At 61.5% G+C, this 56,519-nt stretch carries 56 protein-coding genes (1 of these 56 running past the window's edge); 35 read left to right on the forward strand and 21 right to left on the reverse strand.

Features of this window, described 5'->3' with window-relative positions; genetic code table 11:
- Positions 1-82 precede the first annotated feature (82 nt).
- The 3 genes from B5477_RS00330 to B5477_RS00340 all read right to left on the reverse strand — a co-directional run bounded on the left by B5477_RS00330 (position 83) and on the right by B5477_RS00340 (position 3,425).
- Complete coding sequence (locus tag B5477_RS00330) at positions 83-1,642, reverse strand: hypothetical protein (protein ID WP_079697858.1); 1,560 nt, start codon at positions 1,640-1,642, stop codon at positions 83-85.
- Between the two features lie 234 nt (positions 1,643-1,876).
- On the reverse strand, positions 1,877-2,629 hold the full coding sequence (locus tag B5477_RS00335) for a fumarylacetoacetate hydrolase family protein (RefSeq protein ID WP_079697859.1): 753 nt from the start codon (positions 2,627-2,629) through the stop codon (positions 1,877-1,879).
- A 55-nt stretch (positions 2,630-2,684) separates the two neighbouring features.
- Positions 2,685-3,425, reverse strand: coding sequence for a GntR family transcriptional regulator (locus B5477_RS00340; RefSeq protein ID WP_159448872.1), 741 nt, complete (start codon positions 3,423-3,425; stop codon positions 2,685-2,687).
- A 335-nt stretch (positions 3,426-3,760) separates the two neighbouring features.
- Between B5477_RS00340 and B5477_RS00345 the strand changes: the two genes are divergently transcribed.
- The 14 genes from B5477_RS00345 to B5477_RS00410 all read left to right on the forward strand — a co-directional run bounded on the left by B5477_RS00345 (position 3,761) and on the right by B5477_RS00410 (position 18,749).
- Entirely contained in the window at positions 3,761-4,159 is a 399-nt protein-coding gene (locus tag B5477_RS00345) for a hypothetical protein (protein ID WP_079697861.1), read from the forward strand.
- A complete protein-coding gene (locus tag B5477_RS00350) occupies positions 4,156-4,881 on the forward strand; it encodes a polysaccharide deacetylase family protein (protein WP_079697862.1) in 726 nt (241 codons plus the stop codon). Before B5477_RS00345 ends, B5477_RS00350 begins: the two co-directional genes overlap by 4 nt.
- A 123-nt stretch (positions 4,882-5,004) precedes the next feature.
- Positions 5,005-5,889: an acetaldehyde dehydrogenase (acetylating) gene (locus B5477_RS00355; protein WP_079697949.1), complete on the forward strand. Its 885-nt coding sequence runs from the start codon at positions 5,005-5,007 to the stop codon at positions 5,887-5,889.
- The gene (gene dmpG / locus B5477_RS00360) at positions 5,889-6,899 is read left to right on the forward strand and encodes a 4-hydroxy-2-oxovalerate aldolase (RefSeq protein ID WP_079697863.1); all 1,011 of its coding nucleotides are present in this window, start codon (positions 5,889-5,891) and stop codon (positions 6,897-6,899) included. Before B5477_RS00355 ends, dmpG begins: the two co-directional genes overlap by 1 nt.
- Positions 6,900-6,903: 4 nt before the next feature.
- A complete protein-coding gene (ilvD, locus tag B5477_RS00365) occupies positions 6,904-8,583 on the forward strand; it encodes a dihydroxy-acid dehydratase (RefSeq protein WP_079697864.1) in 1,680 nt (559 codons plus the stop codon).
- Positions 8,584-8,713: 130 nt separating this feature from the next.
- Positions 8,714-9,505 carry an SDR family NAD(P)-dependent oxidoreductase gene (locus B5477_RS00370; RefSeq protein ID WP_143533515.1) on the forward strand — a complete coding sequence of 264 codons (792 nt, stop codon included), beginning with the start codon at positions 8,714-8,716 and terminating at the stop codon, positions 9,503-9,505.
- 241 nt (positions 9,506-9,746) lie between these two features.
- Positions 9,747-10,700 carry a hypothetical protein gene (locus B5477_RS00375; protein WP_079697866.1) on the forward strand — a complete coding sequence of 318 codons (954 nt, stop codon included), beginning with the start codon at positions 9,747-9,749 and terminating at the stop codon, positions 10,698-10,700.
- A 155-nt stretch (positions 10,701-10,855) separates the two neighbouring features.
- Entirely contained in the window at positions 10,856-12,232 is a 1,377-nt protein-coding gene (locus B5477_RS00380) for a family 4 glycosyl hydrolase (RefSeq protein WP_159448873.1), read from the forward strand.
- 15 nt (positions 12,233-12,247) lie between these two features.
- The gene (locus tag B5477_RS00385) at positions 12,248-13,225 is read left to right on the forward strand and encodes a 2-hydroxyacid dehydrogenase (protein ID WP_143533516.1); all 978 of its coding nucleotides are present in this window, start codon (positions 12,248-12,250) and stop codon (positions 13,223-13,225) included.
- Positions 13,226-13,265: 40 nt separating this feature from the next.
- The gene (locus B5477_RS00390; RefSeq protein WP_159448874.1) at positions 13,266-14,438 is read left to right on the forward strand and encodes an SIS domain-containing protein; all 1,173 of its coding nucleotides are present in this window, start codon (positions 13,266-13,268) and stop codon (positions 14,436-14,438) included.
- A 71-nt stretch (positions 14,439-14,509) separates the two neighbouring features.
- Positions 14,510-15,250 (forward strand): GntR family transcriptional regulator, encoded by a 741-nt coding sequence (locus tag B5477_RS00395; protein ID WP_079697870.1) that lies wholly within the window; start codon positions 14,510-14,512, stop codon positions 15,248-15,250.
- A 98-nt stretch (positions 15,251-15,348) separates the two neighbouring features.
- The gene (locus tag B5477_RS00400) at positions 15,349-16,266 is read left to right on the forward strand and encodes a carbohydrate ABC transporter permease (RefSeq protein WP_079697871.1); all 918 of its coding nucleotides are present in this window, start codon (positions 15,349-15,351) and stop codon (positions 16,264-16,266) included.
- 18 nt (positions 16,267-16,284) lie between these two features.
- Positions 16,285-17,133, forward strand: a complete 849-nt coding sequence (locus B5477_RS00405) for a carbohydrate ABC transporter permease (protein ID WP_079697872.1) — start codon at positions 16,285-16,287, stop codon at positions 17,131-17,133.
- Positions 17,134-17,375: 242 nt separating this feature from the next.
- Positions 17,376-18,749 carry an extracellular solute-binding protein gene (locus B5477_RS00410; protein WP_079697873.1) on the forward strand — a complete coding sequence of 458 codons (1,374 nt, stop codon included), beginning with the start codon at positions 17,376-17,378 and terminating at the stop codon, positions 18,747-18,749.
- Positions 18,750-18,814: 65 nt separating this feature from the next.
- Here the strand turns inward: B5477_RS00410 and B5477_RS00415 are convergent, their stop codons facing one another.
- From B5477_RS00415 to glgA, 3 genes are all read right to left on the reverse strand, one after another.
- Positions 18,815-19,504 (reverse strand): JAB domain-containing protein, encoded by a 690-nt coding sequence (locus B5477_RS00415; protein ID WP_079697874.1) that lies wholly within the window; start codon positions 19,502-19,504, stop codon positions 18,815-18,817.
- On the reverse strand, positions 19,505-20,089 hold the full coding sequence (pyrE, locus tag B5477_RS00420) for an orotate phosphoribosyltransferase (RefSeq protein ID WP_079697875.1): 585 nt from the start codon (positions 20,087-20,089) through the stop codon (positions 19,505-19,507).
- A 240-nt stretch (positions 20,090-20,329) separates the two neighbouring features.
- Positions 20,330-21,772 (reverse strand): glycogen synthase GlgA, encoded by a 1,443-nt coding sequence (gene glgA / locus B5477_RS00425; protein WP_079697876.1) that lies wholly within the window; start codon positions 21,770-21,772, stop codon positions 20,330-20,332.
- A 260-nt stretch (positions 21,773-22,032) separates the two neighbouring features.
- Here glgA and B5477_RS00430 point away from each other — a divergent pair, with 260 nt between their 5' ends.
- Genes B5477_RS00430 through B5477_RS00450 form a run of 5 tightly spaced genes read left to right on the forward strand, consistent with a single transcriptional unit; the run spans position 22,033 to position 26,315 of the window.
- The gene (locus B5477_RS00430; protein ID WP_079697877.1) at positions 22,033-23,388 is read left to right on the forward strand and encodes a sugar transferase; all 1,356 of its coding nucleotides are present in this window, start codon (positions 22,033-22,035) and stop codon (positions 23,386-23,388) included.
- A gap of 14 nt (positions 23,389-23,402) precedes the next feature.
- Positions 23,403-23,816 (forward strand): GtrA family protein, encoded by a 414-nt coding sequence (locus tag B5477_RS00435; protein WP_341455964.1) that lies wholly within the window; start codon positions 23,403-23,405, stop codon positions 23,814-23,816.
- Positions 23,817-23,826: 10 nt separating this feature from the next.
- Entirely contained in the window at positions 23,827-24,693 is an 867-nt protein-coding gene (locus B5477_RS00440) for a carbon-nitrogen hydrolase family protein (RefSeq protein ID WP_079697878.1), read from the forward strand.
- A gap of 14 nt (positions 24,694-24,707) precedes the next feature.
- Complete coding sequence (locus tag B5477_RS00445) at positions 24,708-25,439, forward strand: class I SAM-dependent methyltransferase (protein WP_079697879.1); 732 nt, start codon at positions 24,708-24,710, stop codon at positions 25,437-25,439.
- A gap of 15 nt (positions 25,440-25,454) precedes the next feature.
- Positions 25,455-26,315, forward strand: coding sequence for a KilA-N domain-containing protein (locus B5477_RS00450; protein ID WP_079697880.1), 861 nt, complete (start codon positions 25,455-25,457; stop codon positions 26,313-26,315).
- A gap of 78 nt (positions 26,316-26,393) precedes the next feature.
- Here the strand turns inward: B5477_RS00450 and B5477_RS00455 are convergent, their stop codons facing one another.
- The 3 genes from B5477_RS00455 to B5477_RS00465 all read right to left on the reverse strand — a co-directional run bounded on the left by B5477_RS00455 (position 26,394) and on the right by B5477_RS00465 (position 29,092).
- Positions 26,394-26,861: a pyridoxamine 5'-phosphate oxidase family protein gene (locus B5477_RS00455; protein ID WP_079697881.1), complete on the reverse strand. Its 468-nt coding sequence runs from the start codon at positions 26,859-26,861 to the stop codon at positions 26,394-26,396.
- 57 nt (positions 26,862-26,918) lie between these two features.
- Positions 26,919-28,046 carry a sugar diacid recognition domain-containing protein gene (locus B5477_RS00460; protein ID WP_079697882.1) on the reverse strand — a complete coding sequence of 376 codons (1,128 nt, stop codon included), beginning with the start codon at positions 28,044-28,046 and terminating at the stop codon, positions 26,919-26,921.
- A gap of 374 nt (positions 28,047-28,420) precedes the next feature.
- Positions 28,421-29,092 (reverse strand): Crp/Fnr family transcriptional regulator, encoded by a 672-nt coding sequence (locus B5477_RS00465; RefSeq protein ID WP_079697883.1) that lies wholly within the window; start codon positions 29,090-29,092, stop codon positions 28,421-28,423.
- 124 nt (positions 29,093-29,216) lie between these two features.
- Here B5477_RS00465 and B5477_RS00470 point away from each other — a divergent pair, with 124 nt between their 5' ends.
- Positions 29,217-29,981, forward strand: coding sequence for an ATP-binding protein (locus B5477_RS00470; protein WP_079697884.1), 765 nt, complete (start codon positions 29,217-29,219; stop codon positions 29,979-29,981).
- Between the two features lie 62 nt (positions 29,982-30,043).
- Here B5477_RS00470 and B5477_RS00475 read toward each other — a convergent pair whose 3' ends face one another.
- The 4 genes from B5477_RS00475 to B5477_RS00490 are packed head-to-tail and all read right to left on the reverse strand — an operon-like array spanning position 30,044 to position 34,397.
- On the reverse strand, positions 30,044-31,195 hold the full coding sequence (locus tag B5477_RS00475; RefSeq protein ID WP_079697885.1) for a GDSL-type esterase/lipase family protein: 1,152 nt from the start codon (positions 31,193-31,195) through the stop codon (positions 30,044-30,046).
- On the reverse strand, positions 31,185-32,180 hold the full coding sequence (locus B5477_RS00480; RefSeq protein ID WP_079697886.1) for an RluA family pseudouridine synthase: 996 nt from the start codon (positions 32,178-32,180) through the stop codon (positions 31,185-31,187). The genes B5477_RS00475 and B5477_RS00480 overlap by 11 nt, the downstream gene beginning before the upstream one ends.
- 3 nt (positions 32,181-32,183) lie before the next feature.
- On the reverse strand, positions 32,184-33,395 hold the full coding sequence (locus B5477_RS00485) for an EpsG family protein (RefSeq protein ID WP_079697887.1): 1,212 nt from the start codon (positions 33,393-33,395) through the stop codon (positions 32,184-32,186).
- Between the two features lie 27 nt (positions 33,396-33,422).
- Entirely contained in the window at positions 33,423-34,397 is a 975-nt protein-coding gene (locus B5477_RS00490; RefSeq protein ID WP_079697888.1) for a glycosyltransferase family 2 protein, read from the reverse strand.
- A 400-nt stretch (positions 34,398-34,797) separates the two neighbouring features.
- Between B5477_RS00490 and B5477_RS00495 the strand changes: the two genes are divergently transcribed.
- The 4 genes from B5477_RS00495 to B5477_RS00510 all read left to right on the forward strand — a co-directional run bounded on the left by B5477_RS00495 (position 34,798) and on the right by B5477_RS00510 (position 36,829).
- Positions 34,798-35,202, forward strand: coding sequence for a Fur family transcriptional regulator (locus B5477_RS00495; protein ID WP_079697889.1), 405 nt, complete (start codon positions 34,798-34,800; stop codon positions 35,200-35,202).
- Between the two features lie 62 nt (positions 35,203-35,264).
- Positions 35,265-35,804: a rubrerythrin gene (gene rbr, locus B5477_RS00500; protein WP_079697890.1), complete on the forward strand. Its 540-nt coding sequence runs from the start codon at positions 35,265-35,267 to the stop codon at positions 35,802-35,804.
- Between the two features lie 168 nt (positions 35,805-35,972).
- Positions 35,973-36,209, forward strand: coding sequence for a hypothetical protein (locus tag B5477_RS15150; RefSeq protein WP_079697891.1), 237 nt, complete (start codon positions 35,973-35,975; stop codon positions 36,207-36,209).
- A gap of 2 nt (positions 36,210-36,211) precedes the next feature.
- Complete coding sequence (locus tag B5477_RS00510) at positions 36,212-36,829, forward strand: hypothetical protein (RefSeq protein WP_079697892.1); 618 nt, start codon at positions 36,212-36,214, stop codon at positions 36,827-36,829.
- Positions 36,830-36,888: 59 nt separating this feature from the next.
- Here B5477_RS00510 and B5477_RS00515 read toward each other — a convergent pair whose 3' ends face one another.
- Positions 36,889-37,068 (reverse strand): hypothetical protein, encoded by a 180-nt coding sequence (locus tag B5477_RS00515; protein WP_079697893.1) that lies wholly within the window; start codon positions 37,066-37,068, stop codon positions 36,889-36,891.
- 192 nt (positions 37,069-37,260) lie between these two features.
- Here B5477_RS00515 and B5477_RS00520 point away from each other — a divergent pair, with 192 nt between their 5' ends.
- Positions 37,261-38,964, forward strand: coding sequence for a sensor domain-containing diguanylate cyclase (locus B5477_RS00520; protein WP_159448875.1), 1,704 nt, complete (start codon positions 37,261-37,263; stop codon positions 38,962-38,964).
- Between the two features lie 309 nt (positions 38,965-39,273).
- Here the strand turns inward: B5477_RS00520 and B5477_RS00525 are convergent, their stop codons facing one another.
- Positions 39,274-40,200 (reverse strand): 1-phosphofructokinase family hexose kinase, encoded by a 927-nt coding sequence (locus tag B5477_RS00525; protein WP_117508179.1) that lies wholly within the window; start codon positions 40,198-40,200, stop codon positions 39,274-39,276.
- Between the two features lie 173 nt (positions 40,201-40,373).
- Here B5477_RS00525 and B5477_RS00530 point away from each other — a divergent pair, with 173 nt between their 5' ends.
- From B5477_RS00530 to B5477_RS00540, 3 genes are all read left to right on the forward strand, one after another.
- Entirely contained in the window at positions 40,374-40,685 is a 312-nt protein-coding gene (locus tag B5477_RS00530) for an MGMT family protein (protein ID WP_341455965.1), read from the forward strand.
- A 68-nt stretch (positions 40,686-40,753) separates the two neighbouring features.
- Positions 40,754-41,542 (forward strand): pyrroline-5-carboxylate reductase, encoded by a 789-nt coding sequence (gene proC, locus B5477_RS00535; protein WP_079697896.1) that lies wholly within the window; start codon positions 40,754-40,756, stop codon positions 41,540-41,542.
- Between the two features lie 37 nt (positions 41,543-41,579).
- The gene (locus B5477_RS00540) at positions 41,580-42,854 is read left to right on the forward strand and encodes a DUF2262 domain-containing protein (protein ID WP_079697897.1); all 1,275 of its coding nucleotides are present in this window, start codon (positions 41,580-41,582) and stop codon (positions 42,852-42,854) included.
- A 122-nt stretch (positions 42,855-42,976) separates the two neighbouring features.
- On the opposite strand, the gene B5477_RS00545 is transcribed toward B5477_RS00540, so the two are convergent.
- Together B5477_RS00545 and B5477_RS00550 are read right to left on the reverse strand one after the other, a co-directional pair.
- On the reverse strand, positions 42,977-43,192 hold the full coding sequence (locus B5477_RS00545; protein ID WP_079697898.1) for a hypothetical protein: 216 nt from the start codon (positions 43,190-43,192) through the stop codon (positions 42,977-42,979).
- Entirely contained in the window at positions 43,170-43,628 is a 459-nt protein-coding gene (locus B5477_RS00550) for a DUF3795 domain-containing protein (RefSeq protein WP_079697952.1), read from the reverse strand. The genes B5477_RS00545 and B5477_RS00550 overlap by 23 nt, the downstream gene beginning before the upstream one ends.
- A 186-nt stretch (positions 43,629-43,814) precedes the next feature.
- Between B5477_RS00550 and B5477_RS00555 the strand changes: the two genes are divergently transcribed.
- A complete protein-coding gene (locus B5477_RS00555) occupies positions 43,815-45,257 on the forward strand; it encodes a Sapep family Mn(2+)-dependent dipeptidase (RefSeq protein WP_159448876.1) in 1,443 nt (480 codons plus the stop codon).
- Positions 45,258-45,641: 384 nt separating this feature from the next.
- Here B5477_RS00555 and B5477_RS00560 read toward each other — a convergent pair whose 3' ends face one another.
- From B5477_RS00560 to B5477_RS00575, 4 genes are all read right to left on the reverse strand, one after another.
- Positions 45,642-46,478 carry a carbohydrate ABC transporter permease gene (locus B5477_RS00560; RefSeq protein ID WP_079697900.1) on the reverse strand — a complete coding sequence of 279 codons (837 nt, stop codon included), beginning with the start codon at positions 46,476-46,478 and terminating at the stop codon, positions 45,642-45,644.
- Positions 46,479-46,493: 15 nt separating this feature from the next.
- Entirely contained in the window at positions 46,494-47,378 is an 885-nt protein-coding gene (locus B5477_RS00565; protein WP_079697901.1) for a carbohydrate ABC transporter permease, read from the reverse strand.
- A 103-nt stretch (positions 47,379-47,481) separates the two neighbouring features.
- Entirely contained in the window at positions 47,482-48,855 is a 1,374-nt protein-coding gene (locus B5477_RS00570; RefSeq protein WP_079697902.1) for an ABC transporter substrate-binding protein, read from the reverse strand.
- 478 nt (positions 48,856-49,333) lie between these two features.
- Positions 49,334-50,302 (reverse strand): Gfo/Idh/MocA family protein, encoded by a 969-nt coding sequence (locus tag B5477_RS00575; RefSeq protein ID WP_079697903.1) that lies wholly within the window; start codon positions 50,300-50,302, stop codon positions 49,334-49,336.
- Positions 50,303-50,712: 410 nt separating this feature from the next.
- On the opposite strand from B5477_RS00575, the gene B5477_RS00580 reads away from it, so the two are divergent.
- From B5477_RS00580 to B5477_RS00605, 6 genes are all read left to right on the forward strand, one after another.
- A complete protein-coding gene (locus B5477_RS00580; RefSeq protein WP_079697904.1) occupies positions 50,713-51,462 on the forward strand; it encodes a sugar isomerase domain-containing protein in 750 nt (249 codons plus the stop codon).
- Positions 51,463-51,679: 217 nt separating this feature from the next.
- Positions 51,680-52,411 (forward strand): GntR family transcriptional regulator, encoded by a 732-nt coding sequence (locus B5477_RS00585; protein ID WP_159448877.1) that lies wholly within the window; start codon positions 51,680-51,682, stop codon positions 52,409-52,411.
- A gap of 59 nt (positions 52,412-52,470) precedes the next feature.
- Positions 52,471-53,865, forward strand: coding sequence for an ABC transporter substrate-binding protein (locus B5477_RS00590; RefSeq protein WP_159448878.1), 1,395 nt, complete (start codon positions 52,471-52,473; stop codon positions 53,863-53,865).
- A 60-nt stretch (positions 53,866-53,925) separates the two neighbouring features.
- Positions 53,926-54,828 (forward strand): carbohydrate ABC transporter permease, encoded by a 903-nt coding sequence (locus B5477_RS00595; protein ID WP_159448879.1) that lies wholly within the window; start codon positions 53,926-53,928, stop codon positions 54,826-54,828.
- A gap of 105 nt (positions 54,829-54,933) precedes the next feature.
- The gene (locus tag B5477_RS00600; protein WP_079697908.1) at positions 54,934-55,794 is read left to right on the forward strand and encodes a carbohydrate ABC transporter permease; all 861 of its coding nucleotides are present in this window, start codon (positions 54,934-54,936) and stop codon (positions 55,792-55,794) included.
- Positions 55,795-55,829: 35 nt separating this feature from the next.
- Positions 55,830-56,519 carry the 5' portion of a Gfo/Idh/MocA family protein gene (locus B5477_RS00605; RefSeq protein WP_079697909.1) on the forward strand. It continues 330 nt past the right edge of the window, so 690 of the gene's 1,020 nt are visible here — the first part of the coding sequence; its start codon is at positions 55,830-55,832; its stop codon lies beyond the right edge, outside the window.

The following is a 56,519-nucleotide window of genomic DNA, read 5'->3' on the forward strand; positions in this document are numbered from 1 at the left end:
GAATCTTAAAGCAGGACAAAACGGGAGGGGGAGGCCGCCACGGCCTCCCCCTCCCCTGCGTTTCCCCGCATTGGCGCACGGGTTATCTTCGGCACCCGCCGGTGCCGGGGTTTTGCTTCTCCTTGCCGCCGTCCCCGGCGGCTTCCCCGGCTTCATCGCCGTACCGCTCCTGCAGGCCGGACAGCAGGTAGAACACCTTGCCGCTTGGCAGCCCGTCCCCGGGCGTGATCAGGAATTCGCCCCCGTCCCACTCCACCGCGAGGCTCGCGCCCCCGTTTTCCCGCAGCGCGCGCAGCACGAAGTCGGGCAGCCGGGTGTAGCCCCCGGCCCTGGCCGTGACGGTTTCGCCGTCGCCGGCCTCCCCGATCCTCCCGGCCACCCTCCGCCAGAAGCCGGTCTCGTCTTCGCTAAAGCGGCTGGAGTCCTCGTAGGGCGCGTCCCGGCTCTCCCGCCGCCGGGCCGGGGCCGGGACCGGCGGCGGGGCAGGGCTCTCGACATGCAGCCAGCGCTCGCCCGCATAGGTCCTCGTCTCCACCGCCGAGGCCTCGTCTGCCCCGGCCCAGAGGCGCATCCCCTCCGAGAGCTCGATCCCGCCGTCGAGCACCACTGCCGGTATTCCCAGCGCGCCGCTCTCCACCGTCAGGCTCCCGCCGCCGCGCAGCAGCAGGCTCCCCTCACCCCTCGTGACGGGGTCTGCGGACAATATGGTCCCCTGCACCCGGTTTTCCCCCTCGAGCTCCAGCGTGCTGCGCCCGGTGGGGAAAGTGATGCCCCCCAACGACGCGCCCGAGAGGGAGAGCCGCCGCGCCCCCGGCTCCCAGCGCCCGGAGCCGCCGCCCGGCGTCGTGATCCCGGTGTCGACAAAACAACTGTTCAGGAGGACCGGGACGACGCCGTCATTGTCGATGCGCACCTCGAAATCGGGCGAGAGGATTTCGACCACCGGGCCGGAGGAGTAGATCCCCACATACTTCCCCACGGCAAAGCCCCCGGCCCCCGGCCCGATTTTCAAACTGCCGGAAGGGCTGACCAAAATTCCACTGCTATCCCCCTCGGCCTCCAGGCGGCCGCCGCGCACCTCCGAGGCCCCGTTCACCAGGAGGCCGTCCGATACTGCGCCGCGCAGCGCAAGGCGGCCGCTCTCCTGCAAAAAGCCGCCGAGGCAGTACAGCCCGCCGCTCTCTCCCTCGGCGGACAGGCTCCCCGTGCCGCGCACCGTGAGGTCTCCACTTGTCAACACACTCCAGCTTCCCTTGCCCGAGACCGAGATGCGGCTCTCGCCCTCGAGCACCAGCGTCGTCCCCTCGGGCAGGAAGAGGCCGTAGTCGGCATTCACCGCAAGGTCGAGGCCGTGCAGCGTCGCCGTCCTGCTGCCCGCCTCCCAAACGAGGCTCCCGCCCCGCGCGCTCAGGTAGGTCGCGTCGCTGTTTACCTTATACAGTTTGATCCCATCCCCGTCGGGGACGGTAACGGTGTTCCCCAACCGGGGCTGCCCGCTGCCCAGGCCGGACCTGCTTTCCACCGCGCTCCCGCCCGGGGGCAGGCTGAACCCGCCCGGCACGCCCGGAGCCGCCCCAACCGGCAGAACGCAAAGCGCCAGCGCCGCCGCCAACACGAATGCCATGATCCTGTTCTTTCCCATTTTGTCCCGTCCTCTCTGCGCAAAGGTACGCCTTTGCCAATCCCGCATTTTTGCCGCGACCAGCCTGAAAAACGGGCTGGTTTTTCCTGCTTTTAGGAGAAATCCCGCTCTTTCTAAAGGTGTAGGTTTCTGCAACACCTGTGCCGCTTTCATTATTCCATATCCCGGCTGAAGATGCAACAAAAACCGGAGAGGGGCCCGCCATCTGGCGGGCCCCCGGGTCTTTCCGGACGGTTATTCCAGGGTGTTTTGCAGGCTCCCGATCCCTTCGATCCGGATCTCCACCTGGGAGCCGTGGACCATCGGGCCCACCCCGGAGGGGGTGCCGGTGAGGATCACGTCCCCCGGCAGCAGGGTCATCACCTGCGAGACGTAGCTTAGCAGGAAGAGGGGGTCGAAGATCAGATGCCGGGTGTTCGAGCGCTGCATGACCCGCCCGTCGAGCAGGGTCTCGATCTCCAGCGCCCCGGGGTCGAGCATGGTTTCCACCCAGGGCCCGAGCGGCAGGAAGGTGTCGAAGCCCTTGGCGAGCGTCCATTGGCCGTGTCCCGGCTGCAGGTCGCGCGCGGTCACGTCGTTGGCGCAGGTGTAGCCGAGGATGTACTCCTTGGCGCGTTCGGGCGGCACCTCATGCGCCGTCTTGCCGATCACGATGGCCAGCTCCCCTTCGTAATCAATTTGGGAGGAGAGGCGCGGCCAGCGGATGGTCCCGCCGGGGGGCAGCAGGGCGGTGGAGGGCTTTAGGAAGAGGACCGGCTCGTCCGGGATTTCCAGGTTCATCTCCTCGGCGTGGTCGCGGTAGTTGAGCCCCACGCAGACCGCCTTGGTGGGGTTGATCGGGGGCAGCAGGGTCAGGGCCGTGAGCGGCAGGGCGGCCCCGGTGGCCTCGTATTCGCCGAGCAGGTCGCCGCGCAGCTCGTAGACGGTGTCCTTGCGCAGGAAGCCGAAAGCCTCGCGCCCCTCATGGGTATAACGCAGCAGTTTCATCTCTGTGACCATTCCTTTCTGAAAAAACAGGGAGCGCCGCGGCGCTCCACTTTGTTTATTTGAGCTCGACAGTGTAGGTGAAGAAGTCCCCCCGCACAATGCTGTTGCAGTATTCCACCAGCGTGTTCCCCGCCCAGGTGATCCGGCGCAGGTTGATCGCCGGCTCGCCCGGGGAGAGGGAGAGGAGCTTCGCCTCGGCGCCGGTCAACCCGGTGGCCCTAAACTGCTCGGTCGCATGGTCGGGATGGACCCCGTGGCGGCGCATCGAGCTGTATAGCCCCTCCGTTTCGATCTCCTCCCGGCAGAGCCCCGGGCAGAGGCTGCTGGGGATATAGCTGATCTCGATGACGTAGGGGGTCTCGTCCATGTACCGGGTGCGCTTGACGCAAAAGACCTCCTGCCCTTCGGCGAGATGGAGCTGGGCGCGCACCTTGTCCTCGGGGACTACCTTTGAGAAGGAGAGCATCTGCGCGCGCTCCTTGAGCCCCCGGCGGCTGAGCTCCTCATTGAAGGAATAGAACTTCGAGAGCCGGTAGTCGATCGACGAGCGCTTGACATAGGTCCCCTTGCCCTGGATGCGGTAGAGGTAGTCCTCGTTTTGCAGATCGTCCAGCGCCTTGCGCACCGTGATCCGGCTCACGCCGTACATCTCGCAGAGCTCCCGCTCGGTGGGGATCTTCTGCCCCGGCTTCCAGGTTTCATCCTGGATCTTCTGCAGCAGCGACTCCTTGAGCTGGTAGTACAGGGCGACCGGTACCTCCTTGCTGAACGCGGCGTCCCGCAGGTCAATCGACATAACAACCGTCTCCTTTGGATATAGAATCATGTTGACATATTGTTATAACATAAGGAAAGCCAACAGTTCCAGTCATTTACAGCTCTATCTTACCACGAAGCATTTCCAATTTCCAGAGCCTTTTTTGCTTTCCATGCCCGGCCAACCCACCCGGGTCCGCATTTTATGCCGGTTTGCGGCGGATTATTGCGGAGGGTGTACAATGTGCACAAAAATCCAAATTAAGATTTTACGAAAATATTTAGAAAGCTGTTGACTTTGGAATAATGACATATTATAATGTTGTCATAACCAATTTGGAAATCAATACTGAACTCGGGAAAGGATGGAGCCAGATGAGCGAAAAGAATCTGCTGGAGGCGTCGGGGATCGACGTGCAGGATATTGAAAAGTTTTTAGAGGGGCTGGCAGGCTGCGAGGAATCCTTCATGAAGGTGATCGAGTACTGCGAGACGAGGGTTACCGCCGAGGAGGGGATCCCGGCCATCATCGGGCTGGACGATCTGACCGGAGGGGCGAAGAAGACCTTCACCCCGGCGCCGGCCGACGAGGGCTTGGGGCTGATCCAGGGGCTGGCCGCGCTGATCTTCGCCTACTACTATGACAAGAGCGGCAAGGTCGAGGACCCGTACCCGGCGATCGCCCCGGCGATGAGCGCCATGGCCGAAAAGTTTTTCCGCATTGCACCCTACCGCGAGGTAGTGAAGGACTTCGTAAAGGAGGAGCAGAAATGAGCTTCGATCTTCAGGCCTTTGCCCAGAGCGTGACCAAGGATAAGCGCACCATGGAGATGTTCCGTTACCTCCTCAACAACTCCTACATACGGGTGATCAACTACCACCGCACCAACAAGGAGGACATTCCCCGCTTCGAGGCGGAAATCAAATACTACGCCGAGCACTTTTCCCCCGTCACCGTGGAGGACATGGACCGCTTCTTCGACACCGGCGTCTGGCACAAGGAGCGCCCCGGCCTGATCCCGGCCATCTTCGAGGGATACCGCTGCCATTACGATTACATGCTGCCGATCCTGGACAAATACGATTTCACCGGCTGGTTCTACGTCCCCGGGTTTTTCATGGATGTGCCGTATGAGGAGCAGCTCGAATTTGCCCAGAGCCATCATCTGCGCACCGACATCCCCGAGGAGTACCAGCATGATAAGCGGATCGCCATGAGCTGGGAGGAGATGGAGGAGATCAGCCGCCGGCACGTCATCTGCTGCCATACCGGAAGCCACTTCCAGATCACCAAGACCACCTCGGACGAGGATATGCAGCGGGAGATCGTGGAGAGCAAGCGCCGCATCGAGAGCCACATCCAGAAGCCGGTCGACGTCTTCTGCTGGCTCTATGGCGAGGAGTATTCCTATTATGACAGGGCGCACAAGTTCATCGAGGAAGCGGGCTATAAATATGTGGTCGGCAACCTCAAGATGGAGCGGGTACGCAAGTAGCTCGAAGGAACCCTTCGAGCTATTCAGAAAAAACCGGCTTTCGGCCCGGCCGGGCCGAATTTTGCCGGGGGCAAAACCGCCACTTTTTTAGTAGAGAGACAACGCTCAGAAATGGAGGACGGCGTGAAAAAGATCAAATGCGCCATCGTCGGGCCGGGGAACATCGGCATCGACCTGATGGAAAAGATACGCAAGCGTTCGCAGAACCTGGAGCTTGCGATGATGGTCGGGATCTATGAGGACTCGGTCGGGATCGTCAAGGCCAAGGAATATGGGGTGCGCACCGAGATCCACGGGCTGCAGCCGCTGCTGGACGATCCCGAGATCGAGGTCGTATTCGAGGCGACCAGCGCCTCGCAGCACCTCAAGAACGCCCCCTTATATAAGGAAGCGGGCAAGAAGGCGTTCGACCTGACCCCCGCCGCCGTCGGGCCCTATGTGGTGCCGGTGGTCAACTTCGAGGAGCACTTCGACAGTGCGAACATCAACCTGGTTACCTGCGGCGGGCAGGCCACCACCCCCATCGTGGCGGCGGTCTCCCGGGTGCAGGAGGTCGAGTACGCCGAGATCGTCTCGACCCTCGCCTCCAAGAGCGCCGGGCCGGGGACCAGGATCAACATCGATGAGTTTACCGAGACCACCTCGGCGGCGCTGGTGAAGGTCGGGGGCGCGAAACGGGGCAAGGCGATCATCATTTTAAACCCCGCCGAGCCGCCGCTGATGATGCGCAACACCGTCTACTGCCGCACCAAGGATGCGCCCGACCTCGCGGCGATCCGGGAGTCGGTGGCTAAGATGGTCGCCGAGCTTCAAAAATACGTCCCGGGCTACCGGGTCACCATGGAGCCCGAGCTTTCGGGTGACAATACGGTGGTGACCATGGTGCAGGTCGAGGGCAGCGGGGACTACCTGCCGCCCTACGCCGGGAACCTCGATATCATCACCTGCGCGGCGGTCCATATGGCCGACACCTGGGCCGCGCGCAAGCTGGAAGGGGGCAGACGCTGATGGCGAAGAAAATACGGATCATCGACACCACCCTGCGCGACGGCAGCCACGCCATCCGCCACACCTATTCGCCCGAGCAGGCCGGGAAAATCGCCGCCGCGCTCGCCAAGGCCGGGGCCCCCACCATCGAGTGCGGGCACGGGGACGGCATTTCCGGCTCCTCCTGCCAGTACGGCTTTATGAAATACGACGAATATGAGGTGCTGCAGGCGGTCCTCGACAACGCGGGGGACGCGAAGGTCGGGATCCTGCTGCTGCCGGGGATCGGCACGGTGGAGGACTTAAAGCGCGCCCATGAGATGGGCGCTGGGCTCGTGCGGGTCGCCACCCACGTCACCGAGGCGGACGTCGGCGAGCAGCACATCAAGATGGCCCGCGAGCTCGGGATGGAAGCCATCGGCTTTCTGATGATGAGCCACATGGAGCCGCCCGAGAAGATTCTGGAGCAGGCCAAGAAGTTCGAGTCCTATGGTGCCAGCGCCGTTTACATGGCCGATTCGGCCGGGGCGATGGTCCCGGACGACGCGGCGGCACGGGTCTCCTATTTAAAGGAACACCTCAGCCTGCCGGTGGGCTTCCACGCACACAACAACCTGGGGCTTGCCATCGGCAACTCGCTCGCGGCGGTGAACGCCGGGGCGGACTACATCGACGGGACCCTGCGGGGCCTCGGGGCGGGCGCGGGCAACGCGCCGCACGAGGTGCTGACCGCTGTTTTCCACAAGCTCGGGATCGAGACGGGGGAGGACCTTTACGCCATCATGGACGCGGCCGAGGACAACATCCCGGAGCTCGGCGTGCAGATGATCATCGACAAATACGCCCTTTCGATCGGGTACGCCGGGGTTTATTCCAGCTTCTTCCTGCATGCCAAGCGGGCGGCCGATCGCTACGGCCTGGACGCGCGGGATATTCTGATCGAGCTTGGGCGGCTGCGCACCGTCGGCGGGCAGGAGGACATGATCCTCGACGTCGCCTACCGGCTGGCGCAGCAGAAAAAGGAGAAATGAGCCTATGCGGCGCAGCGAGGAAATCTTACGCCGCCCCGACTACAGCTTCAACCGGGGCGTATATAAGTCGATGGGCTTCTCGGACGAGGATTTAAGAAAGCCCATCATCGGGGTGGCCAACACCTGGAGCGAGGTCTGCCCCGGCAGCTATAACCTGCGCGCGCTCGCGCAGAGCGTGAAAAACGGCATCTACGCCGCCGGGGGCACCCCGGTGGAGTTCGGGGTGATCGGCGCGTGCGACGGGACCGCGCAGGGGAGCGAGGGGATGAAATACATCCTCCCCTCCCGCGAGCTGATCGCCAACGACGTCGAGGTGATGGTGCAGGCGCACCGGCTCGACGGGGTGGTGCTGCTCGGCTCCTGTGACAAGATCGTGCCCGGGCTCCTGATGGCGGCCGCGCGCCTGCGCCTGCCCGCCATCCTGCTGCCCGGCGGCCCCATGCAGGGGGGCGCGCCCTTCGACGGTAGGGCTTCCGATTTGACCTCCCTCTCTGAGGGGTGCGGCATGCTCAAGGCCGGGAAGATCGCGTCCGACGAGCTTGACGCGCTCGAGGAGAGCTGCTGCCCGGGCTGCGGGAGCTGCTCGTTTTACGGCACCGCCAACACCATGTGCTGTCTGGGTGAGGCGCTGGGGATGACCCTGCCGGGCGGCGCGCTGATTCCGGCGGTCTACGCCGAGCGCACCCGGATGGCCCACCGCACCGGCGAGGCGGCGGTGCGCCTGGTGAAAGAGAACCTGACGGCGGACAAGATCATCAACCGGGAATCCATCTCGAATGCCATCCGGGTGCTGAACGCCACCGGCGGCTCGACCAACGGGGTGCTCCATCTGACCGCGGTGGCGCTCGAGGCGGGGCTCTCGGCCGACGAGGTGACCGGGCTCTTCGAGGCGCTGGGCGACACCACGCCCCTAATCGCCAAGGTCAACCCGGCCTCCAAGTACAACATGGAGGATTTCTACCTCGCGGGCGGGATCCCGCAGGTGCTGCGCGAGCTCTCGCCGCTGCTTGAGCGCGGGGCGCTGACCGTCACCGGAAAGACGGTGGGGGAGAACATTGAAAATTATCACTACCGCGCGCCGAACCGGGAGGTCATCAAGACGCTCGAGGAACCCTTCTCCAGGAGCGGCGGGGTGGCCATCCTGCGCGGGAACCTGGCCCCCGAGGGGTGCGTGACCAAGCCCTCGGCCATCGTCCCCGAGATGCATGTCTTTCACGGTACCGCGCGGGTGTTCGACTGCGAAGAGGCGGCGGAGACCGCCATCCTGGGCGGGGAGATCGCGCCCGGCACGGTGCTCGTCATCCGCTACGAGGGGCCGAAGGGCGGCCCCGGCATGCGGGAGATGTACAAGGCGATGAAGTACCTCTACGGCATGGGGCTCGCCACCTCGACGGCGATCGTGACCGATGGGCGCTTCTCCGGTACCAACAACGGCTGCTTCTGCGGGCATGTCTCGCCCGAGGCGGCCGCGGGCGGGCCGATCGCCGCGGTGCGCGACGGGGACAGGATCACCATCGACATCCCGGCGAAAACCATCACCCTCGAAGTGGGGGAGGAGGAGATTGCCAGGCGCTTGGCGCTCTGGCAGCCGCCGAAGCAGAAATATAAGACCGGGTATCTTGCTATCTATGAGAAGCTGGCCACCTCGGCCAGCCGGGGCGCGGTCTTAAATGTTGAAAATTAAAATTATATTTTAATTTTCAACATTCTCAAAATTGCACCTTGGCGGTTTAAAAACCGCCATTCTGGCAAAGCCGGAACCGGCGCAATTTAAAAGGTGAACTTTTAAAGGATCGAAAGGAGTGATCAGCGAAATGGAATATGGACTGGGTGGCAAGGTCGCCGGCGTGAGCGGCGCGGCCTCCATTAAGGGAATCGGCTTCGCCATTGCGAAGGCGCTGCTCGCGGAGGGCTGCAAGGTCTTCATCAGCGACATCAGCGCCGAGCGGCTGGAGGAAGCAAAGCAGGAGCTCTCCCGCTTCGGTGAGGTGCTGGCAATTCCCTGCGACGTGTCGGACGAAGCCTCGGTACAGGGGATGTTTAAAGCCGCCGAGGAGCATTTCGGCGGGGTGGATATCTTCGTTTCAAACGCCGGTATCTATCCGCAGAAGGCGCTGTGCGAGATGAGCGCCGGGGAATGGGACACGGTGATGAACGTCAACCTGCGCTCGGTCTTCCTGTGCGGCAGGGAAGCGCAGAAGTATATGAGCAAGCGCGGGGGCGGGGTGCTGATCAATGCCGCCTCCTACGCCGCCATCCTGGGCAGTGCGGGCAGCGGGGCCTATGCCGCCAGCAAGTCGGCGGTCTACTCGCTGACCAAGACCCTGGCGGCGGAGCTGGCCCCCTACCACATTCGGGTCTGCGGCTTCATCCCCGGGGTGATCGCCACCGGGATGACCCAGGGGGTCATCGACGAGCGGGGCGACGCGCTGCAAAGCCAGATCGCCTTACGGCGGCTGGGCGAGCCGCAGGACGTGGGCAACGCGGTGGCGTTCCTTTGCTCGGACGCAGCCAGTTACCTGACCGGGATGTTCTTGGAGATCACCGGCGGAAAGTTCTGCGTGCAGAACCCGGACTACGCCTGGAAAATGTTAAACCGCGATTGACCGCCGTTTAGCCTTTGGCCGCGGCCTGAAACAACAAGTTTTACTCGATTTTTTTCAAAAAATCGCCACATCCAAAGGCGGCGCCTTTGGTCGTGCCGCGCACGGCACGAAACGCCGACCCTTAAAAAGATCAGGAGGGGAGGCCCGGCAGTCCGGTGGACTGTCGGGGCGTGGGGAACCCTATCAAGGGGTTCCCCGGGAAAGATAGCCGCGACACAATACCTGGAAAGGAAAGATTATTATGAACGACGCCTTCCACGTTGACATGGAAAAGCTGATGAGCCTGCACCGCTTTGGAGATGTGCTGGACGACGCGATCAAATCGGTCGGAAGCGAAACCGTGGAGCTTGTCCCCGACCGGGGCGCGCGCGACTCGATCGGCCGCCACTGGTACGGCAGCCGCTGCCACATGAGAAACAAGGAGACCGACGAGAAGTTCTATCTGCATATCGGGCTGATCTACCTGCCCGAGACGAGAACCGGGCTGATGGTCGAGCTGGATAAAAGGAGCAACCCCGCTTCGTTCCCCATCGTGTGGGAGAATCTGGGGGAGGGCAGCCGCTACGAGATCAGCCGGGACGAGGACGACTACCTCAAGCTCTTCATGCCGCAGGACGCCTTTGACGCGCTGTGCGGGAAGAAGCGCGGCGAGCAGGTCAAGGCCATCTCGGACTACATAAAAGAGTGCGCCGAGGCGATCGCCGCCGCCGCATGCCAGGCGGGCTTCTCGCTCAAACTCTGCGACCTTGCGGAAGACTACAAGCTGGCTTGTGCCTTCGAGGAGGCGGTCGTCTCGATCAAAAGCGAGCGCTACACCATCGAGCCGGACCGCAAGTGCCCGGACAACTTCGGCCAGTACGCCGCCGGGTACCGCTGCTTCGTCAAGACGCGGGACGGGCAGCAGGACCTGTACCCCTATTTCGGGGCGATCTACAGCTATAAAAAGACCCCTTACGGGATATTCGCCGAGATCGACAAGCTCAACCATCCCGGCTGCTATGACCGCGCATATGCGGGGATCAAAGAGGATCCGGCCTATGAGCTGAGCAAGAAGGACCCGCCGTTCATCAAGATGTTCATGCCCGCCGCGGACATTGAGCGGCTCAACTCCCTGGATCACCGGGGACAAGTAGCAAAATTGGCCGAGTTTTTAGACACTTGTATTACAAATCTACTGGAAGCGGCGCGCGTCTAAAAACTCTGGTTCGTAATCACGAGGGGCACGGCCCCTCGTGGGCTCCTGGTAAGGTGTGAACACGTTCACCCTTCGGCCCAGTGGGCCTCAGGATTTCAATAAGGTACCTGCGGCGCATTTTAAATTCAACTGTAATGAGAAAGGATTTCGATACTATGAGCGAACGCAAAAAGATCGTCCTGATCGGCGCGGGCAGCGCCGTCTTCACCAAGGGCCTGATCGCCGACTTCATCCAGCTCGACTCCGGGAAATGGGAGATCGCGCTGTGCGACATCAACCCGCCGGTCCTCGAATCCATCACCAAGCTCGCCAAGAAGATGGTCCAGCAGAGGGGCGCGGATATTGTGATCTCCTCCTCCACCGACCGCTGCGACCTGCTGCCGGGCGCGGACATGGTGGTGGTCACCATCGCGGTGGGCGGGCGCAAGGCTTGGGAGGCGGACGTGAAGATCCCCCGCAAGTACGGCATCTACCAGCCGGTGGGCGACTCGATCATGCCGGGCGGCATCTCCCGCGCCCAGCGGATGATCCCCGCGATGATCGCCATCGCCGAGGACGTCAAGCGCCTCTGCCCGGACGCCTACTTCTTCAGCTACTCCAACCCCATGACCTCGATCGTCACCGCCGTGCGCCGCGCCACCGGCATGAAGCTCGTCGGCCTTTGCCACGGGGTGATCTACGGGGAGAATTACCTGGCGCGCATGCTCGGCGTGGACGTCAGCCGGATCTCCACCGTCGGCGTGGGGCTCAACCACCTGACCTTCCTCTACGACATCCGCCTCGACGGCAAGGACGTGAAGCCCCAGCTGCTGGAGATCATCCGGAAGCAGAAGGAAGAGGCCGCCAAGGCCGGCGGGCACAAATACAACTTCTTTAACCCCGAGCTGACCGACAAGGAGATCCCCAACCACCTCGACAACCCCTTCTCCTGGGACCTCTTTGAGCGCTACGGCGCCTTGCCGGCGGTGCTGGACCGGCACGCGGTCGAGTTCTTCCCCGAGCGCTTCCCCGAAGGGAACTACTACGGCAGCGTGTTCGGGGTGGACGCCTACCCGATCGACAAGGTGCTCGAGCGCGGCGAGAATACCTACCGCAGCATGTTTGAGCAGGGTGAGGGCGACGGCGAGGTCGCGCCCGAGATGTTCGCCCGTTCCTCCGGCGAGCATGAGCAGCTCGTGCAGATGATCCGCTCGCTCCTCAACGACGAGCGCAAGATGTTCTCGGTCAACGTCCCGAACGACGGGGCGGTCGACTCCCTCCCGAAGGACGCCGTCCTCGAGCTGCCCGCGGCGGCTACCGGCCTCGGTTTCTTGCCTGTAAAGGTGGAGGGCTTTAGCCCGGAGCTTTCCGGCATCATCGCCCGGCGCCTGGCCCCGGTCGAGCCCACCGTGCAGGCGGCGCTGACGGGGGACCGCAAGCTGTGGGTCGAGGCCATGCTCCTCGACGGCGCTCTCAGCGACTGGAAGGTCGCCGAGGCGCTGGTGGACGACTTCATCGCCGAGCACGGCGAGTACCTGCCGCAATATAAATAAGGAGGAGTGAGTAAAGTGGCAAAGAAAGCATTGATCGTCTCCTTCTCCTTCGAGCAGGAGCCCGAGGCCTTCGAGGCACTGCGGGAGCGCGGGGTCGAGCCCATCCTGCTGGCTGAGAGCGAGCGCAAGGGCTGGGGACAGCAGGAGCTGATCGACTATTGGAACGCCCTGCCCGAGAAGCCGGAGGGCATCCTCATGGGGGCGGACATCGAGATCGGCGCCCCCTTTACCGAGCAGTGCGAGGGGCTGCGCTACATCTCCCTCAACTGCGCCGGGTGCGACCATCTCGACCTGCCGGCGCTCGAGCGCGCGGGGATCGTCGCCTGCAACGTGCCCAGGCAGAACTTCGACGCGGTGGCCGATTTCGCGTGGGGGCAGATCCTCTCCCTCATGCGCCGGATCCCGCAGGGAGATCAAAACATCCGCGCCGGCAGGTGGTGCGAGGGCGTGGCGCGCGGCTGCGCCGTCTCCCGCAAGACGCTGGGCATTTTGGGGCTTGGCGCCATCGGCCAGGGCGTTATGCGCCGCGCGCAGGGCTTCGAGATGGATGTGCTGGCCTACGACCCGTATGAAAACGCCGAGCTGGTGGAGAAATACGGCGTGCGCTATCTGCCGCTGCAAGAAGTGCTCACGCAGAGCGACATCGTGGTGATCACCTGCCCGCTGACCGATGAGACCCACCACCTGATGAACGAGAAGAGCCTTCGCAGCATGAAGCCGCAGGCGTTTCTGGTCAACTGCTCGCGCGGGCCGATCGTGGACACCAAGGCCCTTGCCAAGATCCTGCGTGAAGGGAAGATCGCGGGCGCGGCGCTGGATGTGTACGAGGAGGAGCCCCTTTTGGAAAGCGAGCTCTTCTCGCTGCCGAACACCGTTTTGACCCCGCATATGGCGGGCCTGGCCGACCGGGAAATCCACAACGTGGCCATGCAGTCGGCCTACAACATGGCCGACCTGCTCGAGGGCAAGGAAGTCAAGTCCCGGCTGATCTGACGGGCGAGACCCCTAACGAAAAATGGGAGCTGAACCAATGATGAAAACATTACTTGGCGGCAAAGACGCCGCTTACTTTGAACAGCGCACCGCCCTGCTCACCGCGACCGAGATCGCCCAGCAGCCCGAGCTCTGGAACGAGCTTGCCGATATGCTGCAGGAGCGTGCGGGGGAGATTTCCTCCTTCCTCGGGCAGGTGCTGGCGGTGCCGGGGCTGCGGATCGTCTTCACCGGGGCCGGGAGCTCGGCCTTCATCGGGGAGATGGCGGCGGCGCTCGTGGGCCGTGAGAAGGGGCTTCGCGCCGAATGCGTACATACCACCGACATCGTCTCGTCGCCCGAAAGCTGCCTCTTCGACGTGCCGACCCTGCTCGTGTCCTTCGCGCGCTCGGGCGACAGCCCCGAGAGCGTGGGCACCATCGAGTACGCCCGCAAAAAGATTCACAACCTCTACAATTTGGTAATCACCTGCGGCAAGGGCAGCCACCTGGACCGGTGCGCCACCACCCTGCCCGACACCCTCTCGCTGCTGATGCCCGCGCGCTCCTGTGACCAGGGCTTCGCGATGACCAGCTCGGTGAGCTGCATGCTGCTCGCCGCCTGGGCCGCATTCCACTACCAGGAGCTGGACAAAGCGGTCGGGGACATCCGCGCGCTGAGCGCCAAAATGGCTTTGCAGCTCGATTCCATCGCCCTGGCCGCCGAAGAGCTGGCAAAGGCCGGTTACGACAGGCTGATCTTCCTCGGGAGCGGGGCGATGAAGGGCCTCGCGCACGAGGGCGCGATCAAGTCGCTCGAGCTCAGCCACGGGCAGGTCAACACCAACTATGATTCCGCCACCGGCTTCCGGCATGGCCCAAAGACGGTGCTTTGCGACAGCGCCGTGACGGTGCACTTCCTCTCGAGCGACCCGTTCTCCCGCCGGTATGACGAGGACCTCTGCCGCGAGCTGATCGCCGAGCGCAAGGGGAACAAGGTGGTCCTGGTCGGGGAGAAGGGTACGAGCGGGATCGAGAGCGCCGATATGAAGGTTTGCTACGAGCTGCCGCAGATGGCGCTTCCCAAGGAGGCCGGGGCGCTGGTCGCTTCCCTGCTCTTCGCGCAGTGCCTGGGGCTGCAAAAATCCCTCGCTCTCGGGATCACCACCGACAATCCCTGCCCGCAGGGGGACGTCAACCGGGTGGTCAAGGGCGTGACGGTATACGATCTGTAAGCGGATTCGATTGGAGATCCTTGTGTCCTCCTTCGGCCATGGCCATGGAGATGAAAAGGGGGTGAGGCGGTATGTCGGTTGACCTTACGGGTCACGCCCTGGCGCGCCAGGTGCCAGTGGCCCTGTACTACCAGGTGCGGGAAGACCTGCTGCACAAGATACAAAGCGGGCAGTGGGGACCGGACTTCAAAATGCCTCCCGAGCGGGAGCTGTGCGAAACCTACGGCGTGAGCCGGATCACGGTGCGCAAGGCGCTGGACGATCTGCAAAACGAGGGCTACCTCTACCGGGTGCAGGGCAAGGGGACCTTTGTGCGGCGCGCGACGATGGAAAAGAAGCTCTCCAAGTTCTATTCCTTTGGCGACGAGCTGCGCCGCCGGGGGATGAACGAGGTGGCCAAACTTTTGTCCTTTTCGGCGCTGACGCCGGAGGAGGCAGTGCGCCACAGGCTCGAGCTGCGCGCGGGGGAGCAGGTCTTCTGTATCCGCCGCCAGCGGCTGATGGACGAGGTCTGCTACGCGATCGAGGTCTCATACATCCCCCGTTCGCTCACCCCGGCGCTCACCGCCGAGATGGTGAAAACCAACGGGCTCTACAGCTCCCTGCGCCTGCTGGGGGTCTACCCCGACCGGGCGGTGGAGCAGTTTCGGGCCGCGGCGCTCACCGCGCCCGAGGGGCGGCTGATGGGCCTGCCGGCCGGGCGGCCGGCGATCAACCTGCAGCGCCAGACCTGGGCCGGGGCCCAGCTGATCGAATATTGCAACAGCGTGGTGCGGGACGATTTCTTCACCTACGCGGTCGAACTCAAATAACTTTTATGAGGGAGTGAAACTCTGTGAGTGAAGCGAAATTATTGGCAAAAGAACCTACCGCGTCAAAGTCTCCCGCGTCAAAGGGGCAAAGACGCAAGGTGCCCTTTAAGGAGCTGATCCATCAGCGCCAATTCAAGCGCCGTGCGTTTGTGGCGAGCATCCTGATCCCGCTGCTGGTCTGGTTCTTTATCTTCATGTTCCTGCCCATCGTGATGGTGGTGATCTACAGCTTTACCAACGCGCATATGGCCTATCCGGACTACAAGTTCGTAGGGCTGCACCAGTACATCAAGATGTTTACCGCCGACCCGATTTTACCCATCGCGCTGCGCAACACCGTAATGGCGGTGCTCTACATCGTACCCACCACTGTGATCCTTTCGGTGCTGCTGGCCAACGGTCTCAACGCCATGACCTCGAAGTGGCAGAAATTTTACACCTTTGTGTACTTCCTGCCCTCCGTCCTCTCGGCGGTTGCCATTTCGCTGGTCTGGAAATGGCTGTACCATCAGAACTACGGCCTGATTAACGCCATGCTCGGCGCATTGGGGCTGCCCGCGCAGGGCTTCATCAACTCGGCCTCGCAGGCGCTGATCTGCTACGCCGTCATCCAGATCTGGTCAATCTTCGGTTACTATGCCGTCATCCTGCTCGCCGCCATCCAGGGGATCGACCCCTCGCTCTATGAGGCGGCGGACATCGACGGGGCCAATGGGATGGAAAAATTCTTTAAGATCACCGTGCCGCTGATCAAGCAGAACATCCTGTTCGTTTGCATCATGGCGACCATCAACGGCTTCATGATCTTTACCCCGATCCAGGTGCTCACCGAAGGGAAGGGGACCCCCGGAACCTCGACAATGGTGCTCATGATGCACATTATGAAGAGGGGCATCAACAACAGCGACATCGGCTACGCCTCGGCGATGAGCCTGCTGCTGATGTCAATCATCCTGGTGGTCAGCGTCATCCAGTCGCTGCTGACCCGGGAACGCAAGCCCAAGAAGAGAAGCTAGGAGAGGAGGGGAATTGCAATGAAAGAAAAGAATCTTTCCGAGAAAAAGAAGCATGGCGCCGGCTATTATGTCGCGCTGGTGGTGATGCTCGTCGGCACCCTGACGGTGTTGGTGCCCATCTACTGGATGGTCGTCTCCTCCCTTAAGAGCCAGACCGAGCTCATGCAGATGCCCCCGACCTTCTGGCCGCAGAAGATGGAATTTTCCAACTACGCCAGGGTCTTCGAGCAGATGCCCTTTGGAAGGTATTATTTCAACAGCGTCGTCACCGCGCTGCTCAACACGGTGATGGGTGTTTTCACAAGTGCTTTGAGCGGCTATGTTTTCGCCAAATACCAGTTCAAGGGGAGGGAGCTCCTCTTCTGGCTGCTGATGGCCTGCATGATGATCCCCTACGACACCCTGATGATCCCGCTCTACCGGATCATGGTGGGCTTCGGCTGGACCAACACCTACCTGGTGCTGACCGTGCCGTACTTCGTCAACATCTTCGGCATGTTCCTCATGCGCCAGTTCATGCAGGATATCCCGACCGATTATATCGAGGCCGCCGAGATCGACGGCTGCTCGCAGTACCGCACCTTCTTCTCGGTCATCTTCCCGATGGTGCGTCCGGCTGCCGCGGCGCTGTGCATCTTCCTGTTCATGGCCTCGTATAACTCCTTCCTCTGGCCGCTGATCTCGGTCAACAGCCGCGACCTGTTCACCCTCCCGGTGGGCATGTCGGCGCTCAACTCGGACCGCGGCAGCCAGATGGATCTGATGATGGCCTGCGCCACCATGGTGGTGGCCCCGGTCTGCGTGATCTTCGCCCTGGCGCAAAAGAACTTTGTGGCGGGACTCACCATGGGCGGCGTGAAAGGGTAAACCCTTTCACACGCCGCCCATCCCCTAGTGAGCTATCACGGGGGACACAGCCCCCCGGACGGCTCCGAAGGAGGCGTTTCCCCCGTGGGGAGCGGACATGTCCGCGTTTTGCCCCTTCGGGCAAAACATCTCAATAAGGTGCCGCTTCGCGGCAAATTAAAATGTATTCATACCCGTGGGGCGGTATCGCTTCATGAGGGAAGAATAAAAAGTCAGTAAAAATTGACAATGGAGGTTATTTTATGATGAAGCGAGTATTTGCCCTGATTCTGGCGGGCGCGCTGAGCGTGTCCCTGTTCGCAGGGTGCGGCGGCAACAAGGAGCCCGCGGCCGAGGGCTCAACCCCCGCCGCGAGCGGCGAGGCCAGCGAGGGCGGCGAAGGTGCCGCGCCTGCGGGCGAGATCGTGTTCTGGACCCAGGACACCGCGCCCTGGAAGGGCTGGTTCGATCCGGCGATCGAGGCGTTCCAGCAGCAGAACCCCGACATCAAGGTGAAGGTGGAGTACTTCCCGCAGTTCGCCGACAAGCTCACCCAGGCCTATGCCGCCGGCCAGCAGCCGGACGTCGCCCAGACCTGGCAGGGGATTACCCACTGGGCCAAGGCCGGCAAGCTCGATCCGGTGCCGGACAGCGTTTATTCCAAGGAAGACATGCAGGCGAAGTTCTATGAGGGCGCGCTCAAAAACAAGGAGTTTGAAGGCCAGTATTACTGCATCCCGGCCGAGATCAACGTCGAGAGCCCGGGCCTGCTCGTCAACATGGACCTGCTCGAGAAGATGGGCAAGACCCTGCCCGACGGCTGGGTCGAGAACAACGGCCCCAAGAGCTGGGATGAGCTGCTTTCCTTCGCCAAGGAGCTGACCGTCAAGAGCGGCGACACCATCACCCAGTCGGGCCTGGCCTACGCCTACGCCCAGTGGGAAGCGATGTTCGTCTCCCTGATCTGGCAGAACGGCGGCGACTACCGCGATGAGGCCAACAGCGTGGTGCACTTCAACACCCCCGAGGCCAAAAAGGCCGCTGAGTTCATGCTCAAGTACGCCAACCCCGCCGACCCGGACGTGATCTGCGACATCGGCGCGAGCCGGTATGAGCTCTTCATCCAGGGCACCGCGGCCATGGTCATGGGCGCCCCCTGGTACGCCGGGAGCCTCGCGACCGACGCGCCGGACATGAACTACCAGTACTTCAACATGCCCGCCATGGTTGAGGGCAGCGATCCGTACTGCATGGCCACCGGCGGCTGGGGCTACATCGTCTCGGCCGAGAGCAAGAACAAGCCCGCCGCCTGGGAGTTCGTCAAGCAGATGACCACCCCTGAGCAGATCGGTTCCTGGGCCCTGGGCGTCGGTTCGCTGGCCGCCCACAAGGAGGCCAATGCCGATCTCGAATACGACCCGAACGTCGGCTCGGTTGAGAAGGCGCTGGCGGTCTCCAAGGACATCCTCCAGTACGGCAACGAGGACGGCGCCTATACCCTCGACTCCTCGCAACTGATCTACACCATCGTGCGTCAGCAGCTGCAGCAGATGGTTGAGACCGGCGACATCGACACCGCGCTTGCCACCATGGAGATGGAAGGCAACGACATGATCGAAACCAACCTCAACCGCTAAACCGCACAAACGAAAAGAGAGCCCCGGCAAAGGATCAATCCCTTTGCCGGGGCTCTTTCTATCCGCTATTTTATAAAGTAATTGGAAGCGCGCATCGAGACAAACTCGTCGTCTATTCCGACGATGATGTGGTCGTACAGGTCGATCCCGATCCTCGCGAGCGTTTCGCGCAGCCGGCTGGTCGTTTCACGGTCGGCCACGGAAGGGATGGCTAAGCCCCTGGGGTGGTTGTGCGCGATCGTGACGATCGACGCGCCCAGGCGCACGGCGAGCTGGGCGATCTTGGCCATGGGGAAATTGATCATCGAGGGGACGCCCTCCGAGATGACGCGGCAGTCGATCATCTGGTACTTGAGGTCGAGGAAGAGGCAGATCAGCGTTTCATCGCTGCGCCCCTGAAGCTGCTGCTTGAGGTATTCGCCCATCTCCTCGCTGTTTTTAAAAACCCGGTCCTGGCGGCGGCAGCCCTCGCCGTAGAGGCGCAGGCAATCCGGCAGGCAGCTCAGAAAGAGCGCGGCGTTGTCGGTCATGCCCTGCACCGTGCGCAGCTGCTCATAGCCCGCATCGAGCACGCCGCTAAACGAGCCGAATTCGCCGATCAGCCGGTGGGCAAGCTCGTTGGTGTCCCGCTGCGGAATGAGCGGGAAGAGCAGGTATTCCAGCACATTGTGCTCGGGCAGCCCGTCGAGCCCGCGCGCCTTGATCTGACTGCGCAGGCGCTCGCGGTGCCCCTTATGAGGATTGTTGGAGGCCATCTATTTCGTCAGGGAGCGGCTGCCGGGCTTGACGGCCTCGAGCTTGCCCTCACGACAGAGCGGGCAGTCCTGCGGCTCCCAGGCGTTGACCTCAAAGGAGACGACCGATTTGAAGGGATAGCCGAAATCGGCCTTGCCGCCGGTGCGGTCCACGATCGAACCGATCCCGACCACCACGCCGCCGGCCTGCTCGCAAAGCTCGACGACCTCCTTGACGCTGCCGCCGGTGGTGACCACATCCTCGACCAGCAGGCAGCGCATCCCCGGCTTGACCTCGAACCCGCGGCGCAGGGCCATCTTGCCCTCGACGCGCTCGGTGAAGAAGTTTTCGCACCCCAGCGAGCGGCTGACCTCATAGGCCATCTGTACCGCACCCATCGCCGGGCCGATCACCACGTCCACCCGATCATCCGCGAACTGCTCGGCCAGGCTGCGGCAGAGCTCCTCGCTGTAGCGGGTGTTGCGGAAAATTTTGGCGCACTGCAGGTACTTGTCCGAATGCTTGCCCGAGGTGAGAATGAAATGCCCCTCGAGCAGGACGCCGGCCTCCTTGAGGATTTCGATGACGCGCTCTCTGCTGATCATAAATCAACGCTCCTGTCTCATTATCAAATTTCTGTTCCCATTATAGCAAAACGCGGCGCAAAAAGGAATCTTTTTTCGGTTTGTGGCCGAAAAATTTGTAATTTTGCAAAGTCGGTTAAAGGACTACCGAAATAGAAAAGGCAGGGCGGGTTTCCCGTCCTGCCTTTTTTCAGTTCAGTACCCGGCGCGAGCCCAAAGCGGCCTCATTTCACGCACGGAAATGCATGTGGGCTGCCGCTTTCAGGAGAGCTGGTCATACAGCTCCTCGTACCGGCGCGCCGAGGTGTTCCAGGAGAAGTCCGTCTCCATCCCGCGGCGGACCATCACGTCCCAGGCGCGGCGGTCGTCGTAGAAGACCATCTCGCCAAAGTAGATGGTGTTGAGCATGTCGTCGGCGTTGTAATCCCTAAAAGAGAAGCCGGTGCCAGTCCCCTCGTACCGGTTATACGGGCGCACGGTGTCCTTGAGCCCGCCGGTCTCCCGCACGATGGGCAGGCTGCCGTAGCGCAGGGCGATCAGCTGGGTCAGGCCGCAGGGCTCGAAGAGCGAGGGCATCAAAATTGCGTCCGACGCGGCGTAGAGCCGGTGCGCGCGGGTGTCGTCGAACATGATCGAGGCGGACACCTTGTCCTTACGGGTCCACTCGAAGTGGCGCAGCATGCTCTCATATTTCGCGTCCCCAGTGCCGATCACCGCCAGCTGCACCCGGCTGAGCAGCAGCCGCTCGATCACATAGGCCAAGAGGTCCAGCCCCTTCTGGTCGGTCAGGCGGGTGATCATCCCGATCATCATCGCGTCCGGGTCCTGCGGCAGGCCCAGCTCCTGCTGTAAGCGGCGCTTGTTTTGGGCCTTGCCGGAGCGGAAATTGTCCTTGCCGTAGGTGGCATAGAGCTTCTGGTCGGTCTCGGGGTTATAGATTTCATAGTCGATTCCGTTGAGGATCCCCCAAAGGTCACCGCTCTTAGAGCGCAGCAGCCCGTCGAGCTTCTCGCCGTAGTAGGGCATTTTGATCTCCTCGGCATAGGTCGGGCTGACGGTGGTGATCCGGTCGGCATAGACGAGGCCGCCTTTGAGCATGTTCGCGTCCTTATGGAATTCCATCCGCCCGGGGGTGAAGACCCGCTCGGGCAGGCCGGTGATTTTTTGGAAGGTGGGGATGTCCCAGACCCCCTGGAACTTGAGGTTGTGGATGGTCACCACGGTGCGGATCCCCCGGTAGAAGGGGTTGTCCAAAAACATTTCATGCAAAAAGACCGGGACCATGGAGGCCTGCCAGTCATGGCAGTGGATCACATCCGGCCGAAAGCCCACGGAGGGCAGGATGGACAGGGCCGCCTTGCAGAAATAGCAGAACTTTTCAATGTCCCACCGCAGGTCGCCATAGGGGGTGGGGCCGCTGAAATAATGCTGGTTGTCGATCAGGTAATAGGTCACACCATCCCGCACCGTCTGCATAATCCCGACATACTGCTCGCCGAGGGATCCCAGGTTCATCTGGAAGCTGCCGGCATATTGCAGGCTGTCGCGTAGCGGGGCGGGGATACAGGCATAATCGGGAAGGAAGACCCGCACGTCGAACCGGCTCTTGTCCAGCGCCCCCGGCAGGGCGCCCACCACATCGGCCAGGCCCCCGGTCTTGATGAAAGGCACGCATTCGCTCGCCACGAACAAAATTTTCTTCATTTTCGTTCCTCCCTCCTTGCCCTTTCGCACGGATATGGCTTGTCTTTGCCTCTAGTATACATCAAAAAACAGATTCTGGAAAGGGCTCTTCCAATTTTAAAGGGCGTTATAATTCTTATGAATGGATCGAACGCCGGTTCAACACTATTTCTATGCCGTCCGGCAGGAAAAAATACCCGGTTTTGATTGTAAAATGCTGTCGGATGGGGTAAAATAAAAGAATCCATGGCTTCGCTTTTTACCGGGAAAGGGGGATCGGCTTGGAACAGCAGAAGAAACGCTACAAGTACCGGCGCACCATCATGCTGCTATGCCGCCTTTTGCTGCTGCTGGCGGTCACGGGGCTGTTCTTGCTCATCTGGGATGTCAGCTACACGCAGACGCGCTTTTACTACAAGGGGAACTTTGTGGTGATTTTGATCTACTGCCTGGTCTACTTCGCCTTCAATTCGATGTACGGCGGCTTCAAGACCGGCAGCGCCCGCTACGGCGAGGTGCTCTATTCCAACGGCCTGGCGCTGGTTTTCGTCAACGTGGTCACCTACCTGCAGCTCTCGCTGGTCGGGCGGCGGATGCTCGAGGCGGCGCCCATGGTGGTGCTCTGGCTGCTGCAATTTTTCACCACCACCGTCATCACCTATTTTTCCAATTTTGTCTACTTTAAAATCTACCCGGTGCGCGACGTGCTGATCATCTGCCGGGACATTGAGCGCGCCGAGCGCCTCACGGCGAGGGTGAAGAGCATACGCGAGCGGTATAAGCTCCAGCGGATCATGACCCAGGAAAAGGACCCCGGGGAGATCAAGCGGGCGATCCTGCGGGTCAACACGGTGATGATCTCGGACATCGACCTCAACCTGCGCAATGATATCGTGGACTTCTGCTACGAGCAAGGGGTGCGCGTCTATATTGTGCCGAATGTCGAGGACATCATCATCAGCACCGCCCAATCCACCCATATTTTCGACTCCCCGGTGCTGCTGTGTAAAAACTATCAGCTGACCACCGAGCAGCGCCTCCTAAAGCGCGGGGTGGATATCCTGGTGTCGGCCTTTGGGCTGATCCTCGCCTCGCCCTTCATGCTGGCGGTGGCGCTCGCCATCAAGCTCTACGACGGCGGGCCGGTGCTCTACCGCCAGCGGCGGCTGACCGACCATGACCGGGTGTTCGAGCTCTACAAATTCCGCAGCATGCGCGTGGACGCCGAGCGCGACGGGGTGGCCAGGCTGGCGCAGAAAAATGATGAGCGGATCACCCCGGTGGGGAAGGTGATCCGCGCGACCCGGCTTGACGAGCTGCCCCAGCTGATCAACATCCTGCGCGGGGACATGTCGGTGGTCGGCCCGCGGCCCGAGCGCCCCGAGCTGGTGGAGGAGAACATCAAACAGTTCCCGGAATTCAAGTACCGCACCAAGGTCAAGGCCGGCCTGACCGGCTACGCCCAGGTGTACGGAAAATACAACACCACCCCCGAGGACAAGCTGCTCATGGACCTGCTCTATATCGAGCGTTATTCGCTGCTTATGGACTTTAAGCTGATGTTCCTCACCTTCAAGATCCTGTTTTTAAAGGACAGCACCGAAGGGGTGGACGCGCCCGAACAAAATCATCGCTAAGGAGTATTCGCACTTTGGAAACCATTTGGAACCTGATGAAAAAGTACAGGGAGATCCTGCTCTACCTGGTCTTCGGCGTGCTGACCACGCTGTGCAACATCGTCTCCTATTTCGCTTTAAACGACCTGCTGCACATCCATTACCTGGTGGCGAACGCCCTGGCCTGGGTGCTTTCGGTGCTCTTCGCCTACCTGACCAACCGCACCTGGGTCTTCGAGAGCAAGTCACAAGGGTTTTCCGCCATTGCGCGGGAGATGGGCCTCTTCTTCGGCTGCCGGCTGCTCAGCGGAGTGTTCGACATGGCCTTCATGTTCGTGGCGGTCGACCTGCTGGCGCAGAACGACATGATCGCCAAGATCGCCTCCAATGTGGTGGTGATCGTGCTCAACTATCTCTTCAGCAAGCTGATTATCTTTAAAAAGAAGTGAGGCGGCAAGAATGGACAAGCTCAAACTGGCCCTGGTCCAGCACCGGGTGGGCGGCACCGACCGGCGGCAAAACACCGAAGAGGCGCTGCATTTCTTACGCGTGGCAAAGGAGCAGGGGGCCGACCTCGTACTGTTCCCCGAGTGCTTTTTGACCGGCTACCAGCCGCCAGAAATCCTTACGAGCCTGCCGCCGCTTTCGCAGATCGGGGACCATCCGGACTTTAAGGATTTTTGTGAAAACGCCCTGACCCCCGGGAGCGAACCGCTGCGGCGCGTCTGCCAGGAGGCGAAGGCGCTCTCAATCGGCGCGGTGATCACCGGCTTCAGCAGGGGGGAGCGCTACCCGCGCAACACCGCCTTTCTGATCGGGAAGGACGGGGAGATCGCGCTCACCTACAGCAAGGTACATACCTGTGACTTCGACTGGGAACAGTACCTGGAGAGCGGGGAGGGCTTTTATGTCGCCGACTTTTGCGGGGTGAAGATCGGGCTGATGATCTGCTATGACCGCGAGTACCCCGAGAGTGCGAGAGAGCTCATGCTCGTGGGGGCCGAGCTGATTTTGGTGCCCAACGACTGTTCCGAAATGGCCCCGAGGCTGCGGGAGCTTTCGGTGCGCGCGATGGAGAATATGGTCGGGGTGGCGATGGCCAATCCCCCGGGCAAGCGCTTTGGACGCTCCTGCGCCTTCAGCCCGGCGGCCTTCGATGAGGAGGGGCAGGTGGTGGACAACACGCTGCTGCTCGCCCCCGAGGAGGAAGACGGGGTATTCTGCGTCACCTTCGACCTCGACTTTATCCGGGAATACCGCCGGCGGGAGGACCTGGGCAAATACCGCAAGGTATCCGCTTACCGGCATTTGACGAAAAAAGAGTAGCGGAAAGGTTTACGATGAAAGAAAACAAATATGACGACCCGATATTTTTCCAGAAATACAGCCAGATGAGCCGCTCGCAGCAGGGGCTCTCGGGCGCGGGCGAGTGGCAGCAGCTGCGGCAGCTGCTGCCCGATTTCGCGGGCAAGCGGGTGCTGGACCTCGGCTGCGGCTACGGCTGGCACTGCATCTATGCCGCCGAGGGGGGTGCTCGCTCGGTGCTGGGCACCGACATCTCGCAGAGGATGCTCGAGGTGGCCAAGGAGAAGACGGCGGCGCCGCAGGTGGCGTACCGCCTTGCCGCGATGGAGGACCTCGACTTCCCCGCAGGGAGCTTCGACGTAGTGTTAAGCTCTTTGGCTTTACACTACGTGTGCGACTTCGGCACGCTGGCGGCAAAGATCGCCGGCTGGCTGAGCGTTGGCGGGGACTTCGTCTTTTCGGTGGAGCACCCCGTCTTTACCGCCGAGGGCAGCCAGGACTGGTACTATGATGGGGAAGGGAAAATCCTGCACTTCCCAGTGGACAACTACTACTACGAGGGGGAGCGGGATGCGCGCTTCCTCGGCGAGCATGTGGTGAAGTACCACCGCACCCTGACCACCTATCTCGACACCCTGCTGCAAAACGGGCTTTCCCTGCGCCGGATCGTGGAGCCGCAGCCCCCGCGGGAAATGCGCTCCCTGCCGGGGATGGCGGACGAGATGCGCCGCCCGATGATGCTGCTGGTGGCGGCCGTCAAAAACTAAAAGGGGGGAGCGGCCATGCCGAAGGAGAATGTGCAGGAGACCCTGCACGCCAAGGGGCTGGACATCCGCATCTACACTTCCGATTTCCAAAACGAATACCTTTCCCTGACCGACATCGCGCGCTACCGCAGCGACGAGCCGAACGACGTGATCAAAAACTGGATGCGCAGCCGGGATACGCTGGAATTTCTTGGCCTGTGGGAGAGCCTGCACAACCCCGGGTTTAAACCCGTCGAATTCGACGGGTTTAGGAAGCAGGCCGGGCTGCACGCGTTCACCATGTCGCCCAGCAAGTGGATTGCCGGGGTGGGTGCCGCCGGGATGACGGTCAAGGCCGGGCGGTACGGCGGTACATACGCGCACTCGGACATCGCGTTCGAGTTCGCATCCTGGGTCTCGGCCGAGTTCAAGCTCTACATCATCAAGGACTACAAGCGCCTCAAGAGCGACGAAAACAGCCGCCTGTCGCTGGAGTGGAACCTCAACCGGGAGATTTCCAAGCTCAACTACCGCATCCATACCGACGCGATCCGCCAAAATCTGCTGCCCCCGCGCCTGACCCCCGCGCAGGTGTCGATGACCTATGCCAGCGAGGCGGACCTGCTCAACGTGGCCCTGTTCGGAATGACCGCCCGGCAGTGGCGGGAGCAAAACCCCAAAAGGGCGGGCAACCTGCGCGACGATGCGGGGCTGCACCAGCTCCTGGTGCTGGCCAACCTCGAGAGCTACAACGCCATCCTGATCGGGCAGGGCAAGAGCCAGTCCGAGCGGCTGGTGCTGCTGCATGAGCTGGCGCTGGGCCAGCTGCGCACGCTGGAGGGGATGCGCCCCGGCGCGCTGCCCGGGTCCGGCGGCGGGGAGAGCGAAAAGGATTGACGTGAATTTCAGGTTTTAAGCGATGGGAAAAACAAAGGCACGCACTTTAAAAAGTGCGTGCCTTTGCCAATTTACAGCTTATTCCCGCGGCGTGCGCTTGGCCTTGCCGGTGACCGACTCGATCTCGATTTTGCAGATCCCGGTGCGGTGCAGCGAGCGCGCGACCTCCCGCTCGAAATTGTGCATATTCGAGGCGGCATACTTCTGGCAGATGGCCCGCAGCACCTCGACCTTCTGCGCTTCGTCCTCCACCATCGAGGCGCGCCCGGTGACGACCGCCGACTCGAACAGGGTGGAGAATTCCTCCGGCAGCAGCCGGGTTTTGCCCACGCAGCAGAGCGAGACGCGCGGGTCCCGCGCAATGTTATCGAGCTTTTGCCCCTGCTTGGCGCAATGGAAGTAGACCGCCCCTTGTAGCAGGACGGGGGAGACGGGCACAGAGTAGGGCGCGCCGTCGGCGCCGACGGTACAAAAGGAGGCGTATTCGCACTCCCGCAGGATTTTTTGCGCCTCGTCCTCCGGCAGCGCACGGTCCCTTCTTCTCATTTGGCATCCCCTCCGGCGTTTTTTCTGATTGTACCGCAGCCGCAGGAAATTTGCAAACTAGGGCTTGCGGGTGTGCTGGCGGTGGTACTGCACCAGCAGGCGCAGGAAAAATTCCTTGACGAAGGCGCTTTCCTTCTCGACCCCGGCGATGGAGGAGACCTTCTTGATCCGGTAGATCAGGGTGTTTTTGTGGATGTGCAGCTGCCCGGCGGCGGCGGCCAGCCCCTCGCCGGTGCAGTAGAGCTCAATGGTGGAGATGATGTCCTCGAACTCGCCGGTGAATTGATGGCGCATGTCGCGGTAAATCGGGCCGATGAGGCGCTCGCACGCCCCGGGGTCCACCTGCCCGAGCAGATATTGCGCCTCCTGCGCGCGGTCGCTCATGTCCCGGTACCCCTGCCCGAGCCGGCTGAGCCAGTTGGCCTCGCGGTAAGACGCGCAAAGCCCCAGATAGTCCTCGCACGCCTCGCCGCGCGCGAGCACCGGCTCGACCATGAAGTGCTCGCGCACCAGGTCATAGAGCTGCCTTGCGATCGTCGGCTCGCCCGGCTCGGGCGGCGGCGCGTAGCGCAGCAGCACAAACCGGTCGCCCTCCACGCCGTAGACGTCACGCTGCGGGTTGATGAAGCCCCGGTCGATCAGCAGCGCGGTGAGCGAGCCGTCTTTAATCATGCTGCGCCCGCCCGAGGAGAGCACGAGCGCGCGCATGGGGAATTGCAGCTGCACCCCAAGCAGGGTGCACAGGCGCTGCAGCTCCTGTCCGGGGCACTCGCCGTAGATCAGCAGCTGCAGCAGCCGCTGGCGGTAGTCCTTATAAAGCTGGGAGCCAGCCAGAGCGCTGCGCTCGAGGTGCTGCGTCAGGCAGAGGCGCAGCAGATTGCCCTGCTCCTCCACCTCGGCGGGCGTGCCGCAGATGCCGACCGCCCCGCGCCAGTCCGGGCTGCTGAGGGGTAGGATGACCCCCTCGCCCGAGCCGGGATACTGCGGCAGGTCGTGCTGCGAGATCCGCACGATCTGGGAGGAGAGGATCGCCACGCGCGCCCCCTCGTGCCGGCGGCCGATCAGCCCCGGGTCGGTCGAGGCGGTGATGATGGCGTCCTGGTCCGCGACGTAGACCGCGCGCCCGCCCACCAGGGGGCGGACCAGTCCGATGAATCGTTGGGTGATGCTTTCCATGTTGTCCATAGCGCCGAGCTGTCCTTTCTCATCCTGCGCATCGCAGGGAGTACTTTGTCGAATCGTGTCAATTTTTACATTGTAGTCGTAAGAAACTTAGTATTTTGACAAAATACACGGAAGATTCTTGGATTTCACTCCTTATTTATTATTATAATTACATTCTATCTTTTATTCTACTGTGATTCGATACAAATTTATAGAATTTTATGGGGAAAAGTAAAAAAATTCACATCTGTGGTCATAGCGCGGACACCTATCACCAAAATGAGGGGGAATTTATGACTGATATTAGGGGAAAAGGGCGAACCGGGAGAAAAAACCCTCATACCGGGTAAGAAACCGCGGCCGTCCTTTTTGGGACGGCCGCGGTCGGTTGCGGTTCATTTTCCGGTCAGCCAGAAGCGGTTGCGCCGATAGCTGATCAGCCCCTCCTCCCGCAGGCGGGAGAGGGCGGCCGACATGGCGCTGCGTTCGACGCAGAGGTAGTCGGCCAGCTGCTGCCGGTCAAAGGGGATGGCGAAGGCGTTGCTCCCGGCTGCCGCCGCCTGCTCGTGGAGGAAGGAAAGCTGCTTGTCGCGGGTGGTGCGCCGGCAGAGATGCCCGAGCCTGCGGTTGAGCAGCAGGTTTTTTTGCGCCAGCACCTCCAGCAGGTTTTCCATCAGCTTCTGGTGGCACTTACAGCTCCCCGGGCATCCGCCCACCGTGCGGCCGAGCTCCAGCAGCAGCACTGTGCTGGGAGCCGCCGCCTGCACCGTCACCGGCAGCCGGCCCGCCCCGTCCGGGAGGAGGGCCGGGCTCTCCCCGAAGAGCTCGCCGGGCGAAAGCTGCGCTTGCAAGGTCCGGCTGCCGCCGTACTCCTCCCGCAGGAGCAGCAGCCGCCCCTCGAGCAGCAGCCCGGCGCTGTGCGCCGCCTCGCCCGCCAGGAAGAGCAGCTCGCCCTCACCAAAGCGGCGCACCCGCCCCTGCAGGACCTGCAGCAGGGCGGGGAGCTCTTCGGCCCCGATCCCGCGAAAGAGGGGGGCGTTTAAGATGATTTCCTGGTATTCCAGCATAAGGATGCTCCTCAATTTTTTAGATTTGTTGGAAAAACAACATACATTCCGGCTTTAGTATAGTATGATAGCCGTGGAAAGGCAAGGGAATGGTTTTGTGTATCAGAAAGGAAGGTAATAAAAAATGAAACGGAAGATCATCAAGATAGACGAAGAGCGCTGCAACGGCTGCGGTATCTGCGCCAAGGCCTGCCACGAGGGGGCGATCGGGATGGTGGACGGGAAGGCCAGGCTCCTGCGGGAGGATTACTGCGACGGGCTGGGCGACTGCCTGCCCGCCTGCCCCACCGGGGCGATCAGCTTCGAGGAGCGCGAGGCCCCGGCCTACGATGAAGCGGCCGTGAAAGCCGCACAATCTGCAAAGGCCGGGGCTGCGGCGAACCATGAAAAAGCCGGGGCGGACGGGGAGAGGCTTCCCTGCGGCTGCCCGGGCAGTGAAAGCCGGGTCCTGGAGCGGGCGGGGCGCGAAACAGCCCCGGGCGCCGGGAATCCCCCAGCCTTTGGGCCGGGGGGCGATACGCTCAGCGCGCTGCGCCAGTGGCCGGTGCAGATAAAGCTCATGCCGGTGCGCGCGCCCTACTTTGACGGGGCCGACCTGCTGATCGCCGCCGACTGTACCGCCTACGCCTGCGGGGATTTCCACGGCCGGTACATGGACGGGCGGGTGACCTTGATCGGCTGCCCCAAGCTCGACGGGTGCGACTACGCCGAGAAGCTTAGCGAGATCCTCAGCCAAAACGACATCCGCTCCCTGCGGGTGGTGCGCATGGAGGTGCCCTGCTGCGGCGGGATTGAGCATGCGGTGCGCGAGGCGCTACGGCAAAGCGGGAAGGTCATCCCCTGGCAGGTGGACGTCCTTTCCACCGACGGGCGGGTGCTCAGCCGCTAAAAGTACAAAAAACCGAACGCCCGCCCCCGGCTCTTGCCGGGGGCGGGCGGTTTGTTTGATGGCTACTGGAGCGCTTCGCCGTCCTCGTCGAGGATGACCGGCTCTTCGTCGGACGGTTCCGCGGACTGCTGCTGCGCGCTCACGGAGTCCTGGGCGGCGGCCTGCACGGCCTGCTCGTCAGGGGAAGAGCCCTCCGGCAGGGCAGGGCTGGAGGAGCTCTCATCCTGTGAAGAGGTCGCGTCCTCCGAGGAGGACGCGGACTCATTGGAGGACGTTTCCTCTTTGGGGAGCTCGGGCGGGGCGGGGAAGACCAGCTCCCGCCCGGGGTCAAACCCGGCGGCGGTGATCGCCCCCTCGACGGTGTGGGTGCGCAGGAAATGGAACCAGTGCTCGTAATACTGCGAGGTCAGGTGCATGCCGTCGGCGGTCGCGTCGTCGGGGAGGTATCCCTCCTCGTCTGCCAGGGCGGGGTAGATGTCCAGATAAAAGACCGCTTCCTCGCTGGCGAGCTGGCGCAGCGACTCGTTATAATCTTTTATAATTTCGATGGTCAGGCCGTTCCCGTTCTTGCCGTTCTCGTTGGAGGAGAAGGCACGGGAGACCGGGAACATCGACTGCAGGTAGACGACGCTCTGCGGGTGCTCGCTGCGGATCCGGCGCAGCATGTCGCGATAGTGGTGCAGGAAGGTTTCCTTGTCGATCCCGGTGTTGGTCCCCACCCAGTTGGCCCCCAGCTGGATGTAAATCTTTTTGGGGTCGGCCCGCCGCAGCGCCTCGATCATGGTGATCCGCTGCTCCTCGCCCTCGACGGGGACGGCCTCCTTGGTGAGCACGCTGTCCGGGTTGACCCCGGTGGCGGCGATCACCTCGGCATTGGACATGAAGGCGTAAACCGAAATCCCGTTGGTGATCGAATCCCCGAAGAAGGCCGCATCGTCGAAATAGCTCTGCTCGACCTGCGCGCTCTCGGGCACCCCAAGGTAGAGGGAGGAGAGGTTGAAGACCGGCTCCTCCTCGGGCTCGGACGAGGACTCCTCGCTGGAGGAGGGCAGGCTTTCGGGCTCCTCGGGCGGCAGGGGGTTCTCTTTTTGAAAGCCGTTTTTGAGCAGGATCAGCCCGGTCGGGATAATGATCGCCAGCAAAATGGCGATCACCGCCACCAAAACGGTGTAATTGCGCCTCGGACGGCGGCTGCGGTCGATTTTAACATTCATCCTCTGTTCCCCTTATTGGAAAGTTTTGATAGTCCGTAAAGTAACGCGACAGGAACTCCACCTGCCCCACCTGGAAGCGCCGCCCGGACAGCGCGTGCAGCGCGCTGTGCTGCGGCAGGTCGGGAAAGCGCAGCGAAAACGAGCAGAGCATCTGCCGGCGCTCGCCATAGCGCTCGTTCTGCTTCGCGGTGCCGTATTTGGTGTCCCCCAGCAGCGGGTGGCCGACCGCAGCCAGATGGGCGCGGATCTGATGGGTGCGCCCGGTGTGCAGGGTGACGAGCAGCAACGAGAGCCCGTCCTTGCAGTCCAGCACCCGGTATTCGGTCAGCGCGGTGCGCGCCCCCTCGCGCGGGGTGGGGGTAATTTTGACGAGGCCCTTCGCCTCGTCCTTGGTGTGGTAGCCGCGCAGCAGGTCGCGCTCCTTCGGCAGCCGCCCGAGCGCGATACACAGATACTGCTTCTCGATCCCGCGGCTGCGCAGCAGCTCGTCCATCTCCCGCAGCGCCGCCGCCGTCTTGGCGGCGATCACCAGCCCCCCGGTATTGCGGTCGATCCGGTTGCAGAGCGCCGGGGTGAAGCTCTGCTCGGCGGCGGGGTCGTATTCGCCCTTCTCGTAGAGGTAGCGTAGCATCCGGTTGACGAGCGTGTCCCGCCGCTCGCGCTGGTCCTCGTGGCAGAGGAGCCCCGCGGGCTTGTCGAGCAGCAGGAGGTTCTGGTCCTCGTAGACGATTTCCAGCGCCTTTGGCACCGCGTGGAAGAGCTCCCGCTTTTGCGCCTGGCCGAGGAATTCGTCGTTGACGTAGAGCTGCAGCCGGTCGCCCTCGCAGAGCACCTGGCCGATCGCGGCGCGCTTGCCGCCGACCTTGATCCGTTTGAGGCGGATCGACTTATAGAGAATCGAGGCGGGCAGGTCGGGGAAGGTTTTAAATAAGAACTTGTCCAGCCGCTGCCCGGCGTCGTTTTTCCCAATGGTGACTTCCTTCATCCGCTACTCCTCCACATACAGCCCCTGGAAGGGTTCGTCCGAGCCGTAGGGGATGTAGACGATCTCCTGCCCGCTCCTGGCCTCATCCGAAAAGATGGAGTAATAGGGATAGGTGTTGTGGAACTTGTAGTTGGCCGCCAGCAAAAAGTGCACGAAGCAGAGCACGCACACCCCCGCGAGCACCGAATAGTAGACCTGGCGCTGCCCCCGCTCGTAGGCGGCCTTGGCCTTGTCGCTGCGGAATTTCCCGTCGCTCTTAACCGGTGCGTTTTCGTCCGGGCGCAGGGAGAGGACCATCATGGGCACGGTGAGGATCAGGGCCATCATGAAATAGAGGGCGAACCGCTCGACGATCGAGTGGCGCACGATCAAGGCGGAAAAGAAGATCCCGTAGATCATATAGTCGAGGTAGACGACGTTTCGTTCATCCTTTATAAGCAGCCGTTTCCCGGCCAGCAGCACCCCGGCCGCCAGCAGGATCAAAATGACGATGTAGGAAAACGAGCTCCCCTCGTAAAAGACGGTACCGGCGGTGTAAGTCTTGTTCGTGAAGCGCAGCGCCAGCTCCATCAGGAAATCGGAGAAGAGAAAAATCAGCAGCCCGCCCCCGGCGTATGCGGCGGCGGTATACCGGTTTAAGGGCAGCAGGGTCAAAAAGTAGACCGCGACCAGGATCAGCGCCGTCTTGTGGAAGGAGGCCGCCAGCAGCACAATGAGAAAGTAGGGGAGGGGCCTGCGCTTTTGCAGATAGGGGATGGCCAGCAGGCAGATGGCGGCGGCCAGGGTCTGGCGCATGAGGTTCATCGACGAGGCGAAGTATTGCAGCGTGACGAAGCAGAACATCGACAGCCAGGGCAGTGCCGAATGCCGGTAGACGACATACCCCACGATCCCGATGGTGAGCACGGCGTAGACCGTATAGAGGAAGAACGGCGTGTCGCTGATCGCCATCAGCGCCTTGGTCAGGATGGTGAAGCCCGGCTCGGTCGGGGAGGACAAAAGCTCCCCCCAGGGCAGCGCCCGGATTTGGGGAAAGAGGTATTTGATGTAGTTTGGGTAATCAAACCCGATTCCGTAGCGCAGCGACGCCACGGCAATGAGCGCCAGCGTCACGATCCCTACATAGAGCGCGCGCTTTGCGCGGCCCTGGCCGTCTCGGCCGATCCAAAGCCCCAGCCCGACGATCAGCAGCAGGAGAAGATAATATACCGTCAATGTGCACCCACCTTGTCTGTGTCCTTTTTAATCTTCATTTAAAAAGGTCTCGATGATGTATTTCGGTCGCGCCTTGGCCTCGGCGTAGATCTTGCCGACGTATTCCCCGATCACCCCGAGGCTGAGCAGCTGGATCCCGCCGAGCATCCAGATCGAGAAGATCAAAAAAGTCCACCCGGGGACGGTGTTGCCGGTGGCCCAGCGGATCAGCGCATAGAGAAGGATCAGGAAGCTGAAGAGGAAGATCAGCACGCCCAGGGTGGTGATCAGCCGGATCGGCTTGATCGAAAACGAGGTGATCCCGTCGAAGGCGAAGGAAAGCATCTTTTTGAGTGGATACTTCGATTCGCCCGCGAAGCGCTCGCTGCGCTCGTAGGTGGCGACGGCGCTCTTGTAGCCCACCAGCGGCACCACCCCGCGCAAAAAGAGGTTGACCTCGCGGAACTCCCCCAGCCCCTCGACCGCCCGGTGGCTCATCAGCCGGCAGTCGGCGTGGTTAAAGACGATGTCCACCCCCATCAGGCGCATAAACTTATAGAACCCCTCGGCGGTGGCGCGCTTGAAGAAGGTGTCCTTCTTGCGGGAGGATCGCACCCCATAGACCACGTCGCAGCCGTTCTGGTAGTATTCGTCGAGGAACTTGTCGATCACGCCGATGTCGTCCTGCAGGTCGGCATCCATCGAGATGGTGAGGTCGGCGTGCTCCTTGGCCGTCAGCAGCCCGGCGAGCAGGGCGTTCTGGTGCCCGCGGTTGCGGGAGAGCTTGATCCCGGAAAAGACGGGGTCGCTCCCATGCAGCCGCTCAATGATCTCCCAGGTACGGTCCTTCGAGCCGTCGTTGACCAGCAAAATCCGGCTATTCTTAGCGATCCGCCCGGCCGCGATCAGGGTATCGTATTTTTGCCGCAGCCGCTTGGCGGTCTCGGGCAGGACCTCCTCCTCGTTGTAGCAAGGGATGACCATATAGAGGCGCTGGCCCTCGGGCCTTGGTTCCTGTGGCATGGGCGGTCTTCCTTTCTCTGTCAGCTTTCCTATTATATTCTGGGAATTCCAGGGCGTTTTATGCCGCCCGCCCCGGGCCAAAAGCGCGGGGCAGTTATAACAAAGTAATGATAGCACAAGTGAAACGCAGTGCTATCATTGGCCAACGCCGTAGGCGGGCCATTAAACTCTATAATAACCGCCATGCGGTTATTATAGCATAGGGGAAGGATGCATTCAATGAAGAAGGTGTTAATTTGGTGAAAGCTGCGGGAAGTCCCCTTTGTGCAGCCGCCGATGACAAAAATATTTTCAAAAATTCCCTTGACAAAGATTTCCGCCGGTGGTATTCTATTAATAGAAATTATCAATTAATAAATTTTATCGAAAAAGAGCGCATTTTAAAAAGAGGGCCAATGCCATGCCAAAACGCAACACGCTTCAGCGCCAGATGGTGCTGCAAGCCCTCAATACCCTGCACACCCACGCCACGGCCGAGGAGGTCTATGCCGAGGTCGCAAAGGATTATGAAAACATCAGCCTGGCCACGGTCTACCGCAACTTAAATTCCCTGGCCGAGCAGGGGCTCTGCAAGAAGATTGCCGTGCCCGGCGGGGCCGACCGGTATGACTTTTCGGTCCACCGGCATTACCACATGCTCTGCCGCGGCTGCGGACGGTTCGAGGATTCGCCCCTCCCGTACCAGAGCGGGCTCGCCGAGCGGGCCGGTGAGCTCAGCGGCTACCGGATGGAGGGCTATGACATCGTCTTCACCGGGCTCTGCCCGGACTGCCAGGCACGGCGGGGGGAGACTTACAAAAGGTGATCAAACGTCCAAAGGGTAGGGACGTTCACACAATATATTACATAATGAAGGAGAGACTGAACATGGAATTAAAAGGTTCCAAGACTGAAGCCAATCTGTTGACCGCGTTTGCCGGCGAGAGCCAGGCGAGAAACAAATACACCTACTACGCCTCCAAGGCGAAGAAGGAAGGCTATGAGCAGATTTCCGCCATCTTTGCGGAGACCGCCGCCAACGAGAAGGAGCATGCCGAGCTGTGGTTCAAGGCTCTGCACGGCGACAAGGTTCCCGAGACCCCGCAGAATCTCCTCGACGCCGCCGAGGGTGAAAATTACGAGTGGACTGAGATGTATGCCGAGTTCGCCAAGGTCGCCCGCGAGGAAGGCTTCACGAAGCTCGCCGCCCAGTTCGAAGGCGTCGCCAAGGTGGAGAAGAGCCACGAGGAGCGCTACCGCAAGCTGCTCGAGAACGTCAAGGCCGACAAGGTCTTCAAAAAGGACGAGAAGGTCGTCTGGGTCTGCCGCAACTGCGGCCATATCCACATCGGCGACAGCGCACCCGAGGTCTGCCCGGTCTGCGCTCATCCGAAGGCTTACTTTGAGCTGCGCTGCGAGAATTATTAATTGACGGTTTGAAAGATAAATCTTTCAAACTGGTTACCTTCCGAAAATAATGTTACAAGCCCTGTATCAAAATTTGATACAGGGCCTTTCTTTCCGGTATGGCCTTCCCATTTCCCGCAGGGGGTGGTAGAATGGCCTTGGAAAACGTTTGATAAAGGGGGCGGGGGAGTGATACTATCGTTACCTTCGGCCGAGCTCTACTACGAGCGCAGCGGTGCGGGCTCGGCGGTGGTCCTGTTACATGGCAACGGGGAGGACCACACCGGGCTGATCGCCAGGTCCATCCCGAAGGTGAGCCTTCGCATCCTGCCGGGGGAGACGCACGGCAGTTATATCGTGCACAGCCGCAAGGTCTATGACCTTCTGCGCCCCTTCTTTCAAAAATACATCGGACAGGAGCGATGAAAATGATCAAACGGGTCATCGGGCTTCTGGCGGCCCTTTGCCTCTTGGGCGGGTGCGCCCCGACGGAGTTTGACGCCTCCCGCTACGTGCAGGGGATCCTGGACTCGACCTATCTGGAACGGTACGACGACTACATCGAACTGACCGGCGTCACCGCCGAGCAGGCAAAGGACGAATTCCTCCAGGGGCTGGACGCTGAGGCGGACGTCTTTTTGCAGTATTATGGAATAGAGAGCGTTTCGCAGCCGGTGCGTGACGAGCTCATTTCAATGTACCGGGAGATCTATCAAAAATCGAAGTACACGGTGGGGGAGGCCCAGAAGACCGGCGAAGGGTACCGCGTCGAGGTGACGATCAGCCCGATCGACATCTTCTCGATCAGCGGCAGCGCGGTCGACGCAAAGATCAATGAGCTGGCCGCCCAAAGCGGCGGCCCGGAGCAAAACGACGACCTTGCAAACGGGATCATCGGGGCGGTGCGCGCATACATTCCGCAGATAGGCTACACCGAGGAACGCACGGTGAGCGTGCTGGTGTACCGGGACGAAGAGGGCCTCTACGGGCTGGGCGAGGACGACTTTTACAGCCTTGATCAGTGGATCATCGACTATTCGCTTTAAACGGGAAAAAGGGACGGGCGGCTTTCTGCCGTCCGTCCCCTTTATGTCATCCTGCCACCTCAATCCCTTTTCGGCCCTTTCGGCATGTTTTCCAGTGCAAAATCGATGCATTGGTTGATGAATGCGCTCCGGCTCATATCGTAGGTGGCGGCCAGGCGGTCAATTTTTTCCAGCTTTTCAAATTCAATGCGGAATGTAATGGGATCCTTTTTATACTGCTTGGGTATGAACTGCGCCATTTCATCTCACCTCTTGAATAATCGTATTACATAGTGTATTCTAAATATAGATGCGTTATACGAATATAAAAACGAATACAGTTAGAGGCGCTGCCCGGTATGGGGGCCGTCCCGCGCGGGCGGCGCCGTGGGCGGCTTCCTTCCACGGTTATTTGGCAAGGCGAGCAATTACTTGACAGAAGGAGATCAGAGATGGACGACAGCGTATACCCCGCGGCGGTGCTGCCCGCGCGGCAGAAAGCGCCGCTGGCGGAAGAAATCCCCTGCGGGATTTTTCGGATGGTGCTCGACGAGCGCATGAGCCTGCTTTACGGCAACGAATATTTTTACCGCTGCTTTGGATACTCCGCCGAAGCCGCCGCCAAAGAGGGCTTCGACAATTGCCGGTTTATCCTCGAAGGCGACGAATACAGCCGGGTATTGCAGGAGATGCGCGGCCATATCGCGCACGGGCAGTATCATTTCGAGCTGGAAAACCGCTGCGTCACCCGCTCCCGGGAACAAATCTGGGTGTTGGTGCGCGCCGTCTACGACCCCGAAGAGGGCACCATGCTCGGCGCGGTCTTCAACATCACCGACCGCAAGCGGGCCGAGGAGGCGCTGCGCATCAGCGAGGAGGAGAACCGCATTGCCATCGGGCAGTCGGGCAAGATCATCTGCCGCTATGACATCCGCTCCCGGACCCTGTCGCTTCCCGAGGGCGCGGCGCGCATGCTCGGCACCGGGCCGGTGGTGCCCGACGCCTTCAACCATTTCGCCGCCTGCGGCGCGGTGGCGCCCGAATGCGCGGCCGACTGCCGCCGCTTCGACGACCAGATGCACGCCGGACAGGACAAGGGCAGCGGCACCTTCCGCATGTGGAACAGTGAAAAGGGCTGTTTTTGCTGGTACCATGTGGATTATACCCTGGTCTGTGACGACAAGGGGGAGCCGGCCAGCGCGATCCTTTCCTACTACGACTGCACCGACCTGCACGAGAAGGAGGTCGCCTACCGGCGCTGGCGGCAGACCTATGAGGAGAAGGTGAAGGATTGCATCTCCTATTATGAGTTCAACCTCACCGACGACATCTGCGGCCGGCTCGAGGGGCAGGTTGCCACCCAGATCCCGGAGGCGCTGCGCGCCTCGTTCTCCCAGATCACCGATTACGCGGCCGAGCACTTCGTACATCCCGAAGACCGCCGCAAGTATGAGCAGGCGCTGGACCGCAAGGCCCTGCTGCGCAAGCACAGGGAGGGCGTCCACGAGCTCTGCTGCGAGCACCGGCGTTACGACGAGCGGGGGCTGGTGCGTTGGGCCCTGCTCGAAATCCAGATGATCGACGACCCGTTTTCGGACGCGGTGCGCGCCTTTGTGCTGATCAAGAGCATAGACGAGGAGAAGCGGCGCCAGCTCCAGATGAAGCAGCTCAGCCAGAGCGACCCGCTGACCGGGATCTATAACCGCCGTGCGCTGATCAGCCACCTGTCCCCGCTGCTGCGCCGGGACGGGGAGGGGCAACACGCCTTTGTAATCCTGGACATCGACCATTTCAAGGAGCTCAACGACACGCAGGGCCATCAGGCGGGCGACCAGGCGCTCATCGAGGTGGCCAGGGGCCTGCAGGCCGGTCTGCATGGGGGCGACCTGTGCGGGCGGCTGGGCGGGGACGAGTTCCTCATCTTCCTGCGCGACGTGTTGAGCGACGAGGATGTGCATCTGCGGCTGGACGCGCTGCGCGTGAGCCTTATGCAGCCCAGCCGGCAGTACCGGCTCAGCGGCAGCTTCGGGGTGGCGCGCTTCCCACAGGATGGGCTCAATTTCCGCCTGCTCTACCAGAAGGCGGACCTGGCGCTCTACGAAGCCAAGCGCCGCGGCCGCGACCAGGTCGTGCAGTACCGGGAGATCGAGCGCTGAGCGGCACAATTGCGCCCTGTCCCGGCGCCGTCATTCTTTGCGGCCGTGCCGTTTCCCGAGCGCTGCCGCGCGGTCCGGCCGCGTGCTCCCTCGGCCGGGGGCCGGATTTCGCGGCCTTGCCTGTCTGCGTGACAGGCTGTTTTTGTTTCCCTCTATTTCGCTAAAGTTTCCTTTAGCGAAATAATCTGCAGGCAACCTCGGAGTGTTTCATTCCTTCCAAGCCTTGGATCTCCCCGCCGCCGGGCGTAAGCAAAGCAATAAAAAAATTCTGCATGAGCGCAACATTGCGCTCATGCAGAATTTATATGCCTATGCTTCCCCGTCCAGTTCCCGCACCGTGACCTTAGCAAGCAGCGCCGCAATCTGCGCCGGCCCGGCAAGGCCTTCGCCAAAGGCGGTCGCGCTGCCGGCGGCGACCCCCAGCGCCAGCGCATGGCGCATCCCCTGCGGCAGCCCCGCGAGGAAGCCCGCCACCATCGAATCACCGGCCCCGGTGGTCCCCCCTGCCTTCCCGGGCGGCGCAGCAGCGTAAAGGGGATTCCCTTGCCTCGGCAGCAGCAGTGCACCCTGCGCTCCCAATGAAACCAGCACATTCTGCGCGCCGCGCCGGTGCAGCTGGCGGGCATAGCCGAGCAGCTGCGGCAGGCCTTCCGGCGGCGCTCCAAAGATTTCACCCAGCTCGCAAAGGTTCGGCTTGATCAGCAGCGGGCGGTGCTCCAATGCCGGCAGGAGCAGGTCCCGGCCGGCATCCACCACCGCCGCGATCCCCCGCCCGGCAAGGCGGCGCAGGATTTCCCCGTAAACGTCCGGCGGCACGCCTCTCGGCGCACTGCCGCTGAGCACCAGGGCATCCCCCTCCCGCAGCAGGGAGCAGAGCTTTTGGTGCAGCCGCCCGAGGTCCCGCTCTCCCAGCACCGGGCCGGGGGCGCCCAGCTCGGTCTCCTCTGTCCCCAGGAGCTTGACGTTGATCCGGCTGTTCTGGCCATCCAGCCACAGAAAGTCGCTGTGGCAGCCCTCTGCCTGTAGCTGCGCGGCAATTTCTTTCCCGCAAAAGCCGCCCAGGAAGCCGAGCGCGCGGCTCTCGACCCCGAGACGCCGCAGCACCACCGAAACATTGATCCCCTTCCCTCCAAAGGTGAGCGCTGTGCCCGTGGCGCGGCAAAGCTCCCCCAGCCTCAGATGGCCGAAGTCCATCCGGTAGTCCAGCGACGGGTTGAGGGTGACGGTATAGATCATGGGAAATCCCCTTCCTTTCTTCCCCCCGATCATACCACCTTGTGCGAAGTGCCGCAACCGCTTGCAGATTTTCCCCTCACGCACTATAATAATCAGTAAGCCATACAAGTTTGTCCGCACCGATGCGGGCCCCATGCGGCAAGGCAAAGTGGCCTAAAGAAAGGAAGGATACGGTGTCTCCCTTTACACAGATGGTCTACGGCGCGGTGCGCCGCATCCCGGCAGGAAAGGTGGCTACCTACGGGCAGATCGCGCTGATGGCGGGCTCGCCGCGCGCGAGCCGGATCGTGGGTGCGCTGATGGCCGCCGTGCCCGAGCGGGAGGGCCTGCCCTGCCACCGGGTGGTCTACCGCGACGGATCGCTCTGCCCCGGCGACGCCTTCGGCTCCCCCGACCTGCAGCGCCAGGCGCTCGAGGGCGAGGGGGTCCGCTTTCTGCCGGACGGGCGGGTGGATCTCGCCCACAGCGGCTGGGACGGAAAATAAAAATGCCCATGTCCGTAGGGCGGGCAATTAGACGGCCAGCCTCGACAAAGAAAGGAACGGGGATATAAATGGAAAACTACAAAATCGGGTTTATCGGCTTTGGCAACATGGCGCAGGCGCTGGCCGACGGGCTGCTGCTGAAAAAGGCGGTCGCGCCGCAGGACCTTTACGCCTGCGCGAAGGATTATGAAAAGCTGCGTCAAAACTGCGCGCAGAGGGGGATCAACCCCTGCCGCGACGCGCAGGAGGTCGCACAGGAGACTGACATGGTGATTATCGCCGTCAAGCCCCATCTGGTGGCCGAGGTGCTCTCCCCGATCCGCGAGGTGCTGCACGAGCGCGCCGTCGTCTCGGTGGCGGCAGGCTACCCGTTCGAGCGGTATGAGGAGGTGCTGCTGCCCGGCACGCGGCATTTGAGCACCATCCCCAACACCCCGGTCTCGGTGGGCGAGGGGATCATCGTCTGCGAGCGCCGGCATTCGCTGAGCGGGGAGGATTACCGGCACTTCGAGCGGATATTCTCCCAGGTCGGCCTGGTGCAGCCGGTGGAGACTTCGCAGCTGGGCGTGGCCGGGACGGTCAGCGGCTGCGGCCCGGCCTTTGCCAGCATGTTCCTCGAGGCGCTGGCCGACGCGGGGGTCAAGCACGGCCTGCCGCGCGCTCTCTCCTACCGGCTCGCCAGCCAGATGATTGTGGGCACCGGCGCTTTACAGCTGCAAAGCGGCGCGCATCCCGGCGCGATGAAGGACGCCGTCTGCTCGCCGGGCGGTACCACCATCAAGGGGGTGGCGGCCCTGGAACGGGGCGGCCTGCGCGCCGCCGTGCTCGACGCGATCGACGCGATCGAAGGGAAATGACAAGGAAATGAGACACCAAAAAGGAGCGACACAGAACATGGACGACACAAAAAAATGGCGCTTTCTGGTGCCGGAAGGGTTGGCAGGGCAAAAGGCCGTCACCCTGAAGGAGCATACCGCTTTTTGGCCCGAAGCACATCAAGAGTGGCTCTATGGCTACGCCACCGCCGAGGACGGCGCCAAGGGGACGCTGTGGGGCAAAAAGATCGATTTCTACCTGGAGGTGCAGCCCTTTGAGGCGCCCATAGACCTGCTGGCCCAGCCCCACAAGCCGGAGCACAAACCGCGGAGTTCCCGGCATCTGCGGGACCCTGAGAAGCAGGCGTACATCGAGCGGGTGGAGGCAAAGCTGGCGGCGCTGCGGGCCACATTCCCTCCGCCGCCGGACCGGGCGCTGGAGGAACGGGGCATCGCGTTTTTTGGCAACGACAGGTTGATCCTTCCTATGGCTGAGGCGTTTCAGATTTGGATGGATGAAAGTTTGGAGCCAGCGGACAAGTGCCGGAAAGCAGCATCGATCCTGGGCGGCATGAAGGAGCTGTTTGCAAACGCAAAACTTCCCGAAGAGCTGCTGCGGCATGATACCAAGCTCTGCGAGGGGTTGTGCAAACTGCTGGGGGTGGCGCAGACGGTAGCGGAAACTGCAAAACAGCAGCAGATTGATATAGGCCCCGGCCTGGCGGAGATGATTCTCAGCTTAGACCGGCTCACCGACGAGATGGTCGAGGGAGGAAACCGCCTGTGGAACCTTCCCCGGAAAATGACGCCGGAGGAGTATGACGCCTACATCGATAAAACGATAGAGGCTGAATACTCCGGCAAACCTCTCCAGGAGCGGCTCAAGCTGATGGAGGAGCTGTGGGAGGACCCTCTGGTGGGTCCGGAGGAAAAAGTCGAGTATATGGAGATGGCCATTCAGGCCGTGCGGAAAGAGGGGCGGAAAAAACCCAGCATACCCTGTCCCCACAAGGAGGCTATACAGCAGCACCTAAATGCCCTGGCCAAGCGCCTGGATAGGCTGGAGCGGGAGGGTGAGGAAGCCTGGCAGCGCCGGGCGGCCCAGGAGCTGTACCCAACCTGCCAGGCCTGGCGGGAGGACTCGGAACCGGAGCTGCCTCCTCTGTCCCTGGAGGAGTTTGCCGCCGGGCTGCAGATCACCTCCCTCATCGTAAAGACCTCCCCGGACGAGGCGGGGGAGGCTCACTTCAGGCTGGAACTCGCCTTTACAGATGAGCACGACTCCTTTGCCGGCCACTGGATCACAGCGAATGTAGAAGACGATGCCCTGATATCCGTAGACCTGGAGGGGTGACCCGTTCCGGCGTGCAGCCGCTAAAGTTTTAGGTCCATACCGTTTTATAAACATAAACAACCCCGGCCCGCGGCAGTCAGCCGCGGGCCGGGGATTTTCTGCTGCGCGGGCAGGGCCGCGGATCAGCGGTTTCGCCTTTTTAGGATGGCGGCCAGAATGAAAGCGAGCGCCGCCAAGGGCAGAAACTCGACCGCCCTCACCAGAACGAAAGCCGAAAACGGGGCGGAGTACGCCAGCTCGTCATACTGCAAAAAATCCACCCCTGTCAAAATGACAAAGCCAGCCGCCAGCAAAAAGCCGGCGATATACAAAAGTCTATGCCAATTCATTTTTTTCATCTGCCCCTCCCCTTTGCGCTTGCGCGGTTATCTTCCGTTGGCACTCGCTGCATTCCCGGTCGTGAAGGGAAATCACCCCGCCGCAGTCCGGGCAGGTATACTGTTCCTCCTGTCGCCGCAGGAAGACGGATAACCCCTCTTCCTTGACAAGGCGTCCGTTTTCCATCAGGCTGGTACCGTACCGGGTCCGGTAGCTCTTCTCGAGGTTTTTGACCCGCTCGCAGGGATAGCCGCCACATGCAAAACAGTAGGATACGCCCCGCTCCCGCGCGCACTCCTTAATTTTGCAGCTGCGGCAGTGGATGGGCTTCCCATCCTCCCCGCCCTGACAGCCCGCGCAGGGCCTGGGGTGGCAGCAATGCCTGTAGCAGACCATACAGTTCATCCCGCACGGGGCGAGCATGGAAGGGTCAATCCCCTCCTTCGGCATCTTCATCCTGTCCCCTCCCCTTTGCCTTATTGTAAGCGCTGGCCCCGGCGCTGTCAACCGCGGCGCGGCTATTTTGATACCCTGGTACGGAAAATGAGTCTTTTCTTTCTCCCGCCGGTGGTGTACAATAAAATAGTCTTGGGATTTGACCCTGAGAACCCAACAGGAAATCATCAACAGGAGGCGTTTCGATTGACCGCAAGCGAAAAGCAAAAGCTGGGGGAGCAGCTCGACCGGTGGATCCCCACCATCCGGGAGGAATTCCTGCGCGACGTGAGCAAGCTGTGCAGGATCCGCAGCGTATCCGAGGCCAAGGACGAGTTCGTACCGGGTGACAAACCCTACGGCGAAGGGTGCTACCAGGTGCTGATGGAAGCTCTCAAAATGGCCGGGGAATACGGCTTTCGGACCAAAAACTATGAAAACTACGCGGGCAGCGCGACCTATGGCGAAAACCCGCAGGACGATGCGATCGCCATCGTGCCGCATATGGATATCGTGCCCGAAGGCGACGGGTGGACCTGCGAGCCGTTCGAGCCGCATATTTCCGAGGACGGAAAGTACATCTTCGGGCGGGGTACCGCCGACAACAAGGCCCCCGGCGTGATGGCCCTTTACGCCATGCGCTTTTTAAAGGAACACGGGATCAAGCTCAAAAACAACGTGATGATCGTCTTCGGCATGAGCGAGGAGACCGGCTCGATCGACATGCCCGCCTTCCTCGCGCGGGAGAAGGCCCCCAAGTGGTGCCTGGTGCCCGACGCGAAGTACCCGGTCGGCTACGCCGAAAAGGGCATGGTGCGCAGCAAGTTCGCCTCCTACCCGGTCGGGGAGGAGCTCGTGGACATCTGGGGCGGCGACGTGGTCAACTCGGTCCCGGACAAGGCCTACGCCGTCCTCGGCGGAGTGTCCCTCGAGGAGGTAAAAGAGAAGTTCGGCGGCTTCGAGCGGATCAGCGTCGAGGCCGACGCGCGCGGGGTGCGTGTGAACGCCACCGGCACCTCCCACCACTGCGCCCGCCCGCACGGGGCAATCAACGCCAACGACGTGCTCGTCAAGGCGCTGCTGGGCTCCGGGCTCGTCGGCGGAAGGACCCGCGACGCGCTGGAGGTCATCTCGGTGCTCACCGGGGATTACGACGGGGTGCCGCTGGGGATCGAGGCCGAGGACGACGTGTCCGGCAAGCTGACCTTCGTGCTCTCGATGCTGCGCAAGGAGGGAGACAGGATTATCCTGCAGCCGGACATCCGCTACCCGGTCAAGATGGACCAGGAGTTCCTGATGAAGCAAATCCCGGTATACTTCGAGAAGGCGGGCTTCGAGATCGTAAAGCTGCACAACGATCCGGCGCTCTACATCCCGCTGGATAACCCGGTCATCCAGAAGCTGATCGAGGTCGCCCGCGAGCAGCTCGGCCAGCCGGATATCCCGCCGTTGGTGCTCGACGGCGGCACCTATGCGCGCAGCCTGCCCAATGCGGTGTCCTACGGCGCCACGGTGCCCGGGCGGGTGCGCCTGTTCGGCATGGAAAAGGGCGGCGCCCATCAGGCGGACGAGTATGGGGACATCGCCCATCTGCTGCTGAACATCAAGGTCTATGTCAACGCCCTGCTCGAGATCGACCCGCTTGTTTAAGCGGTTTTAAAGCTGTAAAGTATTCTTACTTTCCAGATACTCGCAAAGAATCGAGAGGCCCCCGGCGTCTGCCGGGGGCCTCTGTTATAGCAGACGGCAATCCAAAATGGGATTCTCAAGGGTCCAAAGCGCCGATGGCGCCATGTCCTTCTGGCGGGTGCGGGCAGCGCCCGCGGCCTTTCCGGACTGCTGACACTTGCCTTGACGAAATCCCCCCTCGGATCAGGAAGGGGAACAAAAGGCTCCCAGTGGGAGGTTTTTGCGTGGGGAACCCTATCAAGGGAGTTCCCCACGGCGGCGAACGCCGCCAACCAACCAAAGGGGAGCCCCCGGCAAGTGTTGCCGGGGGCTCCCCTTTTTATCAGAATTGGAATGGGTGTCAAATCAGCCCTTGACGCTTCCGGCGGTAAGGCCGCGCACGAATTGCTTCTGGAAGCACAGGAACAGGATGATCATCACCGAAGCGGAGACGACCAGCGCGGCCATCAGTCTCGGGTAGTTGGTTCCGAACTGGCCTTTGAGGTTCATCAGCCCGATCGGGATGGTCTTGTACTTCTCGCTCTCGACAAAGACCAGGGCGAACATGAACTCGTTCCAGCTGGTCATGGCGGTCAGCAGGGCGGCCGAGGCGATGATCGGCTTACAGATCGGCATGACGATCCGGGAAAAGACCTTGAAGGTGGAACATCCGTCGATGTAAGCCGACTCCTCCACCGCCTTGGGCAGCGAGAGCATGTACGAGCGGATCAGGAAGGTCGTGAACGGGATACGGAATACCGTATAGGGGATGATCAGCGCCCAGTGGGTGTTGTAGACATGCAGCGACTGCTCGAGCTTGAAGAGCGAGACGAGCGTGACCTCGGGCGAGATCATCAGGCCGCCAAGGATAAAGAGGAAGGCGGCGTTCTTCAGTTTGAAATCAAACCGGGTGATGATATAGGAAGCCATCGACGAGAACAGCACCGAGAAGAGCACCGAGGCCAGCGTGATGAACACGCTGTTGAAGAAGTAGGCAGCGACGCCGTACTTGACCGCCTCATAGTAGTGGTGCCACTGCGGCTGGGCCGGCAGCCCCCACGGGGAGGTGAAAAACTCGGTATTGGTCTTGAGCGAGGAAATGATCATCCAGCTTAACGGGTAGATAATCGCAAATGCGTAGACGGCAAAGAGCAGGAAGATAAAGACTTTCCAAGCGTTGGAGCCGATTTTTTTCGCAAACATTCTCTTCACCCCTCCTTATTCTTCGCCGGTATGCGACAGCTTGAGCTGCAGCGCCGCACAGATGAATGTCAGGACGAAAATCATGATGGCGTAGGCGCAGGCCACGCCCATTTCATCGTTCTTGAAGGCCGCGCGGTACATGGCGGTGGCCAGCACCTCGCTCGAACGTCCGGGCCCGCCGGCGGTCATGACGTACACCTCGGTGAACACCTTGACCGAGCCGAGGATGGTGACGACGGTGGTAACCAGGATGGACTCCTTCATCAGCGGAAGGGTTATGTAGCGGAAGACCTGCGGGCGGGTCGCGCCGTCGATGGTGGCGGCCTCGAAGAGCTCGCCGTCGATCTTCTGGATGCCGACCAGGTCGAGCATCATGCAATAGCCGATGTACTGCCACTGGGAGACGATGATGCAGCACCAGATCGACAGGTTGCTGTCACCCAGCCATTGGGCGTTAAAGTCCTTGAAGCCGAGCGCCTGGATCGCCTGGTTGATCATGCCGATGTTGGGGTCGTACATGAACTGCCAGAGCATGGCGATAACGGTCATCGCGATCAGGGACGGGATAAAGAGCACGGTCCGAAAGAACGGCTGGGTACCCCGCATGAATTTTTCCTCCAGGCAGGCGGCGAAGACGAGCCCCAGCCCGGCCTGGAAGATGGTGGAAACCACTGCGTAGAAGAAGTTGTTTCTCAGAATGGTAAAGAACGTAGCGGTGTCGGAGACGATAAGATGATAGTTATAAAACCCGACCCACTGTTTTTCCGGAGAGAACGAGGCCCACTTAAACAGACTGAAAACGATCGACTGTACCAGCGGGTAATAGACGAAAAGGGCCATCAACGCAATTGCCGGAAACAGGTAGAGGATGATGATCCTTTTATCCCGGTAAACTTTCATAAGCAGATTCCTCCGATTCTCGATAGCGAAAGAAGGGAGCGGGGAGTCTTCCCCGCTCCCTCTCTCCTATCGGTGTCAATCCATTACGGGAACAAATGCAGAATTATTGCGCTTCCTCGGTCTTAACGATCTGGGCAGCCTCCTGCACCTTCTCCATAACCTGCTCGGGGGTCAGGGTGCCGTTGAGCATCTCCTGCATGGCGGGCAGATACGCATCGGAAACCTTGGTGTGAACGTCGGTGTCCAGCCAGTTGGCCAGGCCCTTGGCATTCTCAATGTAGTTCATCGCTTCCAGCAGGGAAGGAATGGTGTTCTGCTCGTTGTGCACGCCGATAATCGGGGACGGGTAGTAGAGCTCCTCAACCATCTTGGACTGCCACTCGTTGGAGGTGAAGAGCTTGAGCAGCTCCATGCCAGCCTCGGGGTGAGCAGACTTGGTGGAGATCATGAAGCCGTCCGGAGCGCCGACGATGTAACCCTTGTCGCCGTTGCCCTCAACGTCGGGCATCGGGAAGACGCCGATCTCGAGGCCCTGGTCGACCAGGCCGCCGAACTCGCCGGTCTCGCAGTAGAACATCGCAGCCTTGCCGGCCTTGAAGTTCTCGGAGGCGACGTCGTGGATCATGGAGTTCACGCCGTTGTTGAAGTAACCCTTGTCGTTGAATTCCTTGAGGTAATTGAGCGCGGTGATGTAACCGGGATCGGTGAACTCGCCGGTCTCATAGTTGTAGTCGGTCATGCGCACGTCGCTCGGTACGCAGGCCACGTTGAAGCCGGTGATGTAGTGGCAGGCCGGCCAGGGCTGCAGGTTACCGAACGCGATCGGGGTGACGCCGGCGCCCTTGAGCTTCTCGCAGGTGGCCATCAGCTCATCCCAGGTCTTCGGGGCTTCGGTGATGCCGTTGTCCGCGAAGATCTGCTTGTTGTAGACGAACAGCTTGCCGATGAGGCGGAACGGGATACCGTAGACCTTGCCGTCCATGGTGTAGCTGTTGAGGGTGGAGGGCATGATCGAATCTTTCCACTCGGGATCGTTGTTTAAGTACTCGGTCATATCCCAGGCGTTGCCCGCACGGGCGAACTTGTAGCAGAACTCACCGCACCAGGAGAAGTAAACGTCCGGCTGGGAGTCGGCGCCCATCATGACGCGCAGCTTGGATTTGGCTTCTTCATCGGAAACGCACTCGATGGTGACCTTAACGTTCGGATTCGCTTCCTCGTATGCTGCGACGGCAGCCTCGAAGTAGTCGCGGCCCTTGCCGATCTCAGGCCACTTGTGGAACAGCTTGAGCTCGAAGGACTCGCCGGAATCGCCGCTCGCAGGGGGCGCCGCCTCGGAGGACGCCGGGGTGGCCTCGCCGCCGGAGCTCTCGGAGGGAGCCGCCTCGCCGCCGCCGCTACCGCCGCAGCCGGCGAAGATTCCCGCACTCATGCAAGTTGCCAGGACGATTGCCAGGATTTTTTTGAGACTCTTCATTTGCCTACCTCCAGTTTTCTTTGTTGACGGATTTATAACTACCGGCGTACCAGCCGCCGGGTCGTCCACATCTTCTTTTCTCAACCCCAGTGGCGGGGCTGGCGGCGTTCCACCGCCATTTTCCAAATTTGGTGCATTTGCACAATCTGCGCCCTGCCTCCAGAGCGGTGCGCCGCACCCTGTTTTCAGAAATCTGGAATTATGAATAAATGGCGGAATTTAAAAACGCGCTGTGAACAATTCATAAATTTTATTTGCGGTATGACGCTATTATAACATATCCATTTGAATTTGCAACCCATTCGTCCAAAAAGAGTAGAAAAAAATTTTGTTAATTAGGCAACATTAACAAACCACTCCCTTCATTTTCCAGCCGCCAATTCCCGCTGGACCGCATTAGAATCCCTTTAAATGAGTAAAGGGACGGGCCCGATTTTTCGCGGGCCCGCCCCCTGGTTTTACAAAATATTTGGTCAATTTACTCAAAAGGGTACCGCACGCCCCAAGCGTCCCGCAGCCGGTCGCAGAGCTCCAGGATCCGCAGCGTTTCGGCGTGGGGCATTTCGGGGCACTCCCCCCTGCCCTCCCGGACCGCTTTTGCCGCCGCGGCCACCTCGTACTGATAGCCGCTGTGGCAGGGCGGCGCCTCGTGGCGGGCGACGAGGCGGCGCTCCCCGTCATAGACCTCCAGTGGGGCGCAGGTTTCCACGTCCCCCACCCGGATATACCCTTCGCTGCCGCAGATCACCCCGCCCCGGTCGGACAGGGCGGTCATGTTGGCGTGCAGCACCGCCATCCGGCCGCCACTAAAGGTCAGGGTTACGCTCTCGCAAGCGTCCACCCCGGTCTCATAAAGCTCACAGCTCGACGCGACCTTTTCGATCTCCTCCCCCAGCACGATGGCGGCGAAGTTGAGCACATAGACCCCGATGTCCAGCAGCGCGCCCCCGGCGAGCGCCGGCTCGCGCAGGCGGGGGATATCGCTGATGGCATAGCCGATGCTCGCGCTCAGCGAGCGCACCTGCCCGATCGCGCCATCATGAAGGAGCTGCTGCAGCTTCGCCTTCATCGGCAGGAAGCGGGTCCACATCGCCTCGCCCAGAAAGAGGCCGCGCGCTTCGGCCAGCGCGAAGAGCTCCCGCGCCTGGGATGCGTTGGCGGTGAAGGCCTTCTCGCAGAGCACATGCCTCCCCGCCTCCAGCGCCAGCTTGGCGTGCTGGTAGTGGTGGGAATGCGGGGTAGCGATGTAGATCAGCTCCACCTCCTTATCCGCCACCAGCTCCCCGTAGGAGCCGTAGGCGCGCGGGATGCCATGCTCCTTTGCGAAGCCCCCGGCGCGCGGAAGCTCCCGCGCGCCCACCGCCAATACCTCGCAGTCCGCCATCCCGGCCACTGTCTTTGCCATCTCGTGCGCGATCTCCCCCGCGCCCAGTATCCCGATTTTCATGCTGTCCTCCTCCCTGCCGCCCCGTCGGGCGACCCGCATGGTCTTTTACATATTATAACACGCCAGGCTGAAACCGGCCATTGCCTTCTGGAAAATATCTCCTCCTTTCTATAATGTATATATTTTTTATTCTGTAAAGCCATAGCCCTTGTCGCGCCGCGGTTTCATTCCTGTCCACCACCCGGCTAGACCACCTGGTCCTGGTTACGAGGCTCTTCGGGGCCGGAAATAGCCTTTTCGGTATTTTTGTGGTCTAGACCAGTATGGGATATTTTGTACATATTATAAAAATTATACGAATTATATTTAGATAATATAGCCAATTACAGAGTCGAATCTTTGGGGATTCCGGAAATTGAAACCGGCGGGGCGGGCGGCTATAATGGAGGCACCACGGAAAGGAGGGACGTATGAAGAACGAGTCGGAAGAATACCTCGACCGGGTGCAGGAGCTGATCGGACGGCTGCGCCGGGAGGCGCTGCCCGACATCGACGAAGCGGCAAACCGGGTTTGCACCACCCTGCGCTGCGGCGGCCGGGTCTATTTCTTCGGCTGTACCCACGCGGGGATCCTCACCCAGGAGGCCTACTACCGAACCGGGGGCCTCGCCGTTTTCAACCCGATCTTTGCGCCGGGGCTCACGGTGGACAGCACCCCCATCACCATCACCTCCGAGCTGGAGCGCACCGGCGGCTACGGGCCGATCATCGCGCGCCAGGCCGGGCTGCGGGAGGGGGATTTGCTCTTTATCCACTCGGTGTCGGGGCGCAACCATGTCCCGGTGGAGCTCGCCCTCGCGGCCAGGGAGCTGGGGGTATCGGTCATCGGGATCACCAGCCTGCAGTACTCTAAAGAATCGGCCTCGCGGCATCCCTCGGGCAAACGGCTCTTCGAGGTGTGCGATCTGGTGATCGACGATCTGTGCCCCTTCGGGGACGCGCTGCTGCGCCTCCCCCATTCCGGCGTCGGGGTCGCGCCCGGATCCACCGTGCTGGGCGCCGCCATTGTCAACGCCATCGCGGCCAGGGTGGCCGCAGCCTATGACAAGGAGGGCCTGCTGCCCCCCGTCTACTCCAGCGCCAATGTGGACCGCGGCGGCGAGTACAACCGCAAGGTCTACGAGACCTACCGCGACCAGATTTGCTACGAAATGGTGTGAGCCCCTGCCGGCGGCTTTTTTCTTAGACCAACTGGTCTAGACAATTAATACTGCTGGTATGGACAATAGTCACACCGAAACCAACCCGCCGCAGGCGGAAAACACTGGAAGAAGAGAGAATATTTGACAACCATGGGAATCTGCTATAAGGTAAATCTAAAAACAAGTGGTACGGACATCCATACCGGATGGACCAGACAGAACAGGAGCGATCATGGTGGCAGTTGACAAGGAGAGCCGGATTCCCATCTATCTGCAGCTCAAGGAGCTGATCAAGGAACGGATTTTGCAGGGCGAATACCGCCCCGGGCAGCTGATCCCCTCCGAACGGGAGCTGTGCATGCAGTACGGCATCAGCCGGATGACCGCGCGGCAGGCGATCGGCGAGCTGCAAAACGAGGGGTACCTCTACAAGCTCCAGGGCAAGGGGACCTTCGTCTCCTCGGGCAAGATCGAGCAGAATCTCGCGGCGCTGACCTCCTTCTCGGAGGACATGAAGCGCACCGGCCGCGCGCCGGGGTCGAAGATCCTGGCGATCGAAAACCTGCGCGCGGACAGCCAGACGGCGGGCAAGCTCTCCCTTTCGATCGGCGCGCCGGTGCTGCGGCTGTGCCGCCTGCGCTACGCCGACGCCAAGCCGATCGCCTTCGAGGACAGCTGCCTGGACGGCGCGCGGATCAAGCGGATCGACACCGGGGGGAGCGACAACTTCTCCCTCTATCGTTACCTGCGCGACGAGCTGCACATCGAGCTGTGCCGGGCGATCGAGACCATCGAGACCACCCTGCTCTGCGGGCGGCACGCCCAGCTGCTGCAGGTGCCCGAAAACGCCCAGGGGCTGCTGATGGAACGGGTCACCTATGACCGGCAGGGCGTGCCGGTGGAGTATGTGCGCTCGTTCTACCGCGGGGACACCTACAAATTCGTTATCGAGCTCAAGAGTCTCTAGGCCATTCTCTCTTTTCGGTGCTTCCCTCTGCCGCAAGGACAGAAATGGAGGTTAGAACCGTGAAAAAACTGATCTGCACATTGCTGGCCGTCAGCCTCGCCACCGCACTGTTCGGCGGCTGCGCCGGCACATCCCAAAGCGCCGGGAGCGAGGCTCCCCCCTCCGGGAGCGCACCCGCCCCGGACGCCGGCGAAGCCGGTTCCGAAAATTCCGCGCCCGGTAGCAAGACCATCAAATTCCTCACCGTCGGCGACCCCTACGTCGGGGCGATGAAGGCGGTGCTGCCCGAGTTCGAGGAGCAGACCGGGATCAAGGTGGTCGTCGATTCGGTGCCCTATCTCGACCTGCACGGCAAGGCGATCCTGGAGCTGGCCGGCGACACCGGCTCCTACGACATGGTGTCGATCGACATCCCCTGGACCGGCGAGTTCGCCGAAGGAGGACACCTCTACGACCTGACCAACCTGGTGGAGCGGGATAAGGAGGAGCTGCAGGTCGACGACTTCCTCCCCGGCGCCTGGGAGGGGCTCGCCACCTGGGACGGGCGGGTGATCGCCCTGCCGCTGGCCCCCTATTATATGTACATCCACTACCGCACCGACGTGTTCGCACAGAAGGGCCTCGCCGTCCCCGAAACCAAGGACGAGTTCGTAAACGCCATCCAGAGCCTCTACGACCCGCAGAATAATTTCTACGGCCTGGCCATCGCCCTCAAGCGCGGGGCCTCGGTGGTGCACGACTGGTGCGCCTATTACAACGGCTTCGGCGGAAAGATGTTCCGCGACATGCCGAACGACTACACCACCGACATCGACGGCGAGATCGGGGTGCTGACCACCCAAATGCTTAAAGACCTGGTCCCCTACCTGCCGGACGGCGTGCTGCAGTATGAAAACGCCGACCGCTGGAACGCCTTCATGCACGGGAACGCCGGGATGACCGCCGTCTTCAACGCCAACTCCCCGCAGTTCGAGACTGCCGAGGACACCACCGTCGCGGGCAAGGTGGGCTATACCACCCTCCCGAGGCTCAACGCGAATTCGCAGCCCAGCCTGCCCTTCGCCGGCTTCTCGATCGCCATCAACAAGGACTCCAGGAACGTCGAGGAGAGCTGGACCTTCATGAAGTGGATGACCAGCCCCGAGACCGACAAGAAATGGGTGGACATCCCCGGCACCCCGGGCGTGCCGATGCGCATTTCGACCGTGACCGACCCGGAGCTGGTCGAGAAGTACCCCTACTTCAAGATCATCTACGACGCCGAGACGCAGGGCCTCGCCGACGGGGTGGACTACCGCTCCCGGCTGCCCGAGTGGACCCAGATCGAGGAGATTTTGGGGCTGGAGCTCAATCTCGCCGTTTCGGGCGAGAAGGAGGTCGAGGCCGCGCTCGGCGACGCGGCAAGCAAGATCAACGAACTGATGAAACAAAACGGCTACCCCGTCGCGGGCTAGAACCCGGGGCCGCGCGCCCTCCCGGCGCGCGGCCCTTGGCAGAAAGGAATGGTCGTACCGATGAAACGTGCCGGAAAGCGGGGCTCGCTGATGGCGGCGGAAAACCGGGTGTGGAAGCTGATGATCGCCCCGTCGCTGCTCCTGCTGATTCTGATGTCAATCTATCCGATGGTCTTTAACGTCTATAACAGCTTCTTCGACTGGAATTTTGCAAGCTCGCAGCCCCGCCGGTTCGTAGGCCTCGAAAACTTCCAGGGCGTGCTCACCGACCAGAACTTCCTGCGGGCCATGCTCAACACCCTGCTGCTGGTGGCTTCGGCGGTCACCCTGGAATTCCTGCTGGGCTTTCTGATCGCCCTGCTCTTTCACCAGAGCGTGGCGGGCACCAGGCTCTTCCGCTCGCTGATGATCGCCCCGACCATGATCACCCCGATCGTGGCGTCGCTGATGTGGCTGCTGATGTACAACTCGGACTACGGGGTGGTGCGCTACCTGCTGCAGTGTATCGGGATCCAAAGTCCCCCCGCCCTCCTGGCGAGCAAGACCCTGGCCATGCCGGCGGTGATCCTGGTGGACGTCTGGCAGTGGACGCCGTTCGTCATGCTGATCCTCCTGGCGGGGTTGACGAGCATGCCGCGCGACGTGATCGAGGCCGCGCAGGTGGATGGGGCCAACTCCCGCCAGCGCTTCTTTTCGATCGTCCTGCCCTCCCTAAGGCCGGTGGTCGCCGTGGCGCTGCTCATGCGGGTGATGGACACCTTCAAATTCTTCGAGGTGGTCTACATGCTGACAAAAGGGGGCCCGGGCAACGTGACCGAAACGGTGAGCTACTTCGCCTATAAGGAGGGGTTCTCCTTCTTCGAGGTGGGCCGCTCGAGCGCCAGCTGCCTGGTGATCCTGTTCGTGGTGCTCACCGTCTGCCAGCTGCTCAACCACCTGATCGCCGACGAGTGGGAAGTGTGATATTGGAAGGATTCATCCCTCCAATATCACACCCTGGTTTTTGCGCCCTGGCGGCCTCCGGCAAAGCCGGGACCGGCCCCAATTCCCGAGAAAGGATTTAAAAACATGGTTAAAAAACGCTTGCTGCATGCCCTGGTCTTCCTGAGCCTGCTGCTGATCCTTTGCGCCTTCCTCTTCCCGGTATACTGGATGTTCGCCACCTCTCTCAAGGGCAAGGCAGAGATATTCGCGTATCCCCCCAGCCTCGTCCCCCAGAGCGCCAGCCTGCAAAATTATGGGGCGGTGATCCTAGGCGCGAGCAACGACTCGGTGGTCCTGGGGGAGGGCGGATATTTCAAATACCTGCGCAACAGCCTGATCGCCGCGGGGAGCGCGTGCCTCATCTGCATCGTCGCCGGCTCCTTCGGGGCCTATGGCCTGGTGCGGCTGCGCATGAGCCAAAAGCGCAAGCGCGACCTTTCCTTCTGGATCATCAGCACACGGATGATGCCCCCCATCGCGGCGGCCATCCCGTTTTATCTGATGTTCCGGCAGCTGCGGCTGCTCGACAACCTCCTTTCGCTGATCATCTCCTACATCGCCATGAACCTGCCCTTCGTGATCTGGACGCTGCAGGGCTTCTTCCGCGAGGTGCCCCCCGAGCTGCACGAGGCGGCCAAGCTCGACGGCTGCGGGCCCTTCTCCTCCTTTTTGCGGGTGGTCTTCCCCCTCTCGCTGCCCGGGCTCTTCACCGCGATGATCTTCACCTTCATCTTCTCCTGGAACGAGTTCCTCTTCGCGCTGATCCTCACGGGGGAGAACACCAAGACCATGCCGGTCGCCGCGGCCAGCATGTGGAGCGCGGTCGCCTCCCGCTGGGGGGAGATCGCCACGGTGGGGATCACCACCATCCTGCCCGTCTTCCTGCTTTCGCTGTGCGTGCAGAAATACTTCATCAAGGGGATGACCTTCGGGGCCATCAAGTAAAGACCTTTACCTTCACAAGAAAGGCTGATCATTTTATGGATAAACTGAGCGTTGCCGTCATCGGCTGCGGATACTTTGGCAGCATGCACGCCGAAATCTACGCCACCGAGCCCGGGGTGCGCCTCGCGGTGGTGGCCGACCTTGAGCGCACACGTGCAAACGCCCTCGCCGGGCGGCTCGGGTGCGAGGGCACCGACGACTGGGAGGCGGCCCTCTCCCGCGCCGATGTGGACGTCGTCGACGTCTGCGTGCCGGACAGCCTGCACACCGGGGTGGTGCTCGCCGCCCTGGCGCAGAAGAAGCATGTGCTCATCGAAAAGCCCCTGGCCGACACCCTGGAAAACGCCAAAATCCTCCTCGACGCGTGCGAGGGCTACCCCTATAAAACGATGGTCGGGCACATCTGCCGCTTCGACATCCGGTACGAGCGCGCCTATGAGGCCATCCGGGACGGGACGCTCGGGGAGATCATCTACATCTCCTCCAAGCGCAACTCCCCCACCCTCGGCGCCAAGCGCTACGCCAGACAGTGCAAGCTGATCACCCACAGCGGGGTGCACGACATCGACCTGGTGCGCTGGCTGACCGGGCGGGAATTTGAGAACGTCTACGCCGCGTCGCGCGCGGTGCGCATGTGCAACGAGGGCTTTCCCGGTGCACTGGATTCGATCCAGGCCGTCTTCAAACTTCAGGGCGGGATCACCTATTCGCTGGAAAACACCTGG

Source organism: Provencibacterium massiliense (genome assembly GCF_900169495.1).
GTDB classification, from domain to species: Bacteria; Bacillota; Clostridia; order Oscillospirales; family Ruminococcaceae; genus Harryflintia; species Harryflintia acetispora.

Coding starts and splice junctions, on each gene's coding strand:
- B5477_RS00330 (WP_079697858.1), bottom strand. CDS start 1,642: ATGGGAAAGAACAGGATCATGGCATTCGTGTTGGCGGCGGCGCTGGCG.
- B5477_RS00335 (WP_079697859.1), bottom strand. CDS start 2,629: ATGAAACTGCTGCGTTATACCCATGAGGGGCGCGAGGCTTTCGGCTTC.
- B5477_RS00340 (WP_159448872.1), bottom strand. CDS start 3,425: ATGTCGATTGACCTGCGGGACGCCGCGTTCAGCAAGGAGGTACCGGTC.
- B5477_RS00345 (WP_079697861.1), top strand. CDS start 3,761: ATGAGCGAAAAGAATCTGCTGGAGGCGTCGGGGATCGACGTGCAGGAT.
- B5477_RS00350 (WP_079697862.1), top strand. CDS start 4,156: ATGAGCTTCGATCTTCAGGCCTTTGCCCAGAGCGTGACCAAGGATAAG.
- dmpG (WP_079697863.1), top strand. CDS start 5,889: ATGGCGAAGAAAATACGGATCATCGACACCACCCTGCGCGACGGCAGC.
- ilvD (WP_079697864.1), top strand. CDS start 6,904: ATGCGGCGCAGCGAGGAAATCTTACGCCGCCCCGACTACAGCTTCAAC.
- B5477_RS00370 (WP_143533515.1), top strand. CDS start 8,714: ATGGAATATGGACTGGGTGGCAAGGTCGCCGGCGTGAGCGGCGCGGCC.
- B5477_RS00375 (WP_079697866.1), top strand. CDS start 9,747: ATGAACGACGCCTTCCACGTTGACATGGAAAAGCTGATGAGCCTGCAC.
- B5477_RS00380 (WP_159448873.1), top strand. CDS start 10,856: ATGAGCGAACGCAAAAAGATCGTCCTGATCGGCGCGGGCAGCGCCGTC.
- B5477_RS00390 (WP_159448874.1), top strand. CDS start 13,266: ATGAAAACATTACTTGGCGGCAAAGACGCCGCTTACTTTGAACAGCGC.
- B5477_RS00395 (WP_079697870.1), top strand. CDS start 14,510: ATGTCGGTTGACCTTACGGGTCACGCCCTGGCGCGCCAGGTGCCAGTG.
- B5477_RS00405 (WP_079697872.1), top strand. CDS start 16,285: ATGAAAGAAAAGAATCTTTCCGAGAAAAAGAAGCATGGCGCCGGCTAT.
- B5477_RS00410 (WP_079697873.1), top strand. CDS start 17,376: ATGATGAAGCGAGTATTTGCCCTGATTCTGGCGGGCGCGCTGAGCGTG.
- B5477_RS00415 (WP_079697874.1), bottom strand. CDS start 19,504: ATGGCCTCCAACAATCCTCATAAGGGGCACCGCGAGCGCCTGCGCAGT.
- pyrE (WP_079697875.1), bottom strand. CDS start 20,089: ATGATCAGCAGAGAGCGCGTCATCGAAATCCTCAAGGAGGCCGGCGTC.
- glgA (WP_079697876.1), bottom strand. CDS start 21,772: ATGAAGAAAATTTTGTTCGTGGCGAGCGAATGCGTGCCTTTCATCAAG.
- B5477_RS00440 (WP_079697878.1), top strand. CDS start 23,827: ATGGACAAGCTCAAACTGGCCCTGGTCCAGCACCGGGTGGGCGGCACC.
- B5477_RS00445 (WP_079697879.1), top strand. CDS start 24,708: ATGAAAGAAAACAAATATGACGACCCGATATTTTTCCAGAAATACAGC.
- B5477_RS00450 (WP_079697880.1), top strand. CDS start 25,455: ATGCCGAAGGAGAATGTGCAGGAGACCCTGCACGCCAAGGGGCTGGAC.
- B5477_RS00455 (WP_079697881.1), bottom strand. CDS start 26,861: ATGAGAAGAAGGGACCGTGCGCTGCCGGAGGACGAGGCGCAAAAAATC.
- B5477_RS00460 (WP_079697882.1), bottom strand. CDS start 28,046: ATGGACAACATGGAAAGCATCACCCAACGATTCATCGGACTGGTCCGC.
- B5477_RS00465 (WP_079697883.1), bottom strand. CDS start 29,092: ATGCTGGAATACCAGGAAATCATCTTAAACGCCCCCCTCTTTCGCGGG.
- B5477_RS00470 (WP_079697884.1), top strand. CDS start 29,217: ATGAAACGGAAGATCATCAAGATAGACGAAGAGCGCTGCAACGGCTGC.
- B5477_RS00475 (WP_079697885.1), bottom strand. CDS start 31,195: ATGAATGTTAAAATCGACCGCAGCCGCCGTCCGAGGCGCAATTACACC.
- B5477_RS00480 (WP_079697886.1), bottom strand. CDS start 32,180: ATGAAGGAAGTCACCATTGGGAAAAACGACGCCGGGCAGCGGCTGGAC.
- B5477_RS00490 (WP_079697888.1), bottom strand. CDS start 34,397: ATGCCACAGGAACCAAGGCCCGAGGGCCAGCGCCTCTATATGGTCATC.
- B5477_RS00495 (WP_079697889.1), top strand. CDS start 34,798: ATGCCAAAACGCAACACGCTTCAGCGCCAGATGGTGCTGCAAGCCCTC.
- rbr (WP_079697890.1), top strand. CDS start 35,265: ATGGAATTAAAAGGTTCCAAGACTGAAGCCAATCTGTTGACCGCGTTT.
- B5477_RS00510 (WP_079697892.1), top strand. CDS start 36,212: ATGATCAAACGGGTCATCGGGCTTCTGGCGGCCCTTTGCCTCTTGGGC.
- B5477_RS00515 (WP_079697893.1), bottom strand. CDS start 37,068: ATGGCGCAGTTCATACCCAAGCAGTATAAAAAGGATCCCATTACATTC.
- B5477_RS00520 (WP_159448875.1), top strand. CDS start 37,261: ATGGACGACAGCGTATACCCCGCGGCGGTGCTGCCCGCGCGGCAGAAA.
- B5477_RS00525 (WP_117508179.1), bottom strand. CDS start 40,200: ATGATCTATACCGTCACCCTCAACCCGTCGCTGGACTACCGGATGGAC.
- proC (WP_079697896.1), top strand. CDS start 40,754: ATGGAAAACTACAAAATCGGGTTTATCGGCTTTGGCAACATGGCGCAG.
- B5477_RS00540 (WP_079697897.1), top strand. CDS start 41,580: ATGGACGACACAAAAAAATGGCGCTTTCTGGTGCCGGAAGGGTTGGCA.
- B5477_RS00545 (WP_079697898.1), bottom strand. CDS start 43,192: ATGAAAAAAATGAATTGGCATAGACTTTTGTATATCGCCGGCTTTTTG.
- B5477_RS00550 (WP_079697952.1), bottom strand. CDS start 43,628: ATGAAGATGCCGAAGGAGGGGATTGACCCTTCCATGCTCGCCCCGTGC.
- B5477_RS00560 (WP_079697900.1), bottom strand. CDS start 46,478: ATGTTTGCGAAAAAAATCGGCTCCAACGCTTGGAAAGTCTTTATCTTC.
- B5477_RS00565 (WP_079697901.1), bottom strand. CDS start 47,378: ATGAAAGTTTACCGGGATAAAAGGATCATCATCCTCTACCTGTTTCCG.
- B5477_RS00570 (WP_079697902.1), bottom strand. CDS start 48,855: ATGAAGAGTCTCAAAAAAATCCTGGCAATCGTCCTGGCAACTTGCATG.
- B5477_RS00575 (WP_079697903.1), bottom strand. CDS start 50,302: ATGAAAATCGGGATACTGGGCGCGGGGGAGATCGCGCACGAGATGGCA.
- B5477_RS00580 (WP_079697904.1), top strand. CDS start 50,713: ATGAAGAACGAGTCGGAAGAATACCTCGACCGGGTGCAGGAGCTGATC.
- B5477_RS00595 (WP_159448879.1), top strand. CDS start 53,926: ATGAAACGTGCCGGAAAGCGGGGCTCGCTGATGGCGGCGGAAAACCGG.
- B5477_RS00600 (WP_079697908.1), top strand. CDS start 54,934: ATGGTTAAAAAACGCTTGCTGCATGCCCTGGTCTTCCTGAGCCTGCTG.